Raw genomic sequence first — 56,969 nt, forward strand, 5'->3', positions numbered from 1 at the left:
CCCCATGTCGGCACCGACGTGCTCCGCCAGGTGGTCAAAGCCATCCGGCTGGAGCTCATCCGCCTGGGCTGCGACGTGCGCTTTGAGAGCCAGCTCACCGCCATTCACACGGAGGAGGGAGCGGTCCGCTCCATCACCGTCACCACGGACACGGGCAATTATGACCTCCCCTGCGATTCCCTCATCCTGGCCCCCGGCCATTCGGCCCGGGACACCTTCGCCATGCTCCACGCCATGGATCTGCCCATGGAGCAGAAGAACTTTGCCATCGGCGTGCGCATTGAGCACCGGCAGCGGGACATCAGCGCCGCCCAGTTCGGGGACTACTGGAAGGACCTGCCCCCGGCCGACTATAAGCTCTCCTGTCACCTTCCCTCGGGGCGCAGTGCCTTCACCTTCTGTGTCTGCCCCGGCGGAGAAGTGGTGGCCGCCGCCTCGGACTACGGCCAGGTGGTCACCAACGGCATGAGCCATCGGGCCCGGGACGGGGAGAACATCAATGGCGGCTTCCTGGTGGGTGTGGGGCCCGAGGATTTCCCCGGGGACGATCCCCTGGCCGGGGTCCGCTTCCAGGAGACCTGGGAGCAGGCGGCCTGGGAGCTGGGGACGGGCGGCGCGGCCCCTCGCTGGCAGGAAGACGCCCCCCTCTTCCACGCCCCCGCGCAGACCGTGGGCGATTTCCTGGCGGGACGCCCCTCCCAGGGGCCCGGCCAGGTACAGCCCACCTACCGCCCCGGGGTCACCTGGAGCGACCTCACCCGCTGTCTCCCGTCCTATGTGACCGACACCCTGCGGGAGGCCCTCCCCATTTTTGACCGGAAGGTGCATGGCTTTGCCGCCCCGGACGCCGTCCTCACCGGCGTGGAGACCCGCTCCTCCTCTCCTGTGCGCATCCTGCGGGGGGAGGATCTCCAGTCCACCGGCCTGCGGGGGCTCTACCCCTGCGGAGAGGGCGCGGGATACGCCGGTGGCATCATGTCGGCCGCCGTGGACGGAGTGCGGGTGGCCGAAGCAGTGGCCACCCGTCCCTGACGGGCTGTCCACTCCCCTTTCCCGGCAAGCACAGTGCAAAAGGAGGCGTTTCCTGTTTTGAAGCGGGACCACACACTCTATTTCCGTCTATTCTCCTCCACCTTTCTGCTCAGCGCCTTTACCTTCGGCGGGGGCTATGTCATCGTTCCCCTGATGAAGCAGAAGTTTGTGGACCAGCTCCACTGGCTGGAGGAGCAGGAGATGCTGGACCTCACCGCCATCGCCCAGTCTGCACCCGGCCCCATCGCGGTCAACGCCGCCATCCTGCTGGGGTACCGGGTGGGCGGGCCGCTGGGGGCCGCCCTCTCCATCCTTGGGACCATTCTGCCGCCCTTTCTCATCCTGTCGGTGGTCTCGCTCTTTTACACCGCCTTCCGGGAAAACCGGGTGGTGGCCGCCGTCCTCAAGGGGATGCAGGCCGGTGTGGCCGCCGTCATCGCCAGTGTGGTGGTGGACATGGGCGGGGACATCCTGCGGCGGCGGGAATGGCTTCCCACCGCCATCATGGCGGGCTCCTTTCTGGTGACCCTGCTCTGGGACGGGCTCAATGTGGCCTGGATCCTTCTGGTCTGCGCGCTTCTGGGCATCACCGCCACCTTTGCCGCCCAGCGCCGGAAGGAGGGTTCGCCTTGATCCTGATCCAGCTCTTTTTCAGCTTTCTCCAGATCGGGCTCTTCAGCTTCGGCGGAGGATATGCCGCCCTTCCCCTCATCCAGACGCAGGTGGTGGACGTCCACCACTGGCTGGATATGGCGGAGCTCACCGATCTCATCACCATCTCCCAGATGACCCCGGGGCCCATTGCCATCAATGCCGCCACCTTTGTGGGCACCCAGATCGCCGGGCCCCTGGGGGCTATTGTGGCCACGCTGGGGTGCGTCTTCCCCTCCTGCGTCATTGTCTCCCTGCTGGCCTGGGTCTACTACCGGTACCGGAGTCTCACCGCCATCCAGGGGGCCCTGTACGGCCTGCGTCCGTCCATCGTGTCCCTCATCGCCTCGGCGGGACTCTCTCTGGTCATAACCGCCTTTTGGGGAACGGAGGGCTTTGCGCCCGTTCTTCCCGATCTTGTGGCGGTAGGGCTCTTTGTGGGAGCCTTCGCCGTGCTGCGCCGCTGGAAGTGTGACCCGGTTGTGGTCATGCTGGGCTGCGGCGTACTGGGTGGCATCCTCTATCTGTTTCTCCCCAGTCTGGGATAAGAAAAACGGTCACAGAAAAGGCAAATGTCCTTTTCTGTGACCGTTCTTTTTTCTTATCCAATCAGAAGAGATCCCGCTTCTTCAGAATGACCGCCACGATGCCGATGATGACCGCGGTAACCGTCAGGGGGAACCACCAGAACTGCGCCAGCGGCAATCCGCTCCCCTCGATATTCATGCCGTAGAAGCTGAAGACGATATTGGGTACCGTCAGCAGAATGGTAATGGAGGTGAGCACCTTCATGATGACGTTCAGGTTGTTGGAGATGACGCTGGCAAAGGCGTCCATCATGCCCGAGATGATGGAGGAGTAGATGTTGGCCATCTCGATGGCCTGACGCACCTCGATGAGCACGTCCTCCAGCAGGTCGTGATCCTCCTCGTAGAGGGTGATGATCCGTCCGCGGAGGATCTTCTCCAGGGTGACTTCGTTGGCCTTCAGAGAGGTATTGAAGTAGACCAGTGACTTCTCCAAATCCAGCAGCTGGATCAGCTCCTTGTTCCGCTGGGATTTGTAGAGCTGCCGCTCCATGTAATTGTAGATCTTGTCGATCTGCTTGAGGTACTGGAGGAAGCGCTTGGCCACCCGCAGCAGCATATAGAGGATAAAGCTGGTCCGCTTCTGGGTCTCGGCATTGCGCACCAGACCGTCCTGGAAATCCTTGATGATGGAGGATTCCTTCAGGCAGACGGTGATGATATGCTTCTCCGTGACGATGATGCCCAGAGGGAGGGTGGAGTACACCACCGCGTCGTCCTTCTCGACGGCGGGCACGTCGATGATCAGGAGGGTCTGCCCGTCCTCCGTGTCGATACGGGAGGTCTCCTCCTCATCCAGTGCGGCCCGGAGGAAGGTGGGTTCCACGCCCAGCGTGGCAGCCACCGTGTTGAGTTCGTCCTCGCTGGGATAGGTCAGATTGACCCAGCATCCGTCCTGGATGGTATCCAGCTTTGTCATTTTCCCGTCAATGGTCTTGTGGATCGAGAGCAAAAAAATCACGCCTTTCCCGGCGGATGGGGTCTGTATCAACAGACAAATTCACCCGCGCGTCTGTGTTTTCGTTTCGTTTCCTGCACCCGGATAAGCGCAAGAATACCACGGCTGCACAGACAGCACGGAAAAAAGGCTCCGGCTCAGGCTCTGCGCGCCGCTGGTTGGATCTCGTTGTTCCGTTTTCGACTCCAAGGGTCGCTGCTCACGGCGCATATCACTCCTTCGCTGGCCAAGCTGATCTGCGGATCTCACTCCGCGCAGGGACCGGCCGAACAAAACCGGTCACCTTGCCATGGGGACGGCATGTCCGCCTGTCCCGTACGCTTCATTATACCTCCCGCCGCGCCCGAATGCAAGGACAAAAAATGCGGCCCCGGATCACCGGGGCCGCATGGCAGAATCAGTGCTTCTGATTAAAGATCTTGAAGATATCGTCCCAGCCGTCATCGGTCATACCGGTGCTCTCACCGGCCGCAGGAGCCGGCGCGCTGGACACGGAGGAGGACACGCTCTGAGACACCGGAGCGGCGCTCACCGGGGCGGACTCCTCCTTCTTCTCCGGAGCGGAGAAGGGCTTGTTGGAGAGGGCGCCGGGGTAGTTGTCCTCGAAACCGGTGGCAATCACGGTGATCCGGATCTCATCCTCCATGTTCTCATCGAAGGTGGTACCGAAGATGATGTTGGCGTCGGGATGGACGGCCTGGCTGACCAGACCGGCGGCGGCGTCCACTTCCTCCAGGCTCATGTCCATGGAACCGGTGAAGTTGATGAGCACGCCCTTGGCCCCGTCGATGGAGGTCTCCAGCAGGGGGCTGGAAATGGCCATCTTGGCGGCCTCCTCGGCCTTGTTCTTGCCGGCGGCCCGGCCCACGCCCATGTGGGCCATGCCGGCGTCCTTCATAACGGCGGACACATCGGCAAAGTCCAGGTTGATGAGGCCGGTCTTCTTGATGAGGTCGGAGATGGACTGCACCGCCTGGCGGAGCACGTCGTCCGCGATCTGGAAGGCGTTGAGGAAAGTGATCTTCTGGTCGGTGGCGTATTTCAGGCGCTCATTGGGGATGATGACCAGGCTGTCCACCTTGTCCCGCAGGTCCTCGATGCCCTTTTCCGCCTGCATCATGCGGCGGCGGCCCTCAAAGTTGAAGGGCTTGGTCACCACGCCTACGGTGAGGATCCCCATCTCCTTGGCCACGTCGGCCACGATGGGAGCGGCGCCGGTGCCCGTACCGCCGCCCATACCGGCGGTGATGAACACCATGTCGGTATTCTCCAGCGTCTTGGAGATCTGGGCCCGGCTCTCCTCCGCGGCCTTGCGGCCCTTCTCGGGATCGGCACCTGCGCCCCGGCCGCCGGTCAGCTTCTCGCCCAGCTGCACCTTGTAGGTGGCGCGGGACACATCCAGAAAGGGCTTGTCCGTATTGGCCGCAATGAAGTCAACGCCCTCCATACCGGTCTCGATCATCCGGTTTACCACGTTATTTCCGCCGCCGCCTACACCGATTACCTTAATGGTAACTACGCTGTCCGGCCCGGTATCCAGTCCAAATGGCATATCTGCTCCTCCTAAGTAAAACAATTCGACTCTATAAAAGTAAAAATCTGCTATTTAGTGCCGTCGAACGGCTCAGAATCAATATCTTGGTTTATTTTATCGCTCTTTTGCCTGTTGGTCAATAGCTCACGCCGGATTTCTGCAAAGTTTTGGAACATGCGGGTGCCGAACACCACCACGGCCGCCAGATAGAGTGGGATTCCCATCTTCTGTCCCAGCCAGGCCAGAAAGACCGCGATGAGGGTATTTCCAATGGCGCCGGAGAGAAAGATCCCCAGTTTGAAGTGACCCTTGATGCGGGCATTGCAGCCGCCAAAGGCCGAGTCCAGCGCACCCAGCAGACCTGCCGCCACATAGAGGGAGGAGGAGGCCGGGAAAGTCCAGGGGCACAGCCACCCCAGCAGAAGGCCCACTGCGAGGCCGATGAATTCCAGTTTCAGCATCAGCCCTCACTCCCTTCTTCCCCGGTGGCCGTGGGGGTACTCAGATAATCGGTGGGGATGGTCCCGGTATACTTCTCGATCAGGAGCTTTTCACTCATCTGTACCGTGACGTTGATCTTCCACTGGCTGAGCACATCCACCACGCCGCCCCGCATGGTCAGCGCGTTGTAGAGGGTGGTGGGATCGCCGATGGCATAGATGATGAAGGGGGCGGCAAAGCGCTTTCCGTTGACCATGACCACCGAGCCGGCACAGCGGACCTCACTGGTGGAGAGGATGCGCTCTCCATTGAAGGAGATGGCCTGGGCCCCCGCGTCCCGCAGCTCGTTGATGACCGAGAGCAGGTCGCTGTCATGGATGAGATAGTCGGCCTCATCCCCGGTGGTGTTTTCCGCCTTGGAGTCGCTCAGGATGACGGACACCCCCGGCCCCTCCACGTCGGTCAGCCCCGCTACCATGGACAGGTACTCCACCTCCGCCTTGAGGGCGGCACTGCTCTCTCCGGAGACCGCCGCGTCCCGGTACTGCTCCAGCTCTTTCTGCGTCTCCTCCAGACGGCTCTTCAATCCGTCCCGCTCAGTGGTCAGATCGTTATAGAGCTCCTGAAGGGTCTCCAGACGGCCGGCACTGGTGGCGTCCAGCGCCGTATTGAGCTTGACGCTCTTGAGCTGGACCGCCAGCAGAAATCCCAGGACGGCAAAGGCCGCCACCACCGCGAACTCTCCGCGTTTGCGTCTCTTTGGCATATTTTCCTCCTTCTACCCCGACCGTTGGGGACAAGCTGATTTAAGCCTCCGGCGCGGGGCTTGGGCTGGGCGAGGGCGAGGCCGTGCTCTCCTCCCCGGTGGAGGAGCTCTCCGTCTCATCCCCCGGCATCCAGCGCTGGGCCAGCAGCCAGGCCTTGTTTCCCTCGGAGGGGAGGTGCAGCGTACCGCTCACCGTTCCATTCCGGGCGCTCAATTCTTCCAGCGCCCGCTGGAGCCGCCAGGTCTGGTTCCCGAAGTCGTCAAAGAGGGGCATCTCCACCGTGAGGGTCCCCCCGTAGCCAAACCGCACCACATTCTCCGCGGTCAGGTCGATAAACTCGGTCACCTGTCCGGCCATTCCTCTGGCCTGGAGGGCATTGAAGAGGGCCATAAGGCTCTCCAGCTTCTTTTGCTGCTCCTCGCCCACGGCCAGCTTGCCTCCCACCGCCGGGGAGAGCGGGTCGAGTCCGGTCAGCACCGCCCGTCCCTGGGCCAGGGAGGCATCTCCCTGCTCCAGCAGTTTTCCGCGTACATCCAGCAGCCACCAGTTCCCTCCGCTCTCCAGTACGGCCACCGGAGTGCTCTCGGTCACCTTGAGCACCAGCGTATCGGGCAGCTTACGGCTGATGGTGATTTCATCCACATAGGGGAGCTGTGTCAATACCTTGTGGGCCATGTCGAACTTGTTGAGCTGGAAGAGGTTTTCCCCCTGCTCCACGCCGGTGGCGGCGATGATCTCCGCCTCGGAATAGCGGGTCTCCCCCACCACCACGATCTCATTGACCCGGAAAAAGACGATACAGCCCGTGACGATGGCAGCCAGGATGAGAAAAAAGGACAGCACTTTATAGAGGATGCCGAAGCGTCCCCGTCTGCGCCTTCCCCGTCGTTTTCTTCTCGCCGCCATTTGTCTGTCCTCCGCTGTTCTTCTCCTTGGTAAGCCCCGCCCCGGGAGCATCGTCCACTCCCGGGGGTCTCCCGTTCCGGTCTGCTACCGGCCGACCGATGCGGACGGCTCGGACTCCTCTTCCGCTCCGCCGCGGGTGATCTGGGCCCCCAGTTCGCCCAGGGCCTCTTCCAGGTGCCAATAGCCCCGGTCCAGATGCTTGAGACCCGTGATGACACTGCGTCCCTCGGCCGCCAGAGCGGCCACCACCAGCGCGGCTCCGCCCCGTAGATCGGCGGCCTCCACGGCCGCGCCGTGGAGCTCGGGCACGCCGCACACCACGGCTACCCGGCCCTCCACCCGGATATCGGCTCCCATCCGGGCCAATTCGTCCACATGGCGGTACCGGCTCTCAAAAATATTCTCCACGAAGAGGGTGGTCCCCTTTCCCTTGCAGAGGGCCGCCATCAGCGGGGGCTGGGCGTCGGTGGGAAAGCCGGGATAGGGGGCGGTATGGATGGGGCGGCTCCCAAAGAGGGGGGCGCCGCTGCTCAGGCAGACGGCATCCCGCTGGCTGACCACCCGGCAGCCCGCCTCCGCCAGGACCGACGTCACAGTGGAGATGTGCCGGGGGTCCACTCCGGTCACCGTCACTTCGCCTCCGGCCGCCGCAGCCGCCGCCAGATATGTACAGGCCACGATCCGGTCCCCCATGACGGTATATTCCCCGCCGTGCAGGGGCCGGCCGCCCTCGATCACCACCATGGAGGTCCCCGCGCCCCGCACACTGGCGCCCATGGCCGTGAGGAAGCCCTGGAGATCCACGATCTCCGGTTCCCGGGCCGCATTGCACAAAATGGTGGTCCCGGGCGCCGCCACCGCCGCCAGCATGGCGTTCTCGGTGGCCCCTACGCTGGGGCGGGCAAAGATCACTTCCCGGCCCTTCAGCGCACCCCGGCAGTACAGGCGTCCGCCCCGCTCCTCGATCTCTCCCCCCAGGGTACGGATGGCCTTGAGGTGCAGGTCGATGGGACGGGGTCCCAGCTCACACCCGCCCGGAAAGGAGAGGTCGGCCTCCCCCATCCGTCCCAGGATGGCCCCCAGGAAGATCACGGAGGAGCGCATCTCCCGCATCAGGGCGTGGGGAACGTCCCAGCGTACCGGGGCCGTGGCGTCCACCGTCACGGTGGTCCCCTCCTGGGTGACCCGGCAGCCCAGATGGCGCAGGATCTCCAGAGAGGCCGTCACATCGGACAGGGGCGGGCAGTTATGGATCACACTGGTCCCCGGCGCCAGAATGGCGGCAGCCAGGATGGGAAGGGCGCTGTTCTTCGCCCCATGGACGCGGACTATGCCGCTCAGCGGCCGTCCGCCTTCAACGATCAAAGCACTCATGGATTCCGTCCTCCGCAACATTGGTTTGTTGGTTTTACAAACCATCCTATGCAGAGCGGAACCATCGGTGAAAAACCTTATTTCCGCGTCAGAGCCAGAAGGGTCTTGTAGATCTGCTCGCTGGCATCGGGCACCGCCATGTGCCGCAGGGCCTCTCCCATGGCGTCCCTCTTCTCCTTGTGGGTGAGCAGATCGGCGGTGATCTCATAGAGCTTCTGGCCGGAGGACTCCTTCTCCGGCAGCAGCACGGCGCCGCCCGCCTCGGAGAGGACCCGGGCGTTCTTGGTCTGATGGTCGGCCACCACGTTGGGCGAGGGGACCAGCACCGACGGCTTGGCGATGGCGGTCAGCTCCGAGATGGTGGAGGCTCCCGCCCGGCAGAGCACCAGGTCGGCCGCCGCCATGACCACCGGCATGTCGTAGATATACTCCCGCACGTCGATGGAGGGGTGATCCTTCAGATCCACACCCAGCTCCTTCAGCGCGGCGCACACGTTCTTATAATCCCGGCCCGCGCCGTGGATGTGATGGAAGGGCTCCCCGGCCTTGCACTCCAGGGCGATGTAGTCGGCCATCTGCCGGTTCATCACCGACGCGCCCAGGCTGCCCCAGACCGAGACCACCACCGGCCGCTCGTCGATGATGCCCAGCTTGGCCCGGGCCTCCTTGCGGGTGTACTGGAAAAAGTCTCCCCGCACCGGGGTCCCGGTGACCACGACCTTCTCCGGGCAGTCGTAGTGGCTGCGGCTCTCCTCAAAGCCCACCATCACCTGATCCACCACCTTGGACAGGGCCTTGGTGGTCAGGCCGGGCACCGCGTTGGACTCGTGGACCGCAGTGGGAATCCCCTTGGCCGCCGCCGCGTTCACGATGGGATAGGAGGCATAGCCACCCGTCCCCACCACCAGATCAGGCTGAAATTCCTTCAGGATCCGCTGGGCCTGCTTCTTGGAGCGGCCCATGTTGACCACAGTCTTCAGGTTGTGTCCGATGGCCGCGGGGGTAAAGGAGCGGCGGAAGTTGGTGATGGTCACCGTGCGCAGATCATAGCCCTCCTTGGGCACCAGACGGGTCTCCATGCCGCCGTCCGCCCCCACGAAGAGCACCTTGCAGTCCGGGTCCCGGAGCTGAAAAAGCCGGGCCAGCGCCACAGCGGGATTGATGTGTCCGGCCGTGCCGCCACAGGTAAAGAGTACGTTCATCTTTCTCACAACCTTCTTGATTCTCTGTATCTTGCACCGGTGCTATCCCTGCTTGGCTGCCGGGATCTGACGGGATACGCTCAATACCATCCCCATCTCGGCCAGCTGGATCATCAGGGCGGTGCCGCCGTAACTGAAAAATGGGAGAGAAATGCCTGTGGTGGGAATGAGGTTGGTCACCACCGCGATGTTCAGAAACACCTGTCCGGCCAGCAGCGTTATGATACCCACTACCAGCAGCGCGCCGAACCGGTCCCGGGCGTGGATGGCGATCCAGAATCCCCGGATGATGAGCAGCGCGAAGAGGAAGAGGATCACGCAGGCCCCCACCAGACCCAGCTCCTCACAGACCACCGCAAAAATGAAGTCGTTCTCGGGCTCGGGCAGGAAATCAAATTTCTGCCGGCTCTTGCCCAGGCCCACACCCAGCAGGCCGCCGGAGCCGATGGAGAGCAGGGACTGGATGATCTGGAAGCCGTCCCCTCGTCCGTTCATGCCGTCGTTCCAGGGGTCTCTCCAGATCTTGATACGGGTGGACTGATAGCCGCTCATCATCAGCAGGAGCAGCCCGGCCAGGCCGGCCGCGCCGCCCACAAACCAGTAGAGCTTGATTCCCGCCGCAAAGAGCACCGCCGCGCCGCCCAGCATGATGAGGATGGTACCCGACATGTGGGGCTCCAGCATCATAAGCACCGCGATGGAGAGCAGGATGGCCCCATAGGGCACCAGCTCCAGAAAACCGGTCCGCTGCAGCGCGGTGAGCGGACCGCTCCAGTAGGAGCGGGGATTGATCCGCCGGGGTTTTTCCGTGTTGCGCTTACAGAGCCGGGCGGAAAAATACATGATGACGCCGATCTTGGCCACCTCAGAGGGCTGAAAATTGATGGGGCCGATCTGAATCCACCGCTGGGCGCCCACCGTGGCCTTACCAAAGCCCAGCGGGGTAAAGACCAGCAGCAGCAGCACATAGGCCGCGCCCAGTACAAAGACCGACATCCAGCGGAAGGACTGATAGTTGATCTTGGTGACCACATACATGGCCACCAGTCCCGCCACCGCAAAGCCCGCCTGCTTGACAAAATAATAGGTAGGGTTATTATGGGCCGTCTTGGCGTCATAGAGCGCCGTGGCATAGGAGGCGGAAAAGACCATGACCACGCCGATCACGGTCAGCATGACCACCAGCATCAGAAAGGGCAGGTCCACCGGCCCGCGGGCCAGCTGTTCCTCCACGGTCAGGTCTCGCTTGTGTTTCCGCGCCAAAGAATCGCCTCCTTGCTCTTGGCCCCGCCCGGACTTCCGGGCAGATTATACGGGAAAACGGTTGGCCACACCCAGGTAGGCCAGCACACAGAATACCACAGTCACGCTGGTAAAGACCACCACCAGCTTGACCTCGCTCCAGCCGCCCATCTCAAAGTGGTGATGGAGGGGCGCCATGCGGAAGATCCGCTTGCCATGGGTGGCTTTGAAATAGGTGACCTGGATGATGTCGGAGAGGGTCTCCGCGATGTAGATGATCCCCACCAGGATCAGGATCAGGGGCATATCCAGCGCGAAGGCCAGGCCGCACACCATGCCGCCCATGAAGAGGGAGCCGGTGTCGCCCATAAAGACCTTGGCCGGATGGAAGTTATAGATCAGGAAGCCCAGCAGTCCGCCCACCAGAGCGCCGGAGACCACACCGATCTCCCCGCGGTCCCACTGGACCGCCACAATGGTGAAGAACATGGCCACCGGCACGGTGACACTGCTGGACAGGCCGTCGATTCCGTCCGTGATATTCACGGCGTTGACCGTGCCCACCATGACAAAGGCGGCAAAGACCATATAGACCACCCAGGGCAGCTGGAAGGTCACGTTGACAAAGGGGATGTAGAGATCGGGGCTCAGGTACCCCTCATTGCGCAGCAGGATGGTAAACACAATGGCAGCCGCCAGCTGAAGGAGGAACTTGGGTCCGGCAGTGAGTCCGGTGTTCTCCTTTTTCTTCACCTTCATGTAGTCGTCCAGAAAGCCGATGGCGCCGAACACCAGCGCAAACAGATAGGTATACAGACCGCCCAGACGGCCCGCCATCAGGTCCTTCCAGCCGATGACCACCAGCACCACCGCGATGGCGATGATAAACATCAGTCCGCCCATGGTGGGGGTCCCCTGCTTGGTCATGTGCCAGGTGGGACCGATCTCCTTGATGGCCTGCCCCGCCTTCAGCCGGCGCAGAACCGGGATCAGCAGCCGGCCCGCCACGGCGGACACCACGAATCCCAGAAGGATGCTCAGGACAATACTCAAATCCATTCTTTTGAACCTCCGTACCTCTTTGTAATAAACCTGGATTCACTCACAAAGACGTATTTTATCACACACACGCTGGTATTTCCACCAAAAGGGTGGAGAAATATGTCACGAAATATCCCGCCCCGCAGAGGGGTTCTCTCCCCCTTTTGCCATGGCGGCCACCGCCGGGGCATCCGGGGGGAAGCAGGAGGCCACCTCCTCCCGCTCATCCAGGTGGAAGCGGATGCCCCCCACCTCCTGGTAGGTCTCATGTCCTTTCCCGGCCAGGACCACGGTGTCCCCCGTCCGGGCCAGGGAGAGGGCCAGCCGGATGGCCCTGCGCCGGTCGGGCTCCACCCGCCAGGGGGCTCCGGATGGGTCCATGCCCCGGAGGATGTCATAGATGATCTCCATGGGCTCCTCCGAGCGGGGATTATCCGAGGTCACCACCGCCAGATCCGCCAGGGCCGAGACCACCGCTCCCATCTTGGGGCGCTTGGCCCGGTCCCGGTCTCCCCCGCAGCCGAAGAGACAGATCACCCGTCCCGCCGTAAAATCCCGCACCGTGGTGAGGATGTTCTCCAGGGCGTCCGGGGTATGGGCATAGTCGATGAGGACGGTGTAGTCGGTGGGGGTTGGCACCACCTCAATGCGGCCCTTGACCCCCTGGGCGTGTTCCAGCGCCTGGGCGATCCCGTCCAGGGGAAGCCCCAGGACCAGGCCGCATCCGATGACGCCCAGGGCATTGTAAATGGTGAATCCGCCCGGGATAGGCAGATGCACCCGGGAAATTCCGCCCCGGATCACCGCCTCAAACTCCACATGTCCCGGGAAAAGCCGGATACACTTGGCCGTCAGGTCGGCGCTGTCCTTATTTTCCGAATAGGTGTAGCAGGGACAGGGGGCTGTGGCGGCGTAATACCGCCCGGCCTCATCGTCCAGATTGACCACCGCCCGCTCACACTGCCGGAAGAGCAGGCCCTTGGCCGCCCGATATGCCTCCATGGTCCCATGGAAGTCCAGGTGATCCTGGGTGAGATTGGTGAAGATCCCCACTGCAAAGGAGATCCCCGCCACCCGCTGGAGGACCAGCCCGTGGGAAGAGACCTCCATCACCACATGGCTGCATCCGGCGTCTGCCATCTCCCGCAGGAGCTTCTGGACCTCCCAACTCTCCGGCGTGGTGCGCTGGGCCGGCAGGCTCTCCCCGCCGATCATATTCCGGTTGGTGCCGATGAGCCCCACCCGGGCCCCCAGCACCTCCTCCAGAACTTCCTTGAGCAGATACGTGGTGGTGGTCTTGCCATTGGTCCCGGTGACGCCGATCACGGTCAGCTCCCGGGCCGGGTGCCCAAACCAGTCGGCCGAGAGTGCGGCCAGGGCCGCGCGGGCGTCGGGCACCGTGATCCACGGTCCCTCCCCCTCCGGCGGGTGCTCACACACCACACAGGAGGCCCCCCGCTCCACCGCTTCCCAGATAAAGCGGTGTCCGTCGGTACGGCTGCCCGGCAGAGCCACAAAGAGCTCCCCCGGCTGCAGCGTCCTGGAATCGTAACAAATTCCTGAAATTTCCATTTTAGAGTCAAGCGACGCCCCCAAAGGGGCGACGCCGGCCAGAAGCTGGCGTAATCTCATACTGTCACCCCTTTGGGTTTGTCGCTTCCATTCACTCTATGTATGGATTCTCTCTAAAATGTCTGTGAGATCTATTTTTTATCTATGGTTTGGTATCGGGTCAGATGCCGGTCCCGGCACCGCCGCTGGCGGTGCTCTGGATAAAGTGGACCTCCACCACGGTGCCCCGCTCCACCTGGGTCCCGGCCGTGATGGTCTGGCTCTCCGCCTTTACATCGCTGCCCACGGTGAGACCGGTGGATTTGAGGTAGAGTCCCGCATTGGTCATGGCGGTTTGGGCCTGCTCCCGGTTCATTCCCACCACATTGGGCACCGTCACCTTGTCGGTGGGCTTCTCCACGCCCATGTATAGGATGACCTGGCTTCCGCCCGGGATGGCCACACCCTGGGCCGGGATCTGGGCGGTGACGGTATCGCCCTCTCCTTCCACGCGCACATCCAGTCCGCTCTCCTTGAGGCGGGCCGTCGCGTCGGCCTGGGTCATGCCCAGCACGGAGGGCACCACCATATCCATGGCCGCCTTCTCCTCTTCCGTATACTGCTTGGCGACTCCCATATAGTCCAGGATATCGGTGAGCAGTTTGCCCGCCTGGGGGGCCGCCATACTGCCGCCGCTGATGTACCAGCCGCCGGCCGTGGTGTTGGCGCCGGGGGCCACCGGCTTGGGATTGTCATAGGCCAGCAGAACGATGACCTGGGGATCGTCCGCCGGGGCAAAGCCCAGGAAGGACACGATGGTGTGGTCCTTCTCCTCGGTCTCGGAGGAGCCGGTCTTTCCGCCGATCCGGTAGCCTGCCACATAGGCGCCCTTACCAGTACCCGGCGGCTTGACCACGCCCTCCAGAATGGAGCGGCAGCGCTCGCTGGTCTGCTCGCTGATGACTTGCCGCACCTCGGTGGGCTCGGTATGCTGGAGGATGTTCCCGTTGGCGTCGGTGATGCTCTCCATCACATAGGGCTTCATCAGGTGTCCCCCGTTGACCACCGAGGCCGCCGCCGTCAGAAGCTGGATGGGGGTCACCTTGAATCGCTGTCCAAAGGAGGCCGTGGCCAGGTTGGTGATACCGTTGGCGCTGGTAAAGAGGTCCTCGGACCAGAACACGCTGTAATTGGGCTCTCCCATCATGTCGATGCCGGTCTGGGAGAGGAACCCGAAGTCCTCCACATACTCGTAGAACTTCTCCGCCCCCAGCCGCTGCCCGATGGCGATGAACGCCGGGTTGCAGGAGTTGGCCACCGCCTGGGCCAGGGTCTGGGTCCCATGTCCCGTCCGCTTGGAACACTTGATGGTCCGGTCGGCCACGGTGGCCGATCCGGTACAGACAAAGGTGTCGCTCTCGCTGACCACGCCCTCCTCCAGGGCGGCGGCCAGCACCATGGATTTAAAGGTAGAACCCGGCTCATAGGGCTCGTTGATGGCCTTGTTGCTCCACTGCTCATAGAGCAGCTCCGTGCTCTGTTTGGAGCGCTCCTCGTCGCTCAGGCTGGAGTCGTTCTTGATGGCGTCCAGCTTGGCGGAGAGGACCGGGTCGCTGATGGTACGGGGATTGTTCAGGTCATAGGTGGGCGAGTTGGCCCAGGCCAGGATGGCCCCGGTCTTGGGGTCCATGGCGATGGCAAATCCGCCGTCCTGCACCTCAAATTTCTCGATACCCTCAGCCAACACCCGCTCGCAGTAGTACTGGATGGTGGCGTCGATGGTCAGGTGGAGGTCGTTGCCGTCAATGGCGTCCTCATAGTCCTCATACCGGTAGAGCATCTGGGTTCCCCGGCCATTCTTGGCGGTGACCACACGGCCCACCTTGCCGCCCAGCTCCTCGTCATAGATGGCCTCCATGCCGTAGGCGCCGTGGCTGACCGTGTTGTTCTCATAGTTGACCCAGCCGATGACCTGGGCCGCCAGGCTGTTGTTGGGGTAGTAGCGCTTGGAGCTGGGCTGGACATAGATGCCCTCAGAGAGGCCGTTTTCCGAGGCATAGCTCCGGACCTGGTCGGCCACATCCCGCTCCACCTGGGACTTGATGACCTCATAGGCCGAGTTGGTCTTGGCCAGGCGCTTGAGGATCTCCTCCTGCTCCACCCCCAGAATGGCGGAGAGATTCTCCGCAATGGACTCATTCGTGGGTTCCGGATAGTCCGGCATGAGCTTTTCCCGCTTCTCCGGGTCGCTCTCTGCCTGGGCCTTTTCCACCTTCTCCCGGTATTCCTGCTGCCGCTCGATGATCTCCCGGGGGGCAAGCTGGATATAATAGGCCTCGGCGCTCATGGCCAGGGGAGAACCCTTGCTGTCATAGATGGTCCCCCGGTTGGCGGTGACGGCCTGGTCCCAGGTCTGCTGATCCAGCGCCTTGGCCTCCAGCTCGTCATGCTGCACGATCTGAAGGCTGTAAAGGCGGATAAACAGCGGGATAAAGGCCACCACACCGCACACCACCATCAGGAAGAGGGTGCGCATCAGGATGGTCCGGTTGGCTTTTCGGTCCGGCTGCGGTCGTTTTTTGTCATTTCTCATGCCGTTCTCCTTGATATACTGCATGAGGGCGTAAGAAAAGTGAAATTTTCTTACGCCCTCGCCGGAAGGCTGCCAATCCTGGGCAGCCCGGTTCTCTTTTTTGGGGTCTGCAATGTACTATATGGAAGGACTCAGCGGAAATATTCCACCACTTCGCCCACGATCTCCTGAATGCTCCGGATCACCCCTTCTACCCCTTTCACCGGGGCATCCTCCGTCAGGAACTCAATGGCATCGGGCTCCGAGAGATCCACATAGCAGATCTGACTGTCATCCGGACGGATCATACTGCCGTCCGCCGTGAGCTTCTGCTCAATCTCGCTCAGATCATAGGCCAGGGCATACTCCGCCCGGAGCTGCGCCTCATCGCTCTGAAGGGTGGTCATTTCCCGCTTGAGAGAGACCACATCGTCCGAGATCTGCGCCAGCTGGACATAGCTCATCAGAAGCAGCGCGGCAAACACGGCCACCGCCGCAAAGCCGACCACCGCAAAGATGGAGACACGTCCGGCCTCCCGTACCTGTACCCGGGGGCGGGAGACAGCCCGCTCTCTGGGGCGGACCCGGGGACGGGGCTCCAGTACCTCCGCCCGCTCCAGACGGCGGGCAGCGGAGCCATCATAGGCAGTTCCCGGTATCCTCTGGTACGCAGATCTCGTTTTACGCTTGGCGATTGAGGCCATGGGAACCAACTCCTTTTCTTTCGTAAGGCGATCCCCCGGTTCCGTGGGATCACAATTTCTCCGCCACCCGAAGCTTGGCGCTTCTGGCACGGGGATTCACTTCCAGCTCTTCCGCGCCTGAGACGATGGGCTTACGGCTGACCAGCCGGATCACCGGCTTCTTTCCGCATACGCACACCGGGAAATCCGGCGGGCAGGTGCACCCCTTGGCAAATCCGGCCAGGGCATTTTTCACGATCCGATCTTCCAAAGAGTGGAAGGAGATCACCGCCAGCCGCCCACCGGGCTTGAGCCGGGGCACAGCGCTCTGAAGCATCCGGTCCACCGAGCTGAGCTCATCGTTGACCGCGATGCGGATGGCCTGAAAACACCGCTTGGCGGGGTGCTGCTTTTCCTTAAGGGCCTTGCCCGGCATGGCCGAGCGGATCACTTCCACCAGCTCCAGCGTGGTCTCGATGGGCCGCTCTGCCCGGCGGCGCTCAATGGCCGCGGCAATGGGGCCGGCATAGCGCTCCTCCCCGTACTGGGAGAAGATGCGCCGCAGCTCCTCCCGGGGCCACTCGTTGACCACGGTGCGGGCCGTCAGAGTATCGCTCTGATCCATGCGCATGTCCAGCGGAGCGTCCGCCATATAGGAAAAGCCCCGGGACGCGTCGTCCAGCTGCGGGGAGGATACGCCCAAGTCAAAGAGCATTCCATCCACCGCCGGGATCTTCAGCCCGTCCAGAATCGCGTCGATCTCGCAGAAATTGCTATGTACCAGGGAGACCCGGTCCATCCAGGGACCCAGCCGCTCCTGCGCGGCGTCCAGCGCGGCCTGATCCCGGTCCACGCAGATGAGCCGACCGGTGGTCAGGCGCTTTGCGATCTCCCGGGAGTGGCCTGCCCGGCCCAGGGTACCGTCCAGATAGATCCCTTCCGGTTTGATGTCCAGCCCCTCGATGCACTCATGCAGCAGCACAGGAAGGTGGGTAAATTCTGCCATACCGGAGCGGTCTCCTCTCTACGTATCTCTGTATCTTCTCCGCCCGAACTCAAAGCCCCAGCAGGAGCATGGTCTCCGCCACCTGCTCCGGGGTGAGCTCGCGCTTCTTCTTCTCGTTCCAAGCCTGGGCGTCCCAGATCTTGGCCTTGTCATTGTTGCCCACCACGACGATGTCCCGGGTGAGCCCCGCATAGTCCCGCAGATCCTGGGGGATCAGGATCCGCCACTGGCTGTCCGGCTCACACCGGGCGGCGTTGCCGAAGATCACATCCATGGCGGCCGCCTGGCTGCTGGGCAGCTCGGCCACCCGCTCCTGTAAGCGGCGCCAGGTGGCGTCCGGATACATCACCAGGTATTTGCAGATGCCGGCGGCGTCGCGATTGGCGCCCACCGCCACGTGGAAGCTGGGGCCCAGCTCCTCCCGGAGCTTGGCTGGCAGGAACATGCGGCCCTTGGCATCCAGGGTATGCTCGTAGGTGCCGGTCATGCTCCGCTCACTCCCCTCACCGGAATGGGATTTTGCTCCCTATTCCTCCATTCTGCTCCACTCTGTTTCTTAGTATAAAGGCTCTGTAACCAAATTGCAAGTATTTTCTATTTCTTTTTTTCAAAAAAGTTCCGTCTTTTCGGGAAAATTTCACGGTTTTCAGCACAAAAACATATGTTCGATTTAAATAATATCCCCGTCCTCTTTCGCTCCGGAATCTGGCATAATTTTGTAAGAACCGTGACTTTCCGGCCCAAACATGGTAAGATGGGACAGAATCCCATCCTGCGTATACAGGACTGGAAGGAGGAAATCGGATGAGTCACTGTGCCAACTGTGCCCCCCACTCCTGCGCGGGGGGCGTTTTGGAGCACCCGCCTGTGGACTGCCCCAGCTGTGCCGGCCCGCTCCAGGAGCAGGCCATGTCCCTTCTGGCGGAGGAGGAAAACCAGAGGCTGGCCCGCACGGCCGCCCAGGTGGAGGCGGAGGGGTATGGCCGCCTTACCCGGGTGGAGGAAACCATCCTCTTTTTGAAGAAGATGGGCTGTCACAAGATCGGTCTGGCCTTCTGCACCGGGCTGTGGCGGGAGGCCCACGAGCTGACCAAGATCCTGGAGTACCACGGCTTTGAGGTCTGCTCCGCCATCTGTAAAAACGGCTGTCACCCCAAGCGGGATCTGGGCCTGAGTGACCAGGAGACCGTCCGGGGCTGTGCAGACGAGGTCATGTGCAATCCCATTGCGCAGGCACTGGTCCTCAACGAGGCCCGCACCGACTTCAACCTGCTGCTGGGTCTGTGCGTGGGGCATGACACTCTGATCCTGAAATACCTGGAGGGTCCCACCTCGGTCCTCGCCGTCAAGGACCGGGTCACCGGACACAATCCCCTGGCCCCTATCTACCAGGCCCAGGGCTATTACCGCAAAAAGCTCTATCCGCCCCGGGAGGACTGATCCTCTCCCCCGGCCAAAAAACAAAAAACGCTCCCTCTTCCGAACAACCCGGAAGGGGGAGCGTTTCTTTGCATTTATTTATTGCCCATGCTGGAGGCGGCGCTGCGGAACCGGGCACGGGACTTCTTGATCTCGTCATAGGCCTCGGCCACTGCCTCTTCCGTGCGGCGCAGGGCGTCCTCACAGTAGGCGTTGGCGGCCTGACGCAGCTCCCGGCTGCGCTCCTCGGCCTGGCGGAGCATCTCGTTGCCCCGCTGCTTGGCCTGGGCGGTCAGCTCATCCTCGGCCAGGATCTGCTTGGCCCGGTCCTCGGCCTGGCGCTTGATAAGGTCGGCCTCCCGCTTGGCGGAGGCGATATAGTCGTTCCGGCTGGCGATCAGCTTCTTGGCCTCGCTCAGCTCCATGGGGAATTGGCCCCGGATCTCATCCAGAAGGTCCAGCGCCTTGTCCCGCTCGATGATGCACTTGTCACTGCTCAGGGGCACGCCCTTGGCCTCGTCGATCAGTTGATAGAGCAGGTCCATCAGTTCTTCCACACCGCTGGCCATTACTCTCCCCTCCTCTGTCTCATTCGTTCGTTCACATCGTCGATGATCTCCCGGGGCACAAAGTCCGAGAGGTCGGCCCCGTAGCGGGCCATTTCCTTCACCACACTGGAGCTGATGTAGGTGTATTTCGCGCTGGACGGCATCAGCATGGTATCCAGTCTGGGATTGAGCTTTCGGTTGAGCAGAGCCATTTGCAGCTCGTTCTCATAGTCCGACACCGCCCGCAGGCCCTTCACCAGGGTGCAGGCCTTCCGCTCCCTGGCGTACTCCGCCAGGAGGGTCGTGGACCAGTCCACCTCCACATTGGGCAGCTTGTACACCACTTTGCGGATGAGCTCCGCCCGCTCGGGCGGGGTGAAGAGGCCCGTGTGGAGTTTGTCGGAATTCACCATCACGCAGACGATCAGCTTGTCAAAGCACACCGCCGCCCGCTTGATGATATTCAGATGGCCCAGCGTAATGGGGTCAAAGCTTCCAGGATAAATCGCAGTCTTCAAGGGATAACTCTCTCCTCCCCCGCGGACGTCCGTTACAGTCCGCGCCGGTACAGGGTGATCTTGATTTTGCCGTAACGGTACTCCCTGCCCTTCTGATAGGGCTCAGCCAGAGCGGGAAGGGCCTGTTCGGCCGCACTTTCGCAGACCATTATACCATGTTCCGAAAGGATGTCAATTGCAGCGATCTGTTCCAGGGCCTTTTCCAGCAGGCCGGAAGCATAGGGCGGGTCCAGGAAAATCAGGTCGTATTTCTGCCGGCAGGTGAGCAGGAAGGACAGGGAATCCCCCTGGACCACCTTGCCCCGCTCCTCCAGACGGGTGGCCTTCAGGTTCTCCCGGATGAGGGCGGCCGCCTCCCGGCGCAGGTCCACAAAGGTACACTCCGCCGCTCCCCGGGACAGGGCCTCGATGCCCAGCTGGCCCGTTCCGCCGAACAGGTCCAGCACCTTGCGCCCCTCGATGTCAAACTGTACGATATTGAAAATGGATTCCTTCACCTTGTCGGTGGTGGGCCGGGTCTCCATGCCGCTCAGCTCCTTGAGCCGGCGTCCCCGGGCCTCTCCCGATATCACGCGCATATCGCTTCATTCCTTTCCTGGTTGTTGGGTCTGCCCCTCCGGCTCCTGCCGGGGGTGGAAGTGCGCATAGACCGCCTGGGCCGCATTTCTGGGCACCACGTTTTCCAGCTCTTCCACCGTGGCGGCCCGGATGTTTTTGATGCTCTTGAAGTGGCGCAGCAGCTCACTGCGCCGCTTCTCCCCTACGCCCGGGATCTGGTCCAGCTCGGAGCCCCGGACCCGCCCCTTCCGCTGGAGGCGGTTGAATTCGATGGCAAAGCGGTGGGTCTCCTCCTGGATCTGTCCCACCAGGGAGAAGAGGGCGGGATTGCCCTGAATACCGATCTCCTCCCCGGCCGGAGTAACCAGGGCACGGGTCCGGTGGCGGTCGTCCTTCACCATGCCGTACACCGGAATGGAGAGCTCCATCCGCTCCAGCACCCCGGCCGCCACCCGGGCGTGGGTGGTCCCGCCGTCGATGAAGAGGAGGTCGGGCTTCTGGTCAAACTTCTCATCCCCGTCCAGATAGCGCCGGAAGCGCCGGGTCAGCACCTGCTCCATGGAGGCGTAGTCGTCCGGTCCGTCCATGTCCCGGAGCTTGAAGTGGCGGTAATCCCGCTTGCGGGGCTTTCCATCCACAAAGACCGTCATGGAGGCCACGATGTCGTCGCTGCCGGTGTTGGAGATGTCGTAGGCCTCGATGCGGTGCGGAGGCTCGGGCAGATCCAGGAGCTTTCCCAGCAACTCCATACGCTTGCTCTGGCGCTCCTCCCGGGAGGTGGCCCGGGCCACCTCCTCCACGGCGTTCTTGGTGGCCAGGCGGATGAGATCCATCTTGGCCCCCCGCTGGGGCGTGATGAGATGCACCCGCCGGCCGGCCTGTTCGGAGAGCATCCGGGTGATGGGCACCTCGTCCTCCAGCTCGCAGGGCAGCAGAATCTGCCGGGGCAGGTCCCCCCGGTCCCCGTAGAAGCCCCGCACCAGCGCGGAGATCACATCCCCCTCGTCCTCCTCCATGGGGGTCTCCAGCAGGTCCCAGTCCTTGGCGGCCAGCTCCCCGTCCACATAGTGGAGGACCACAAAGCAGCTCTTGGCCTCTCCCCGGTGAAAGCCCACCACGTCGGTGTCGGCCAGACTGCCCGCCACCACCTTCTGCCGCTTTCCCAGCAGCTCGATGGCCCGATAGCGGTCCCGCAGCTGGGCAGCCCGCTCAAAGCGCAGCTCCTCGGCGGCCCGCTCCATCTCGGCGCGGATCTCCTCCCCCACCTCCTGGAACTTTCCCTCCAGAAGGCGCACCGCCTGTTCGATGGCCTCCCCATAGCGGGACTGGTCCATGTCCTTCCGGCAGTAGCCGTCGCACCGTCCCATGTGGTAATTGAGGCAGGGACGGCCCTTCCCGATGTCCCGGGGGAAGACCCGGGCACAGGTGGGCAGGCGCAGGGCGGCGCAGATGGCGTCCAGGATGGCCTGGGTATTCCCCCGGCTGGCAAAGGGCCCGAAATACCGCGCCCCGTCCTCCGCCACCTTGCCCACCAGGGAAAAGCGGGGATAGGCGTCCTGAACCGAGAGCCGAACATAGGGATAGCCCTTTCCATCCTTGAGCAGGATGTTATAGTGGGGCTGGTGCCGCTTGATGAGGGCGTTTTCCAGCACCAGGGCCTCAAACTCCGAGTCGGCCACGATGACGTCGAAATGGTCGATCTGGCTGACCATGGCCCGGGTCTTTTCCGTGTGGGAGGCCAGATTGGCAAAGTACTGGCTGACCCGATTTTTCAGGGCCTTGGCCTTCCCCACGTAGATGACCGTGTTTTTGGCGTCCTGCATGATGTACACGCCGGGCTGGAGGGGCAGGCTGTGGGCTTTTTCTTTCAGTTCGTCAAAGGTCATATTCCACCTCTGGAGGACATCCCAGGAAAACGGTTGAAAAAAAGCGCCGCGGTCAGCGGCGCTTTTTTCTTGTGCGCATAAAGATTACTCGGAGAAATTGGAGCTGATCAGCTCGATGAGAGCCTCCACAGCTTCCTTTTCATCGGGGCCGTCCGCGATCAGGTTGATGGAGGTGCCCTTCACGATACCAAGGGAGAGCACACCCAGCAGACTCTTAGCGTTCACCCGGCGCTCCTCCTTCTCGACCCAGATGGAGCTCTTGAACTCATTGGCCTTCTGGATGAAAAACGTCGCCGGACGCGCATGCAGACCGACCTGGTTGTTCACCACTGCCTCTTTCATATACATAAGCGTTTCCTCCCCATATGCACTTGCATACTCTGTAATATAGAATAGCAAATTTGTCCCAACCCGTCAATGACATTTTACACAAATTCCAGCGAACCATGTCGCTCCTTTCCACGCAGGCATGGAAAAGAGTCATCTGTTTGTCACAGGCGGACGTTCCTTCCGATATCCGTCGGTTACTTCAGCTCCACCACGGTGACGCCGTCCTCGCCCTCGCCGTAGCGGCCGGGCCGGAAGGACTTCACATAGCGGCTGCGCTTGAGGTGCTCCCGCACCGCCTTGCGCACCGCGCCGGTGCCCTTGCCGTGGATGACCACCACCTCGGTCAGGCGGCCCATGACGGCGTTGTCCAGGAAGATATCCAGCGCGCCCACGGCCTCGTCGGTCATCATGCCCCGCAGGTCCACCTCGGGCGAGGCGCCCAGGCTGCGCAGCTTGTGCTCGGCCCGGCGGATGACCTTCTGGGCCTCCTTCTTGGTCTGGCTCTCGCCCTCCACCACCCGGACCTCGCTCTGCTTGGCGGTGATCTTCAGGATGCCGGCCTGGAGCTGGAGGGAGCCGTCCTTGTTGACGCTCAGGACGGTGGCCTGGGTGCCCATTTTGACCAGCTCCACCGTGTCGCCGGCCTTGGCAGGCCGGGTGGGGGGCGGCGCGGGGGTCTCCTTCCGGCGGCCGAGCTTGTCCTCGGCCTCGTTCAGCCGGTGCTTCAGGCCGGAGCGGGCCTCGTTGACCCGCTGCCAGTCCTCCTCCTTGCGCTGGCGCTTGCGCATGTCGTTGAGCTCCTGGAAGACCTGGTCGGCGGTCTCCCGGGCCTCCTCCAGGATGCGCCGGGCCTCGGCCTGGGCCTTCTCCACCGCCTTGGCCCGCTCCTGCTCCAGCTTCTCCCGGTACTCCCGGGCCACCTTGGCGGAGTTCTCCATCTCCCGGCGGAGCTTGGCGGCGTTCTCCTTCTCCTGTTCCATCTGCTGGCGCTGCTCGTCCAGCTGGGTGAGGACGTCCTCAAAGCGGACATTCTCCGCGTCCAGCCGGTCGGCGGCCTTCTGGATGATGTGCTTGGGCAGGCCCAGCCGCTCCGAGATGGCAAAGGCGTTGGACTTGCCGGGGATGCCGATGAGCAGCCGGTACGTGGGGGCCAGAGAGTCCACATTGAACTCGCAGGAGGCGTTCTCCACCCCCTTGGTGGTCATGGCGTACACCTTGAGCTCGGCATAGTGGGTGGTGGCCGCCACCAGGGCCCCCAGCTCCCGGGCACTCTCGATGATGGCGGCGGCCAGGGCCGCGCCCTCGATGGGGTCGGTGCCCGCCCCCAGCTCATCGAAGAGGATGAGGGTCTCGTCGTCGGCCGCCTCCAGAATGCCCACGATGTTCACCATGTGGGAGGAGAAAGTGGACAGGCTCTGGGCAATGGACTGCTCGTCTCCCACGTCGGCCAGCACCCGGGAGAACACCTGGATGTGGCTGTCCCCGTCCACAGGGATGTGGAGGCCGCACTGGGCCATGAGGACCAGGAGGCCAATGGTCTTGAGGGTGACCGTCTTACCGCCGGTGTTGGGGCCGGTGATGACCAGGGTGTCGAACTCCTCCCCCAGCATCAGGTCGTTGGGCACCGCCTTGTTGGGGTCCAGCAGGGGATGGCGGGCCCGGCGGAGGTAGATCCCCCGGGAGACGATCCTGGGCTCGGCTCCCTTCATCCGGTAGGAGAGCTTGGCCCGGGCAAAGATCACATCCAGCAGGATGAGCAGGTCGTAGTTCTGGGCGATGTCCTCCCGGTAGGAGGCGCACTCGGCGGAGAGCTCGGCCAGGATGCGCTCGATCTCCTTTTCCTCCCGGGCCTGGAGCTCCCGGAGCTCGTTGTTGGCCTTGACCACGCCCATGGGCTCAATGAAGAAGGTGGAGCCAGAGGAGGACACGTCGTGGACCAGTCCGGGGACCTCGTTCTTGTGCTCCGACTTTACGGGCACCACATAGCGGTCGTTGCGCTGGGTGATGATGGCCTCCTGAAGGTACTTGGCCTGGTTGGAGGAGATGAGCTTGTTGAGGATGTCCCGCACCTTGCTGGCGGTGGAACGGATGTGGCGGCGGATGGAGGCCAGCTCGGGACTGGCCGAGTCGGCGATCTCATCCTCTCCCACGATGGAGCCGGTGATCTTCTCCTCCAGATAGCGGTTGGGGGTCAGGGAGGCGAAGAGGTGGTCGATGCAGGTCCGCTTCTCCCCGCCCGCCCGGCCGTCGGCGTACTCCTTGGCACTGCGGGCGGCACGCAGGACGGCCGCGATGTCCAGCAGCTCCCGGGTGTTGAGGGCACCCCCCATATTGGCCCGCTGGAGGGAAGCTCCCACCGGCTTCACGCCGGAGAAGGAGGGCGTCCCGCTCAGGGTCATCAGCTCCACCGCCGCCGTGGTCTCGGCCAGACGCCGCTTCACGTCGTCGGCGTCGGTGAGGGGACGCAGGGCGGCGCAGCGCTCCTTACCCTCGGCCGTCACCGCCTGCTCGGCCAGGCGCTCCAGCACCCGGGGCAGCTCCAGCGTCTGTATGGATTTTTCAAATAGATCTGTCATAGTTTCGATATACTCCAATCGGTTTCCCGGCGCCCGTCCTTACAGGCAGTGGACCCGCGCCGGGTCATAGCGGTCCTGCTGGGCCTTCTCCCGCTCGGGATAGCCCACAGGCACGATGGCGAAGGCCTCCAGATGGTCGGGCAGATTCAGGATCTCCCGCATCTTATCCATTCGCTCCGGAACCGGGGCGATGCCCAGCCAGACGGCGCCCAGGCCCAGCTCCACCGCCTCCAGCAGGAGGTTTTCGGTGGCGGCGCTCAGGTCGATCTGGGCATACTCCGGATGGGCCGCGTCCTTCCGGTAACAGGGCACGATGGCCATGGGTGCGTTTTTGGCACACATGGAATAGGCATGACACTGGGACAACTGCTCCAGCAGCCCCCGGTCCCGCACCACATAGAACTCCCAGGGCTGCTGGTTGGTGGCGGAGGGAGCCGCCATGGCCGCCCGGAGGAGCTGCTCCACCTGGGCGTCGGTCACCGGCTTGTCCTGAAATTTACGTACGCTTACCCGCTGAAAAATACTGTTCATACTGATCGGTTCTCCTGTTGGTCGTTGCCCCCCGCCGCCGGGCTGAGCCCGGGTATGGGAAAGGCCAGATTCTTATAAAAGTCCAGGGTGCGAAAGCCCCGGTCCAGCTGCGTGGTCAGAAACCGCTCGCTCACACGCCCCAGCTGCCGCAGCCCCTCCTCCCCCAGGGCAAAGGAAAAGAGCCGCTTGGGGTCGCCGTACACCACATGGCGCATGGCGGCCAGCACCCCCGGGCTCACCGGGACGGAGAACCCCTCCCCGCCCCCGCGGCAGCGGGCGCACAGCAGCACTCCGTCCACCAGCTGAAAGCGGGCGTCCTCCGGCTCGGGCACGCCGCAGACGGCACAGGCGTCCAGCAGCGGCTCATACCCGATGAGGGAGAGGAGCTTGAGCTCAAAGGCCGCCTTGACCAGCGGCAAGGGCTTGTTCAGCCGGTCCAGCGCGTAGAGGGCGTTGAGGAGGAGGGAGAGCACGGCGGGATCGGGCTGCTCCTCCCCCACCACCGCCTCCAGCACCTCGGCAAAGTAGGAGCCCAGGGCCACCTTCTCCACGTCGGAGCGCACGCCCCAGAAGAGCTCCAGCGGCTCGGCCTCGTTGAGGGTATAGTGGTCCCGGTAGGAGAAGAGGGTCATCTCCGAGTAGACCAGCAGCTGGGTGGAGGCGGCCAGGCGGCTCCCCTTCCGGCGGCAGCCCCTGGCCTTGACCGTCACCTTCCCCCCGCTCCGGGTGAGTACGGTGAGGATCTTGTCCGATTCCTTGTAATTGACCTCCCGCAGGATGATCCCCTGTGTGGTGAGCAGCATGTCCCTTTCCCCATTCTATGTAAGGGGGACAAGTCCCCCCGCCGCCTCAGGCGGTCTTATCGTTTTGGGCCTCCTCCTCGCTGTGCCGGAGATACTCCGCCAGCGCGGCGGCCTCCGGCAGGCCGGTGGCCCAGAAGAGTTCCCACAAGGTCTCGCTGTCCATGGCGCAAGCCCCCTTTTCACGGTTAGCTTGGCTGAGGACGCGTGGATTTATAAGCGGTAAATTTTATGGTCACTCGTCTTTATATCCAAAATTATGGATCAAATTCAGGTTATCCCGCCAGTTCTCCTTCACCTTCACCCAGGTCTGGAGGTACACCTTGGCGCCCATGAAGCGCTCGATGTCCTGCCGGGCCAGAGTGGAGATCTTCTTGAGCATGGCGCCCCCCTTGCCGATGATGATGCCCTTGTGGCTGTCCTTCTCACAGTAGATGGTGGCGTCGATCTCGATGACGCCGTCCCGCTCCCGCTCGGCAAAGCGGATGAGCTCCACAGCGGTGCCGTGGGGGATCTCCTTGTCCAGGCACAGCAGGAGCTTCTCCCGGATGATTTCGGCACAGACCTGCCGCTCGGGCTGGTCGGTGACCATGTCCTCAGGGAAGAGCTGGGGCCCCTCCGGCAGGAACTGGGCGAGCACGTCCAGCACCTCTTCCACTCCCTCGCCGTTTTTGGCGGAGATGGGCAGGATGGCGTTGAACTCGTGGGCCGCGGCGTAGGTCTGCATGACGGCCAGCAGCTCCTCCTTCTCCACGGTATCGATCTTGTTGATGATGAGCACCGAGGGGACACCCAGGCTCTTGATGCGCCCGATGAGCTCCTCCTCCGGTCCACCCACGTGGGGAATGGGCTCCACGATGAGACACACCGCGTCCACATCGGCCACGCTGTCCTTGACCACCTTCACCATGTAGTCACCCAGCTTGGTGCGGGCCTTGTGCAGGCCCGGGGTATCCATAAAGACGAACTGGCAGTCGTTCCGGTTGACCACGGCGCAGATGCGGTTGCGGGTGGTCTGGGGCTTGTTGGTGACAATGGCGATCTTCTCGCCCACCAGGGCGTTGGTCAGAGTAGACTTGCCCACGTTGGGCCGTCCCACGATCGATATCATGCCCGATTTTTTGATTTCCATAGGTTATCCTCAACTTTCTTGAGCGTATTTATGTTAGGATTCTCCGTGATAAGCGAGATCCTGCCAGGCCTCTTCCACCGGGAACCACCCCCGGCTGTCCACGGTGTACTCCGCCCGGACCACCGGGGTGAGCTTCCCGTCGATCCGGTCCTCCACGGTCAGCAATACCCGGTCCTGTTCCTCCGTCGCGCCGGGGATGACACTGCTGTCTGTGCGGCGGACGCACACCAGCTCGCCCTCCTCCCAGCGGTAGAAGGCGTGGGTCCCCACCAGCCCGGCATAGCCGCCCCGGGTATAGCTGCGCACCACCTGCCCGGCTGCGTCAAACTCCGGTGCGCAGACCTCCGCCAGGGCGGGCTCCTCCACAAATTCTCCCGCTTCCGGGTCCCAGAGCCAGTAGTTCCAGTAGGTGGGCTGATTGCCCATAAAGTACAGACATCCGAAGTCCGGGTATCCGTCAAAATTGGCGTCCGCCACCTCGCTCACGCCGAAAAAGTAGGGGGTCTCCAGCGTCTGCTCCATGGTCTGGAGGGGGGCGGACAGGTGGTTGGGGTCCCACACCTGGATGCGGGACTTGTCCTCCTCGATATGGTTCAGGGTGACCCAGAAGTCCCCTACCGCAAAGGCCCGGTGGTTCTCGTCGGAGAGCCACCGCACCGCTTCCTGCTCCGGATCCTCGGCGGCCTCCGGGGTGGGCGTGGGTACAGACTCCGGGGCCGCGCAGGCGCACAGGCCGGTCAGCAGTACCGCGGCGCTCAGCGCCAGGGGCCACTTATTCTGCGCCATGGTCCTCCTCCCGGGTGATGCCCAGCGCGCCCAGGATGGCCTCCTCCCGCTCCCGCATCTGCTTCTTCTGGGGGCCTTCGTCCAGATGGTCGTAGCCCAGCAGGTGAAGCACCGAGTGGACCGCCAGATAGCAGAGCTCCCTTCGCTCACTGTGGCCGAACTCCGCGGCCTGGGCCTTGATGTGGTCTACCGAGAGTACCATGTCTCCCAGGGGGAGCACCTCGCTGCCCGGGTCCAGCAGGTCCTCGTCCTCCGGCGTGGGAGGCTCCCCCGGCGTGAATTCAAACATGGGAAAGGAGAGCACGTCGGTGGCGCGGTCCACATCCCGCTGCTCCAGATTGATCTGGTGGATGCCCTCGTCGTCGGTGAAGAGCACGTCCACCTCACAGGGGAGCCCCACTCCCTCCGCCTCCAGTGCGGCCGGGATGACCTCCCGCAGGGCGTCGGCAAAGGCCTCGACGCCCTCTACCTCGGTCTCAATGATGATCTGATGTTCCATCTGCTTCTCCCCCTTGTGCGGCGCTTTCTGTTACTTGTCCCGCCGGGCATTGCGGCGGTTTTCATCCTCTTCATAGGCCTTGATGATGCGCTGTACGATCACATGGCGCACCACGTCTCCCTCATTGAGCTTGCAGATCTCGATGTCCTGCACGCCCTTGAGCACCCGCATGGCCTCCTTCAGACCGCTGACCTTGTCGGTGGGCAGGTCGATCTGGGTGATGTCGCCGGTGATGACGATCTTGGAGCCGAAGCCCAACCGGGTCAGGAACATCTTCATCTGCTCCCGGCTGGTGTTCTGGGCCTCGTCCAGGATGATGAAGGAGTCGTCCAGGGTCCGGCCGCGCATATAGGCCAGGGGGGCCACCTCGATGTTGCCCCGCTCCACATATTTCTGATAGTTCTCCGGCCCCAGCATGTCGAAGAGGGCGTCGTACAGCGGGCGCAGGTAGGGGTCCACCTTGGACTGAAGATCGCCGGGCAGGAAGCCCAGCCGCTCCCCCGCCTCCACGGCCGGGCGGGTCAGGATGATGCGGTTGACCTGCTTGTCCCGGAAGGCGGCCACCGCGGCGGCCACCGCCAGATAGGTCTTGCCGGTGCCCGCCGGGCCGATGCCCAGGGTGATGGTATTCTTCTTGATGGCCTCCACATACCGCTTCTGGCCCAGGGTCTTGGGCTTGATGGGCTTTCCCTTTGCGGTGACGCAGAGCACGTCCTTGGCCAGGGTGCCTATCTTGTCCTCGTTGCCCGCCCGCACCAGATTGATGATGTAGCGCACATTCTGCTCGTTGATGGACTCCCCCTTGGCCGAAAGGGTGAGCAGGCCCTCGATGGCCTTCACGCCGTACATGACGGCCTCGGCCTCGCCGGTCACCTTGAGCTGGGAGTCCCGGTTGAGCACCGTCACCCCCAGCTCCTGCTCGATCAGTTTGATATTTTCATCGAAGGAGCCAAAGATATTGATGGCCTCCTCCATCCGTTCGATGTTGATGGTGTGTTCGATCATGAATTTGTTTCGTCTCCTCTTCCCGCCGGCAGGCGGGTCTGGTATCCAGGCTCGTCAAAGGGTACGAACCGTCCGATCTCTTCTGTGCACTCCGCCCGGAGGGTGACGGTCAGCATCTCATCCGTCACAACGGCGGTATACTCGGTCCGCGTGATGCTTCCTCCTTCGATCTGTTCCGTGAGAGCCCGCTCCAGCTGCGCCTCCAGCATCTCTTGGGCGGCAGCCAGGTCCACTTCTGCCGGGGTGAGCGTGTATTCCCGCATGGTCTCCCGGCCCAGGCTCAGAGGGAGAGCCAGATCCATTCCGCTCCCCGCATTCCAAGTACTGCTTATTTTATCATACTGTGGGAAGGAAATTCCACTCTTTCGGTAAAAATTGATGCGTTTTCCCAGAATGGTGAGAAACCAGCGTCCGGTCTCCCGCCCGGTGTACTCCTTGACCTGGGCCGTGAGGGGAATGGTGGCCTGAAGGGTGCGCCAGGTCTGTGCCTCCACCCGTCCCTGGGCCCGGACCTGCTGCCAGCCCACGTCCTGTTCGCTGTACATGGGCCCCTCCAGCAGCACATTTCCCTGGATGAGCACGTCCCCCGCGGCCACCGGCTCCCCCACCTTGCGCTCGGTCTCTCCGGCAAGGACCTCCAGGCGGGTGATGACGCCGTCGGTCTCGGCGATGATGTCTCCATGCTCGCTCTCGTCCACCAGCTCGGGTGCCTTGACCCGCTCCCGCACCAGCACCTCGGCCCGGGCCCCGTGGAGGTTGATGGACATCCACGAGATGCCCTCCAGCTCCAGCAGCGCCCGCTGCTCGATATAGTTGATCTCCAGCGCCGGACCAAAGGCCCCGGGGCGCACCCCCAGACGGCGCAGGGTGGACAAAATCGCGGCCGACGGCACCTCGGTATTGCCCGAGACATCCACCACCAGCACAAACTGGGTCATCAGGAGGACCGCCAGCAGCGACAGGGCCAGTCCGGCCAAGAGGGCGTACCGCCTGCGGAAGCGCTCCAAAAAGGTGGGCAGCCCGCCCCGCTCCACCTCGGAGAGGGTGCATCCGGACCGGGTCGCCAGGTCTTCCAGGTCGCCGCGCTCCTGCCGGGGCACTTTGAGCCGCACGGCGGTGCTCTCCACCCATTCCACCCCCCAGAAGGACACTCCGCGCTGGGCACACAGGTTGAGAAACCGCTCCGGAAAGGCCCCCTGGGCCTCCACCTCCACGCTGCCCCGGAGGAAATTGACCACTTTTTTCATCCGCTTCCTCCTAATCCAGCTCCACGAACCGGATCTGTCCGGTGATGAGCAGCTCTCCGGCGTTCATGGAACGCAGCTCCAACCCCTCGCCCCGCACTTTCAGGATGAGTTTTCCCCCGGAAATATGGATCTCCTCCGACCCATAGGCCAGAATCCCCCGGTGATTCTCCATCCGCAGCTCCCGGTCTCCGATCAGCTCCATCCGGGGCAGTCCCGCCACCAGATCGCCGGGCAGATCAAAGACCTGGGCGGTCCGCTCCAGAACGCTCTCCTTTTTTCGCTTCCCTGCCATGGCAACGCCCTCCTGTTCCCGACTACTTTATGCGCCGCCCCGCTCGGAATTGCCTGTCCCAACGAAAAGGGTGTGCATCCGGATCTTCTCCGGACGCACACCCTGTATTCTGCCGCTTCGCTCAGGACGCCTCAAACCAGAAGCCGGTGAAGCTGTCTTTCATGACCCGGTATCCGTTCATCATACACGGGTAGGAGAAGGAGCGCAGTACATTTCCCTCCCTATCGCACTCGCCAAAGGTATGGGCCACGCCGCTGTTGAACACATAGTGCTCCCCCACCTCCTGGACATTGGACACGATGCTGGAGTAGACCAGCGGGATGGACTCCACCAGAGCAAAGGTCCGGTTTGTCTCGTCCACCCGGTAGTAGTAGATGTAGGAGGATACGCCCGCCCCGTCTGTCAGGGACGTGCCCACACTCTCGTCCAGCTCCGGCTCATAGCCGTCCCGGGTGCTCAGCCCCCAGTAGTTGTTGTTGTACATGCGCAGACGGTACACGCCCTCCGGCAGGCTCTCATCCTCCACCCGTTCCACATCGTGCTGTCCATACTGGAAGACAAAGTCCCCCTCCGGCTGATAGCACAGACTCTCATACTCTGTGCCCGCCCAGAAGTCCGGGTCTCCGATGAGCGCGGTGAGGACCGGCTCGGTCTGAAGGCCCGTGACCTGCAGAATGGTGGAGGTCTCCCGGGAGCTGACCACGATGCTGTCGCTCTCCTCCAGATACTGGATGGAATTCAGGTGCAGCCAGTCCCGCTCCCCTGCCTGCCAGAAAAAGGGGTCTGTGGCGCTGATCGGCCGGGTGCTCTGACAGTAGGAGTCCATCAGCTCGGAAAAATCCACCCGCTCGGTCACCGCGCCGCTCTCCAGATCGATCTCGATGACCACGTCCATCGTGGTCTCCTGCTCCGTATCGGTCACCAGGGCGAGGATGGTCCCGTCCGGCCCCCAGTTGATGTCGTGGTGGAGCTCATACTGTCCCAGATCATAGACCCGCACCGCCTGGCCCAGCGGATTGAGGAGGGCGATCTTCCGGCTGCCCACACAGGTGTAGAATCCCCGCTCCTCCCACAGGAAGCGGTCGGAGTGATAGCCCTCCAGCACCATCTCATACCGCAGGACCCCCTCATTGTCAAAGAAGAAGGTGTAGCCGTAATAATCTCCGATCCCCGTGGCATAGAAGAGCCCGTCGGAGAGGGCCTCTCCCTCCGCCTGGCCGGTAGCGTCCAGGCGGGTATCATAGCCCGAGAGGGCGTCCGGCATCGCCACCGTAAATGTGGCCGACTCCTGTACCTCCCCCCGCTCGTCCACCGCCTCCAGAGTGACCTGGTTGGTCTCCCCCGGGACCAGACCGATCAGCAAAAAGCAGTGGCGGTCCGTGTAGGCCTCCTTTCCGCTCTTGGCCGTCGCGGTAAAGTCGGGATCATCCGCGCTGGTGGTATGGACCGTATAGCGGATCTGGGTCTTCTCCCCGGTGTCAAAACACAGCAGCAGTCCGTTGGAGCCCGTACCGAAGGGATTGAGCACCGCCAGCGGCTCCCCGATCTCATGCGCCTCCTGCTGGATGAGTTCCAGCAGATGCTGGGCCAAACGCTGCTGTACCGCCTCGTCATAGTAGGTGAAGCCCTCCTGCTCATACTCCTCGGGCACCATCTGCACCACCGGGATGCTGGCCTCGCAGGGCGCCGTATAGACCTCGATCCCCCGCTCTTCACTGGTGTAGATATGCTCTCCCACCGCGATATCCCAGCTGTCCCGGCTGCTCATCTCCGCGCCCAGAAAAGAATCCACCGCCAGCTTACACCCCAGCAAAATACCGGCAGCCAGCAGGATACCTCCTCCAATCAGCAGGATCGCTCGTTTTTTTGTCATGGTACACTCGCTCCTTGGCGGTCCGCTCACCGGACCTGAGGTAAATTTCTATCTTTCAATGATACGGAATCCATTTCCGATATCAAGTACAAATCTGTAAATTTTTTGGGTTATTTCGTCTCTCTCCGCCCAAAAAGGTGCCGCCCGAACCTCCGGGCGGCACCTTTTTACGCTCTGTTCGCTTCCTGCTCCATCTGCTCTGCCAGCCGCTCCACAGCCGCTCCGACCAGGGCGACCACCGCGCCGATCTGCTCCGGCGTGATGCCGTCCACATGGATGCCGCCGCTCACCAGGACCGCGCAGTCCAGCCGCTTGGCCAGACGCTCGGCGGCCTTTTTCACCACGCCGTCCTCCTTATGGCTGGGCAGGACCAGCACCGACGCGCTGGAGCCGATGCTCCCGTCCGGATGGCGGTAGGGCGCGCCCAGCGCCGCCGCGCCCAGATGGGGAACCTCCCCTCCGGTGATGGTCACGTTCCAGTCCCGGCCCATGCTCTGGGCCGTCAGGGTCAGGGCGATCCCCTCCCCCTCGGTATGCAAGGTCAGCATGTCGTATCCTCCTCGATCGTCTCGGATGTCTCGCTCAGATAGGCCCGCAGCCGCTCCGGCGTATTGGCAGAGGGGTCTTCCAGTACGTGGTCCAGCAGCTGCCGCTGGGCCGCGCCGATGTCCTTCCCCCGGTAGCCCAGGGCCGCCAGGTCCTGCCCGGACAGGGCCAGTTCCTTCACGCTCCAGCAATCCCCCCGGCGGAGCACCTGCTCCAGCGCAGGGGAGCTCTCACGGCCCTCCCAGTCGCCCATCCAGGCCCCGGCCCGGGCCCCGTCGACGCCATACTCCCACAGGGCGCGCCGCCATGCCTCGTCGGTCTGGGGCAGTCCCCCCTTCCACAGCCGGAATCCGTCGGCACAGGCCCGGATGGTCTTTCTCTCCAGGCGCAGCGTCTCCAACAGGGAGGGTCCCTCCTCTCCCACCACGGCGCAGAAGCCCGCCCATCGGGCCTCCGGCGTCCGGGGCAGACGGCTCAGGGTGACGAAGGCCCCCCGTGGGATGCACTCGTACCGCCGCATCAGCCCGGTGTCAAAGAGCATCCGGGCCCATCCCGGCCGGGGAGAGCACAAGATTTTCTCCAGCTCTCCCCGCACCCGCTCATGGGAGAGCACTTCGGCCAGCGCCGTGCACCGCCAGATGCCCCGCGCCGTGTCGGTCTGGAGCTCAAACCCCAGCTGGGCCGCAAAGCGCACCCCCCGGAACATCCGCAGGGCGTCCTCGGTAAAGCGCTTCTCCGGCTCTCCCACGCACCGGATGAGCTCCCGCTCCAGATCCTGCCGTCCGCCGAAGGGGTCGATCACCCCTCCGTCCGGGGCCAGAGCCATGGCATTGATGGTAAAATCCCGCCGGGCCAGATCCTCCTCCAGCGTGGCGTCAAAGCGCACCTCGCCCGGGTGGCGCCCGTCGGTATAGCCGCTCTCCCGCCGGAAGGTGGTGATCTCCACCGGTCCGTCTCCGGTGAGCACGGTGACCGTCCCGTGGCGCATGCCCGTGGGGACGGTGCGGGGAAAGAGGGCCATCACGGTCTCGGGCCGTGCCGCCGTGGCCAGGTCAAAATCGCCCGGCGTCCGTCCCAGGAGCAGATCCCGGACACATCCGCCCACCGGATAGGTGGGCCACCCCGCCTCCCACAGGCGGTCCCGGCACCTCCGCACGCCGTCCGGTATGTACAGCTCTTTCACTATACCACCCCATTTCCCGTATTTTTCTCTTGTAAGGGGACTATACTGCGGTATATAATAATATGTTCCAAATCTGTTTTCCCTCTGCGCCCAGGGCGCAATACGATACCATATCGTCATTATAAACTTCTGGAAAGGGTGTGTAAACCCATGGCTGCAACTGACATCCATGATTATCTGCGTCCCGGCCGGCGGGCCCATCTGGTCGGCATCGGCGGCGTTTCCATGTCCCCTCTGGCGGAGGTCCTCCACGGGGCCGGTATGACCATCACCGGCTCCGATATGCGGGAGAGCGCCACCACGGAGCATCTGCGCTCCCTGGGCATCCGGGTGGACATCGGCCACCGGGCTGAAAATGTCACCGGCGCCGATCTCATCATCCGCACCGCCGCCGCCCACGACTCCAACCCAGAGATCGCCGAGGCCCACCGTCTGGGCATCCCGGTCTTTGAACGGGCCCAGGCCTGGGGCTCCATCATGCGGGGCTACCGCAACGCCCTGTGCATCGCGGGCACCCACGGCAAGACCACCACTACCTCCATGTGCACCCACATCGCCATGGCCGCCGCCGCCGACCCCACCGTCATGATCGGCGGTACCCTTCCCCTGCTGGGCGCGGGCCACCGTGTGGGCAAGGGGGACACCATCATTCTGGAGAGCTGCGAGTACTGCAACTCCTTCCTCTCCTTCTTCCCCACCGTGGCGGTGATCCTCAACATCGAGGCCGACCACCTGGACTTCTTCAAGGATCTGGAGGACGTGGAGCACTCCTTCCGCGCCTTTGCCGACCGGGTGCCCGAGGGCGGTCTCATCATCGCCAACCGGGACGATGCCAACACCATGCACGCCCTGGAGGGGGAGGAGCGTCCCATCCTCACCTTCGGTCTGGAGGAGGGCGACGTCCACGCCGCCGGTCTGACCTGGGTCAACGGCCTGCCCGCCTTTGACGTGATCTGCCGCGGGGAGAAATTCGCCCATGTGGAGCTCCAGGTCCCCGGCGTACACAATGTGAAAAACGCCCTGGCCGCCGCCGCTTCGGCCATCGCCCTGCACTTCCCCGCCGCCGCGGTGGAGGAGGGGCTTGCAGCCTTCCACGGCGCGGGCCGCCGCTTTGAGCACAAGGGCAGCTTCCACGGGGCGGAGGTCTACGACGACTATGCCCACCATCCCGGAGAGCTCCAGGCTCTCTTCTCCGCCGTGAAGGGCATGGGCTATGAGCGCATCATCTGCGCCTTCCAGCCCCACACCTACACCCGGACCAAGGCCCTCTTCTCCGATTTCGTCCAGGTGCTCCGGGAGCCTGATCTGGCCATCCTGGCCGAGATCTACGCCGCCCGGGAGACCGACACCCTGGGCATCTCCTCCCGGGCCCTGGCCGAGCAGATCCCGGGCAGCCGCTACTGCGCCACCCTGGAGGAGGTCACGGCTCTCCTGCGGGAGATCGCCCGTCCGGGGGATCTCATCCTGACCGTGGGCGCCGGCGACATCTACACCGCCGGAGAGGCTCTGGTCAAACACCAGTAATCCAGTCAAAAAGCGGGCATCCCCGGAAAGTCCCCTCTTCCCGGGTATGCCCGCACTGTTATTTCTGCATGCGCTGGAATACGACGGCGGCCTGCTCCCGGGTCAGGGGGGCGCAGGGCTGGGTCCCGTCAAAGAGCCCCGCCTGCACCGCCGCCTCCCAGTCCGTCTCCGCCCAGGAACTGACCGGCTTAGCCGCCTGCTCCTTGCGGTAGGCCGCCATGGCGGTCTGAAACATGGCGTCAAACTGCTCCTGTGTCAACTCGTCCTCTCCTTCCAGAAGGGCCTTCACATCGGCCCGCAGGGTATCCATGCTCTTGCCGTGCCTGGGAAACCAGTGGGACACGTCGGCGTGATTGCTGGCCATATCCTCCTGGTAGCCCTCCCGGTGGTCCACGATGTCCCGCAGGGGGTCCAGGCCGTATTTGCGGCAGAGCATGGCGCACAGCTCCACGGCGTTGGCGTAGACCCGCCGGAAATAGTCCGCATTCTTCTCCGCGTCATAGCCCACCATGGTCCCTCCCTGGTAGGTGTGCCCGGCGGGCTCCAGGATCTCAAAGCTGATGTGGGTGTTGTTGGCCGACGTGCCGCCGTTGGGCGGCGTCCCGGCGTGCCAGCCCCGCCAGTTCCAGGGCAGGGTCTCGGTCACGCCGTCGGCATGAACAAAGGCGTGGGCGCATTTATCCACCCCCGGCTGGTCCCACAGCCGCAGCCAGACATTCACGTCCGGCTGCGGCGTCCCTGTGGAATGGACCATAATGCCCTTGGGTACGATGGTGCGCCCCGCCTTATAGCAGTCGTTTCGTGTTAAAATGTGTTCGGTCAGCTGCATGGTCTCTCCTCCCGGAGTATCCTATGCGCCGCCTCTCTTTTCGGACACCCTGCGGCCCCCTTGGGAGATCAGCCGCCCAGGGTCAGGCCGCTTCCCTTCTGGGAGAGACCGTCCTTTTCCAGCATCTGCTCCAGCACCTTCACATCGGTGGTGATGTCCATGGCCGTGTTCTCAAAGAGCTTATCCAGCTGCTTTTCAAAGCCCTCCACCACCTTATCCATCATCCCCTCGATGCGGACCTTGGCGGCGCTGATGTTCTCGCCCTCCACGCCCTGCTCCTCCAGCTGGGCATAGGAGTTGAGGATCTTCAGCGTGGTGGGAAGGTAGTAATTCAGGAAGCTGCGCAGCTGGCCGCCCTTTTCCGGGTTCTTCTTCTGATACTCAAAGATCTTGCGGGTGATCTCCTCGATGCGGTCGATCTTCTCGCTCATGGCGGCGTCCTCAATGGCGTCGTTCACCGCGCGGATCTGGGCCAGCGTCCGGTCGTCCTCTCCCTGGGCGGGTTCGGGCTTCGGCTCAGGCTTCTCCTCCTGAATTCCCTCGTCGCTGAGGATGAGGCGTCCGGTGCTCATGTCCAGATAGCCGGTGGGCAAGAGGCCCTCATCCAGCATCTCCTGCAGATCATCGCAGGCCGTATGCACCGACACCGGCATGGCCTGCGCCAATGTCTCCACCCAAATCGAGGTCTGATGCCCGATCAGCGCCAGATACTTGCGGAACCGGCGGGCCTTTTTGTTCCTGCTCATCCCCACGGCCAGCACCACGAAGCCGGCGCAGCAGAAGCCCAGGGGGAAGAATACGTCCTCCAGGTACCAGATGGGATTGCCGCCCCAGAACAGGCTCTCCACCATCTCCAAAATGGCGCTGGCAGTCCCCAGGCCGAAGACGCCCGCGATCACGCCGCCGACGATCATCATGCTCTTCCCCCGGTTCAGGCGCAGGTGTTCCTGCTCTGCCGGGACCCGGCGCTGGACCTTCCGCGCTGCCCCCATTCCGGTGGATACCCCCTGGGTGCCGGGCTGGCGCACCTCCGTCCGCCGGCGTACTACCGGCCGCTCCTCCTGGTGCACGCCCTGGGTACCGGGCTGCACATAGGTCCGTCCGGTGGGGGCCGAACGCCCATGGCTCGCCGGGCGGTTGTTCTCGGTCAATTTCCGGAACAGCAGAAACAGACCCACCGGCCAAAACAGCGCCAGCATAAGCACGATCAGGATCCAGGATCCGATCTCACTGTTATTTGTATCTTTCTTCCCATAACCCGCCATATCCGGGCCCTCCTGTTCGGCAATGGTTTTTCCACTCTTATTATCTCTGATTGTAGCACAGAACTCTGAAAGAATCGATGAAAAATATATTTAAATTTTTTTAAACCCGCCCCACACAGGGAACCGAATCCCTTTTGGCACGTCTAAAAAGTACTTCAAACTCATACAACACGCTTAGATGGAGCGCAAACCGGCAGGAATAAGCCCTGTAACCGTTCTGTAATTGCATTTTGGGGCAGGGACACCTATAATGGAGAGCGTATCCAGTTCGTTACCTCAATATTGGGAGTTGATATCCATGGAACACTCGAAAGGCAAACGCGTCATGCCCGACCCGGAGGGCGGCAGACGCAGAAAATCCGGCCGACCACCCAAGGTCCTGGTCGGTGTACTCATTTTCCTTTTGCTGCTCTGTGCCGGCTACGCCGGCATGTGTGCCTATGCCGCCACCAGCGGGAAGCTGCTGCCCAACACCCGCATCAGCGGCGTCCAGGTGGGCAGTCTGACCCGGGAAGAGGCCCAGGCCAAGCTGGAGGCGGAGCTTCCCGCCCGGCTCTCGTCCCTCTCCGCTGACTTCACCTGCAACGGCAGCACCTTTACTGTCTCCGGGGATGCCCTGAGCGCCGATATCTCCGGCGCGGTAGAGGCGGCCTGGAACGACAACCAAAAGGGCGGCGCGGCGGCCGGCGGCTTCCGCTTCCTCTCCGCCCTGGCGGGGCAGTCCAGCGAGGTGGAGGTCCAGCTCTCCTTCTCCCAGACCCCCGCCTCCATCACTCAGGCGGAGGAGCATATCTCCAACCCCATGGTGGAGACCAGCTGGACCGTAACGGCCGACACGCTGGACTTTACCAAGGGCACCACCGGGCAGGCCATCGACGTGGACGCCCTGGAGGAGCAGCTCCTGCGGGAGTTCCAGACCCTGCTGTCCGAGGGCGGCACCTCCGCCCCTGTACCCATCGAGGTCCCCGTGATGACGGAAGAGCCCCCCGAGCCCGACTTTGAGGCCATCTATCAGGAGGTCTACACCGAGCCCGCCGACGCCTACCTGGACAAGAACACCAAGGAGATCGTCCCCTCGGTCACCGGCATCCGGTTTGACACGGACGCCGCCCGTACCGCCCTGGCCGACACCGCGGAGGGCGAGGTCTGCTCCGTGCCTCTGGAGAAGGAGGAGCCCAACATCACCACCGCTAAGCTCAATGCTAATCTCTTCAAGGATGTCCTGGGCAAGTCCTCCACCAAGACCGCCGGCGGCTCCTCCCGCTGGCACAATGTGGATCTGGCCTGCCAGCGGGTCAACGGCACCATTCTTCTCCCCGGCGAGACCTTCTCCTACAACGCTACGGTGGGTCCCTACTCCCAGGCCGGCGGCTATCAGAAGGCCGGCGCCTATGTGAGCGGCACCACCCAGGACACCTGGGCCGGCGGCGTGTGCCAGCTCTCCTCCACCCTCTATTATACGACCCTCAAGGCCAATCTGGAGACCGTGGAGCGCCACAAGCACAAGTACGACGTGGGGTATCTCCCCTCCGGCCTGGATGCCACGGTCTACAGCAACAGCCTGGACTTCCGGTTCAAGAACAACACCGACTACCCCATCAAGATCGTGGCCTCTCTCACCAAGAGCGGCGGCACCCGGTACTGCAACGTCACCATCTACGGCACCAACACCACCGGCATCTACGGCGATCCCTACTCGGTGGTGGTGAGCACCACCGCCCCCAAGACCGTCTACGAGCCCAACAGCTCGGTGCCCCAGGGCTCCAAGCCCCAGAAGGACCCCACCCGCACCGCCTACACCGGCAAGGTGGTGGAGGTCCATCAGCGCCTGCGGGATGCCAACGGCAAGGTCATCAGCGACACGGTCATCCACAACGACCGCTTCGATGTGCGCAACGCGGTCTACTTCTATAACCCCGCTGACGCGGCCCGTCTGGGCATCGACACCTCCACCGGTCTGATGACCGAGGTGCCTGTCACGCCCACACCGTCTCCCACGCCGTCCCCCACCGCGACACCGGCGCCCACACCGGCGCCCTCCAGTACCCCCGCTCCCACTGCGGCGCCCACGTCGACACCGACTCCGGCGCCCGCCACCTCCGCACCCCCCAGCAGTACACCGGCACCCACTGCATCCACCGATCCCAATGTGCCGGTCCTTCCCCCGGAGGCCCAGACCGGAACCTGAGTTTTTTCGTCACATGGAGCGCGGGTCATCTCTGACCCGCGCTCCTGTTTATCACTTCAAGGAGGGATTCCCCTATGTTTCAAGGCTTTTCCGATGCCACCATCGACTTTATGTGGGGCATCCGGTTCAACAATGAGCGCCCCTGGTTTCAGGCCCACAAAGAGGAGTATCTGACCCACTTCTACCAGCCCATGAAGGCCCTGGCCCAGGAGGTCTATGACGCCTTCCAGGACCGGCACCAGGTCCCGGGCCTGTGCTGCAAGGTCTCCCGTATCTACCGGGACGCCCGGCGCCTGCACGGCAGAGGCCCCTATAAGGATCATCTCTGGTGGTCCATGGAGCGTCCCACCGAGGACGCCTTCTCCACCCGCCCGGTCTTCTGGTTTGAGCTGGAGCCGGAGGGCTGGTCCTACGGTCTGGGGTATTACTCGGCCACTCCGCTGACCATGGCCAAGTTCCGCGCCCGGCTGGACCGGGACCCCGCGCCCTTTGAGCGCCTGGTCCGCAGCCTGGACCGGCAGGCGGTCTTTCAGCTCACCGGCGTGGACTACAAGCGTCCCAAGGGGGCAGCTCCCTCCCCCCTTCTCGCTCCCTGGTACAACAAGAAGAGTTTGGCGCTGGAGTGCGATCACAAGCTGGACGACCTTCTCTACTCCCACGACCTGGTGGACACTCTGCTGGAGGGATACGACTTCCTGCTCCCCTTCTACACCTATTTCTCCTCCCTGGACGGCGATCCGGACCCGCGGGAGGGATAAGAAAGCAGCTCTCCCGGCGCGTCTGGCACAAACCGGGAGAGCTGCTTTTTTCCGAAACGAAAAAGCGCACCTGCGGACTGTGGAGGAGTGCTCCATAATGTGCGGCCCGGACGGAAGTACCGCCCGGGCCGCACGTCAGTTTTGTGGAAAGAAATCCGTGCTTAGATCATGCCGTTACCGTCATCCCATCCAGGTAGGCCCCGGCGATCTCCACCAGATCCTGCAGGTCGACTCTGCCGTCCTGGTTTACGTCGGCCTTCTGGGCCTCATCCCATCCGGAATCGCCCTCTCTGACCTGATAGAAGTCCTGAGCCGCGGCGATGTCGTTGATGTCCAGCGTACCGTCTCCGTTCACATCATAGCGATTGCTCACCGCCGTCGTGACCGCGGCAGCCTGCGCGTTCACCTGTCCCTGAACACCGTCGTTGCATTTGACCTCGTTCAACGTGACCGTGAGGTTGCCCTCAGACTCCAGGGTACGGATATACAGGGTCATCATGTCCTTCTGCTCCGCCAGAGCCTGTACATCGGAAAGGCCATAGCTCAGCACCGCATCATAGCGCAGGGAGCCGTCTTCCTGTGCAGTCTTTTTGTAGGTCAGCAGCGTAAAGGGATCGGCCGCCACCAGAGAGGCGGCATCGGCAAAGAGGCCCTCTCCCTGTACCTGGAAGGTCAGATGGATGGTCTTGAGGCCCTCATCGCTCCCCTCCGCGGAGAACACATAGGGAACGCGGGCGTTCTGACCGGCCTGCGTAGGACCGGAGACCGAGACGGAAATCTGATTCTCCTCGGGCTGGCTTTCCCCCTTGAGATCCGTACCATAGACTGCGGCGATCTCCGCGTCGCTCAGGGCGCGATTCCAGATGCGCAGGTTATCCATCCCGAAATCCAGATCGGTTCCGCCGATGTAGAAGGGGGAGCCGGAGGTCAGCGTGGCATTTTCGTGCAGGCTTCCGCTGGCATAGGGGATGCCGTTGACATAGGTGGTATAGGTCTTGGCCTGGCGGTCCACTTTCAGCGTAATCATGGACCACTCGTTCTTGTCAAAATCACGGAAACGGATGTAGGCGGTCTGATCATAGTTTCCGTTGCCCGGCCCGATGGAGCCGCTGATATGGTCGGGGGTGCCGTCGTTGTAATCATAGGCGAAAATCACACCGGCATTGGTGGCGCTGCTCCAGCTCTTGTTGCCCATGATGGTCTGATCGGCCCTAGCGGTATAGGGCTTATACCAGAAGCTGATGGTCATGTCCTGGTCCTTGCCCAGTTGATCCAGGGTCTCCCGGGCGCCCAGATCAATGCGCTCTCCGCTCTCCAGGCGGACAGCAGTGCCGTTGTTGACGCCGGACTCGTAGCTAATGGTGTCGTCAGTGGTCACCGCAGCGGTGCTGTCGGCTCCATCCGTCAGGTCATGTTCAAACTGCAGGTCCATCTGCAGGCCATCCCAAATGCCTTCGGGCAGGACGGTGGGCGGGTCCAGGGAGACTTCCTTCCCTGCCTCAGCCTGCTCCATGAGGGACTCCAGTTCACTGATCCAGATGTAGCGCTGGAGATCTTCTGCCGCATCCTGACCAGCAGCGACCTCACTCAGCTTCTCTTTCAGGGCCTGGATCGTGGCGGCGGGATATGTGATTTGATAGACCCCATCTGTGCCGGCCTCCGCCTTTTCCAGCAGAGCTTGGGCCTTTTCCACCGCCTCGGCCAGCAGGGCGGGATAGTCCCCTTCCGGCAGGTCCGCACCCTCTCCCGCAGTCTGGAAGGTGATGCTCTGAGGCGTAGATTGATTGCCGAAGTTATCCACGGCAGTGACCTGGATCTGGTAGAGCGTGCCCGGCTTCAGCTCCGAGAAGAGCAGGGTCATCTCGGTGGGATAGGGCCGCAGGTAGAACCGGGAGTAGACGGTAAAGGACCCGGTATAGGACTTGGGCTCATTGCCGCCGAAGAGGGTAGGAGCCACAGAGTAGGTGGCGTCCTTGTTGCCCAGCAGTTCCTTGACCGAGATCTCATAGTGCTCGGTGAGCTCGTCGTCCACCGCCTGGGTAAAGGTGAGCGTGGCGCCGGTCTCACTGACCTCGGACATGGAGATCTGGGCATCCTCCTCAAACCAGGGCGCGACCTTGCTGCGCTGGTCGCTGGTGTAGCGGAAACCGTCGGTCCCCTCCTGCGTCTCGATGACCCAGGGCATTCCCATCCAGCGCTCATTGGTCGCATCAAAGCGGCGGATGACCGTGGTGCCGTCCTCCAGGACCGAGACGAAATTACAGGTGCGCTCATACTCCACCAGCTGATCTCCCTCATACTTTCCCTGGGCGGGCGGGAGGACCGGCTCCAGACTGGAGGGCAGTTCCACATAGTCCATGGAGCCGTTGTTCACCACTGTGAAGTCATCCTGGTAGATCCCGTTCTCCGCCTCATTGCTGTAGTGGGAGTGGGCGGTAAACACGATGGCCTGCGGATAGTCCGCCAATGCGTTCTGGATCGCGGTACCCACAATATCCTGATAGCCGCCCCAGGTGGTTCCGTTGAGGCCGCTGTGAACCTGTACGAAGATGGGCTTGCCCATGTCGTAGTCCTCGGCCGAAGAGATCTCCTCCAGCGCCTGAGAGAGGAAGGATTGGTAATTGCGGTAATCCAGGGAGATAAAGTCGTAGCCGTTGATCTCCACATGGTAGTTGCTGTAATCGCCGCCGTCCGCCTGCTCAAAATACCAGTTGGGACGGCCGTCCTCCTTCGCCTCGCTGAACATGGGTATCATGTAGTCGCCGGGGCGGTCATGGTTGCCTACGGCATAGAGAATGGGCATCTCCTTGCCGAAGGTCTCATCCATCAGTTGGATGACTGCGTTGTAGAAGTCGCGGCTGCTGTCTGGATATTCCAGGCGCTCATTGGCCTCCACGTCGCCGTCCACCAGTACCGCATCGGTTTCGAACCCATTGTCCACAGCCCAGTCTTTGATATTGGTGAAGACGTTCTTCCACTTCTCATAGCTGGAGACATGGGTATCCGACATACTGATGAATTCCAGCGCCGCCGGGACATCGTTATAGGCCTCATTGGCCTGATCCACCCGCTCCTGCGTCATGGCCTGTACGCCTTCCGGCGCGGCTGCCATGGCGGTGGGAAGGATGGAGAGCATCAGCGCCCCGCTCAGCGCGGTCGCCATCCATCGTCTCATGTGCATAGCAAATTACCTCTCTTCGCTCTCAAATGTACAAGGGCGCCCCTGTGTCAACCCAGCGGCTGTCCTTACCCCAAATACGGTTTTCCATACATGCGAACCTTTCTTCAGGGGATCCATAGGATAAGTATAAATATTCTCTGTAAAGTCTGATATCCGCCTTCCGATAAGTTCTCGTAAAGCAGAATCTCCGCTCTCTTCCCTTCTGCAAGCAGACCACCCCAAGGGAAAATATCCATTTTATCTGTACATTTTTCTTCTTCCCATTTAAAATCACATCTGGGCTATTTCAGAGCAAAATAAAGATTGTACAATTATTTTGTAAATTTTCATACATTCTTCCGGGTCTCCCGCACAGTCCATGCCTTCCCACGCAAGGCCATAAAGCGGCGCGCTTCTTTCGTGATTTTGCCGAATACAACGCACAAAAAATGCCCCTCAGGACCAACGGCTGATCGCCGTGTCCTGAGGGGCACATGTCATACATCGAACTGAGGCTTCCAAATACACCCAGATCGATTTTCTCTTATGATATCAGTTCAAAAAGTCCTTGAGCTTCTTGGAGCGGCTGGGGTGGCGGAGCTTCCGCAGGGCCTTGGCCTCGATCTGGCGGATACGCTCACGGGTGACGTTGAACTCCTTGCCCACTTCCTCCAGGGTGCGGGTGCGGCCGTCCTCGATGCCGAAGCGGAGCTTGAGGACCTTCTCCTCCCTGGGGGTCAGGGTGGAGAGCACGTCCACCAGCTGCTCCTTGAGCAGGGTGAAGCTGGCGGCCTCGGAGGGCTCGGAAGCGTCCTCGTCGGGGATGAAGTCGCCCAGGTGGGAATCCTCCTCCTCGCCGATGGGGGTCTCCAGAGAGACCGGCTCCTGGGCGATCTTCAGGATCTCCCGCACCTTGTCCACCGGCATGGACATCTCGGCGGCGATCTCCTCGGGGCTGGGATCGTGGCCCAGCTCCTGGAGGAGCTGACGGGAGACGCGGATGACCTTGTTGATGGTTTCCACCATGTGGACGGGGATGCGGATGGTACGGGCCTGGTCGGCGATGGCGCGGGTGATGGCCTGCCGGATCCACCAGGTGGCGTAGGTGGAGAACTTGTAGCCCTTGGTGTAGTCAAACTTCTCCACGGCCTTGATGAGACCCAGGTTGCCCTCCTGGATCAGGTCCAGGAAGAGCATGCCGCGGCCCACATAGCGCTTGGCGATGGAGACCACCAGACGGAGGTTGGCCTCGGCCAGACGCTGCTTGGCCGCCTTGCCCCGGCGGATGGCCTTCTTGATGGCGGCCTCCTCCTCGGCGGTGAGGGGATAGTCCTCCCCGTTCTTGCGGGCCTTCTCGATCTCGGCCCACTGCTCCTCAGCGGCGTCACCGGCGCCCATGTCCTGGGCCAGCTGGATCTCCTCGTCGGGGGAGAGGAGGTTGACCTTGCCGATCTCCTTGAGGTACATGCGCACGGGGTCGTCGATGTTGAAGGCGTCCACCAGCGTGTTGGGGTCTACGATCTCCTCCTCGGGGATGTCCTCCAGATCGTCGATGGAGGGGACGATGTCATCGCCCAGGTCGGGGAGATAGTCCTCACCGGCGGTGTCGATACCCAGGTTTTCCAGGGTATCGTAGATCTTGTCCATCTGGTCGCTCTCCAGATTCATGTTCTCCAGCACGTCCATCAGCTCGCTGGCCGAGAGCTTGCCCTTCTTCTTGCCCCGCTCGATGAGCTCGCTGAGCTTCTCCGCGCCGGGAACACCCTCCACGACCTTCATGATCTCCAGGCGTCCGGCTTCGATCTGGGCCTCGCTGGGGCCCTTGGCACCCTTGGCCGCGTTTACTTTCTTTTCACTCATGTGCTCATCCTCCGTAGGCTTTTTTTTCTCTAAATTTTTCCGCGGCCGCCAGGAGGGGGTCCACTGCGCTCTCCCCCGCCCGCTTGAGGGCCTCGGTCTGAATGATGGCTATGTAATCCCGCAGGGCCTGCTGGCTGTGGGCCAGAGACTCCGGCTTTTCCAGCACCCCGGCCAGGAAGCTCATCTCCTCGCTGGTCAGCTCGCCGGCCAGGGCGGCCAGCTGGGTGCTGCGTCCCTCCAGGAAGCGCTGACGCAGCAGGGCGTATACCCGCCCCAGCACCGGGACGGAAAAATGCTCCGGCGTCAGGGATTCGCTCTCCCGGAAGAGGGCGGGCTCCAGCAGCATCAGCCGCAAAACCCCCTCCTCCGCCCGTCCCGAGCGCATGTTGGGATAGCGGATGCCGTACTCCCGGGGTTGAAGCTGGGCCGCCGGGGTCAGGTCCCGCCGCTCCTGCTGCTTCTTGGCCTGCCGGAGCCGGCGCTGATACTCCCGCTGGATCTCCTGCGCCATGGCCTGGGGGGAGATCCCCGCCGCCTGGGCGGCCCGGCCGCCGTAGATCTCCCGCTCCACCGGGCTGGGGAGGGTGGAGAGCATGGCGGCGCTCTCCCGGAGAAATTCCACCTTCTGGGCGTCGTCGCTCAGGTCGTATTTCACCTGGATCTGGCGCAGGCGGTACTCAATGTGGTTCTCGCTCTGATCCAGCAGCTTGGCAAAGGCCTCCCGGCCGTATTTCTTGATAAACTCATCCGGGTCCTTGGCCCCCCGCATCTGGAGGACCTTGACCTGGATGCCCGTCTTTTCCAGAATGGGGATGGCCCGCTGGGCCGCCTTCATCCCCGCGCCGTCCCCGTCGTAGGCGATGACCGCCTCCTTGGTATACCGGGAGAGGAGCTGGGCGTGCTCCTGGGTCAGGGAGGTGCCCAGGCTCGCCACCGCGCAGTCAAACCCCGCCTGGTGGAGGGAGAGGGTATCCATATACCCTTCCGTGAGGATGATCCGGCCCTGCTTGGATTTTTTGGCGATGTTCAGAGCAAAGAGGTTGCGGCTCTTGTTGTAGATCACCGTATCCGGGGAGTTGAGGTACTTGGGCGTGGAGTCGTCCAGCACGCGGCCGCCGAATCCGATGACCTCCCCCCGCAGGTCGATGATGGGGAACATCACCCGGTTGCGGAAGCGGTCATAGATCCGCCCCTTTTTGTTGTCCACCGCCAGTCCGGCATCCAGTAGCTCCCGCTTGGTATAGCCCTTCTCCATCATGGCCTGGATCAGGTTGTCCCACCCTTCCGGGGCAACGCCCAGTCCAAAGCGGGTGACCACCCCTGGGGAGAGGCCACGCTTCTGGAAGAGATATTCCGCCCCCGCTCTCCCCTCCGGGGCCCGCAGTTTTTCGTGGAAAAACCGGGCCGCGTCCTTGTTCAGAGCCAGGAGACGCTCCCGCCGGCGGCGGTATCCCTCATTCTCCCCCTGCTCGGGCATCTCCATGCCGGAGCGCTGGGCCAGAAAACGTACCGCCTCCACAAAGGGCAGGTTCTCCATCTCCATGATGAAGGAGATCACCCCGCCGCCCTTGCCGCAGCCGAAGCAGTGGTAGATCTGCTTTTCGGGGGCCACGGAGAAGGAGGGGGTCTTTTCGTTGTGAAAGGGGCACAGGCCCCAGAGATTGTTTCCCTTTCGGGTCAGGTGGACGTAGGAGGAGACCACGTCGGAAATCTCGTTCCGGGCCACCAGCTCGTCGATAAATGCCTCAGGTATGGCCATGGCGCTCCCCCCTCTCCCCTCATTTTACCGCCCAGGCCCTTGGGATGGCCAGGGTGCGGAACTGCTCCACGGCGTATTTGTCGGTCATGCCGGCGATGTAGTCGCACACCGCCCGCTCGGTCCCCTCCAGCGCCCGGATTTCCTGGAACTCACCGGGGAGGCGGTCGGCCTCCTTCCGGTAGTACTCAAAGAGGAAGCGGAGCATATCCTGGGCCTTGCGCTCCTCCCCCTTGGCCAGGGGGCTGTGGTAGACCCGTGCAAAGAGGAAGGCACGCAGCTCCTCCATGGCCCGGCGGCAGGGCTCCGACTGGCAGATCTCTCCCTTGTCCCGGCTCTGTTCGATCACGTCGGAGACCAGGGTGTCGATCCGCTCCCCGTGGGAGAAGCCCAGCACCTGGGACAGCTCCAGCGGCACATCCAGCGGATAGAGCACGCCGCCCCGGATGGCGTCGTCGATATCGTGGTTGATATAGGCGATCCGGTCGGCCAGGCGGATGAGCCGCCCCTCCAGGGTGGCGGCCTCCTCCGCGCCGGTATGGCAGCGGATGGCGTTGCGCACCTCCCAGGTGAGGTTGAGTCCCGCGCCCCCCTGCTCCAGCCGCTCCACCACCCGGAGGGACTGGACATTGTGTTCAAACCCGCCGGGCATGATCTCGTTGAGGACGGCCTCCCCGGCGTGGCCGAAGGGGGTGTGCCCCAGATCGTGCCCCAGAGCGGCCGCCTCGGTCAGGTCCTCGTTGAGGCGCAGTCCCCGGGCCATGGTCCGGGCCACCCGGGCCACCTCCAGGGTGTGGGTCATGCGGGTACGGTAGTGGTCCCCCTCGGGGGCCAAAAAGACCTGGGTCTTGTGCATCAGCCGCCGGAAGGCCTTGGAGTGGACGATCCGGTCCACATCCCGCTGAAAGTCCGTGCGCATGGGACAGGGCGGTACCGGCCGGGCCCGGCCGCGGCTCTCCTCCGCCCGGCAGGCCCAGGGCGACAGCTGCTCCCGCTGGGCCTGTTCCACCGCTTCCCGTACTGTCATGGCGCTCCTCCTCCCGAAACGACTGAAAAGGCACTCCAATTACTATATACGCTTTCCGGCGTGAAAATCCTTCTTTTTGCAAAAATTTTTTTGCACTCCGGCTTACACCGGGTCGTCGGCCAGGCGGACCATGTGGATGTGGTCCTCCCACACCCCGTGGATGCGCAGATAGGCCCGGGCCAGGCCCTCCTCCCGGAAGCCGCATTTCTCCGCCACCCGGAGGGAGCGGCGGTTGCGGGGCATGATGTTCCCCTCGATGCGGTGCAGGCCCAGCGTCCCGAAGGCAAACGCGGCGCAGGCCTTGACCGCCTCGGTCATATAGCCCTTGTTGATCTCGCTCCCGTCCATCTTGCAGCCCAGGAAGCAGGACTGAAAGGCACCCCGCACGATGTTGTTGAGGGCGATGTAGCCGATGGCCCGCTCCGGCTCCCCTTTGCGGAAGAGCCAGAAGGAATAGCCCCGGCCCTCCTCCCGGTCGATCCGGGCCTGCCGGAGCAGGCGGCTCTGCTCCTCCAGCGTGTAGAATTCCGGCGCACGCTCGGGCTCATAGGGCTCCAGAAAGTCCCGGTTGCGGGTGTAGAAATCCAGGACCAGAGCGGCCATGGACTCCTCCGGAGCCCGGCCCACCAGGCGCTCGGTCTCCAGATACAGTTCCTCTGTCATCTTCTCTCCTCCTCACTCAGCCGATGGGTACGTCCTTGAATACCTCTCCCACCACCTGGGCCGTGGAGGTGCCGGCGGTGAGCTCGGTGATGCGGGCCTGGAAGGGCTCCACCGCCCCCTCCGGCAGGAGGGCGTGGACGGTGACGTCGGCGGCGTATTCGGTCTCTCCCAGCACGCCGCCGCAGGCCTCCACTTCCAGCTTGACCCGCTCAAACATCGCATAGGGACAGGGCACGGCCGTATCCACCCAGCGGCGGACTACGGAACGGCCCGCCGCGTCCAGGGCGTCCTTGGCCGAGCGGGTATAGGCCCGCACCAGGCCCCCAGCCCCCAGCAGGATGCCGCCGAAGTAGCGGGTCACCACACAGCAGACGTTGGTGATCTCCTCCTTCTGGAACACCCCCAGCATGGGCTGTCCCGCGGTTCCCTGGGGCTCCCCGTCGTCGGAGTAGCGGACGATCCCGCCCTCCCGGATCAGATAGCACCAGCAGTTGTGCCGGGCGTCGTGGTATTTCTTCCTGGTGGCCTCGATCCGGGCCCGGGCCTCCTCCTCGGACTCCACCCGCCAGACATGGCCGATGAAGCGGGAGCGCTTCTCCACAAACTCGGTCTCCGCATCCCCCGTGGGGATATAGTACTCGGTCATCGCCGCCCCTCACTTTCCCCTTGTTCTCGCCCAGTCCGCGCGCGTCATGGCATAGCACAGCGTCAGGCGGGGCTCCCCGCCGAACGCGGTCAGACGCTGCATCCGGAGGAAGCGGAAGGAAAAGCCGCACTTCCGGATGACCCGCTTGGACTTCTGATTGCCGTCATAGTGGTCGCACCAGATGGTGTGGAGGCCCAGGTCCTCAAACCCGTAGCGCAGCAGCTCCTCCACCGCCTCGGGGATGAGTCCCCGTCCCCAGTAGGCCGGGTCCAGGGAGTAGCCGATCTCGTCGTCCGGCCCTCCGGCCTCCTTCCGGTGCCGCCCGGTGAAGCCCGCCGAGCCGATGACCCGTCCGTCCTGCCGGTGTACCACGGCAAAGACCCCGGGCTCGGAGAATACGGTGCGGATGATCTCCCGGCTCTCCTCCAGGCTCTCATGGGGCTTCCAGCCCGCGGGGGGACCCACCCTGGGGTCCTGGGCGTAGGAGAAGAGATCCTCCGCGTCCCCCGCCTCAAAGGGCCGCAGGATCAGCCGTTCGGTTTCCAGACGCATCCTCTCTCCTCCTCAGTCCTCCCAGAATTCCTTGGGCGGTTTCCAGCCCTCTACGATATAGTCCTTCATGCGCCCCAGCAGGATGGGGGTGAGGATGCCCGTCACCTCGATGGTCTCCCCATACTCCACCTGCTCCACCTTGGCGTCCCGGTAGAGCATATCCAGCAGCCCGCCCTGGTCATAGGGCAGGTGGAGCACCACCCGGCAGGCACCGGTATCCAGCCGCTTGCCGATCTGCTCCAGCAGCTGGTCCAGCCCCTGGCCGGTCTTGGCCGAGATGGCCACGATGTCCTCCCCGTGGGGCACGATCTCCCCGGTATAGCGGTCGCACTTGTTGAATACGTCGATGCGGGGGGTCTCGGCGGCCCCCAGCTCCACGATGAGCTTCTCCACCACCGCGGCCTGGTCCCGCCACTCCGGGTTGGAGGAGTCGATCACGTGCAGCAGAAGATCGGCGTAGCTCAGCTCCTCCAGCGTGGCCTTGAAGGCCTCCACCAGGTGGTGGGGCAGCTTGGAGATAAATCCGACCGTGTCCGAGATGAGCACGGTGCAGGTGTCCGAGATCTCCAGCGTGCGGGTGGTGGTGTCCAGGGTATCGAAGAGGCGGTTGTTGGCGGGGATGTCCGCCCCGGTCAGCTTGTTGAGCAGGGTGGATTTGCCTGCGTTGGTGTAGCCCACGATGGCCACCACCGGCACCTCATTTTTGATGCGCCGCTCCCGCTGGACGCCCCGGACCCGGCGCACCTCCTCCAGCTCCTCCTTGAGCTTGGAGATCTTGCGGCGGATGTGGCGGCGGTCGGTCTCCAGCTGGGTCTCGCCGGGGCCGCGGGTGCCGATGGGGGACTTGCCGCCCGAGGCGGTCTGGCGCACCAGGTGTCCCCACATGCCGGTCAGCCGGGGGAGCAGGTACTGGTACTGGGCCAGCTCCACCTGGAGGCGGCCCTCCCGGGTACGGGCCCGCTGGGCAAAGATGTCCAGAATGAGGGCCGAGCGGTCCATCACCGCCACCTTCAGCTCCTCGGAGAGCACCCGCTGCTGGGAGGGAGAGAGGGCATTGTCAAAGATGACCATGTCCGCTCCGCTGTTCTCCACCAGCTCCCGCACCTCGGCCACCTTGCCCTCGCCGATGAAGGTGCGGGGATCGGGGGTGTCCTTGTTCTGGAGCACCGAGCCCACGCAGGTGCCTCCCGCCGTCTCCAGCAGGTCCTCCAGCTCCTCCATGGTGGTCTCGGTGGCGTTCTCCTCGGCGCTCAGGCAGTGGGCGGAGAGGCCCACCAGCACGGCGCGGTTGATCTCTTTCGTGTTTTGTTCGGTCATAGTACCTCCTGTGGGCGTCCCTTATGCTTTTTGCAGGACCTCCACGATCTCGCCGATATACATCCGGTGATAGTCCTTCTCGGGATAGCACTGCTCCAGCACCGCCGGATCGGTGAAGTGTCCGGGCTCCAGGTCCTGCCAGTAGAGCTTGCGGCAGACGATGACCAGCTCGGCCTCCTCAAAATAGGGGGCGTTCCCCTCCGCCGCAGCCACGGTGAAGCCGCACTCCCGGATCTTGTCCAGCTCCCGGCCGCTCTTGGCCCCGCACAGGGCCAGCTCCCGGCGGTACTTGTCGCCAAAGAAGGACAGAGTATAGTATCCCTCCCGCTCCACAAATTCCATCGTGTAGCGCTGGGGACGGATGACGCACATGGCCACATTTCTGCGCCAGAGCACACCCAGTCCGCCCCAGGAGGCGGTCATGGTGTTGCAGTGTTCCGGCGTGCCGGCCGTGACCAGCATCCACTGGTCGTTGAGCATGGAGAAGAGATTCTGATCGATCTCCTCCGGTCTGATCTTCCTGAACATGGTTGTCCCTCCTTGGATGGATGCTCCGCCCGGACGCTCCGGGGGGCGGGTACAGAAAAACCCGTACCGGAACCGGTACGGGTTTTCATTGGAATCTTACTTCTGATCCAGACCAAACTTCTTGTTGAAGCGGCTGACACGTCCGCCAGTATCCACCATCTTCTGCTTGCCGGTGAAGAAGGGGTGACACTTAGAGCAAACTTCAACCTTAATGTCCTTCTTGGTAGACCCGGTTTCGATCACATTACCGCAGGCGCACTTAATGGTAGTCTGTTCGTAATTGGGATGGATGCCTTCCTTCATTTTATGTTCACCTCTTTCTCCCAGGGGATCAGTCGTCATAAACGCAACTGATATACTACCACCTTTCCCCTGAAATTGCAACTGTTTTTTCAAATTTTTTTGATTTCTTTTTTGAGGGACATGGTCCTTCCGCCCGGCGCATACCTGTGTATCACCGGGGGTACCCCCGGATCTGCGCAACGGACGGAGGGTAAACTATGTCATTTCTCACCGCGCTGGGGGACGCCATCTGGAACCCCTGGCTTCTGCTTCTTTTTCTGCTGACGGGGCTATGGTATTCCCTGCGCACCGGCTTCTTTCAGATCTTCGAGGTCCGCCGCTGGCTCCGCGCCACTGTGGGCTCCCTCTTCCGCCGGCGGGGAGAGCGATCCTCCGGGGGGCTGACCCAGTTTCAGGCCCTCTCCACCGCCCTGGCCTCCACCATCGGCACGGGCAGCATCGCCGGGGTGGCCACCGCCATCTTCTACGGCGGTCCGGGGGCGGTCTTCTGGATGTGGGTGTCCGCCCTGTTGGGCATGATGACCAGCTGTGCGGAAAAGACCCTCGCCGTGCGCTACCGGGAGCGCGCCCCCGGCGGCGGCTGGCAGGGCGGCCCCATGTGCTACATGGAGCGGGGCCTTGGGTCGCGGCCCCTGGCCCTCTGGTTCTCCCTGTGCTGTGTGGCCGCCTCCCTGGGAGGCGGGAACCTGGTGCAGGCCAACTCCATCGCCGCCGCCCTCCACAGTACCCTGGGCTGGGATCCACTGACCATCGGTCTGGCGGTGGCCCTGTGCTGCGGGGCGGTCATCCTGGGCGGGGTGGGGCGGATCGGCGCGGTCAGTGAGAAGCTGGTCCCGGCCATGGCGGGGCTCTTCCTCACCGGCGGGATCTTTGTCATCCTCCGCCACGCCGACGCCCTTCCCGCCGCCCTCTTCCAGATCTTCTCCTGCGCCCTGTGTCCACAGGCCGCCCTGGGAGGCGCGGCGGGGTATGGCCTGGCCGCCGCCATGCGCTACGGCGTGGCCCGGGGGGTCTTCACCAACGAGGCCGGCATGGGCTCCTCCGCCATGGCCCACGCCGCCGCCCAGGTGACCGATCCCGCCGAGGAGGGCATGTGGGGGATCTTTGAGGTGGGGATCGCCACCCTGACGGTCTGCTCCATCACGGCGCTGGTCATCCTGACCTCCGGCGTGTACGATCCGCAGGCCGCCCTGGACGCCATCGCCGGGGGCCATGTCTCGGGCACCCTGCTGGGCGCCCCCCTCTCGGCCGCGGCCTTCTCCACCGTGTTCGGCCCCTACGGGGGACTCTTCGTCTCGGTGTGCCTGCTCCTCTTCGCCTTTACCTCCCTGCTGGGATGGAGCTACTACGGGGAGCGGGGCCTCGCCTACCTCACCGGGAGCCGCCGGGCCTGCGCCCTCTACCGGGTGGTCTTTCTGGTGACGGTGGTGCTGGGGAGCGTGGGGGACGTGTCCGCCGTGTGGCAGCTGGCCGACATCTTCAACGGCCTCATGGCCCTGCCCAACCTGGCGGCCCTCCTGCTCCTCACCCCGGAGGCCCTCCGCCTGCTGCGTCATTGGCGGGAGCTCCAGCCCTGAACCTCTGCGCCTATCCCATCTGATAGAGACCCACCAGAATGGGCATGGTCACGATACACAGGAGGGTCGTCACCACATAGATGGCGCTGGCATAGTCGGCCTCCCGGTCATAGAGCTGTGCCATCTGGGTCACCGTGGCCGCCGACGGCGTAATGGCGGCCAGAAGGCTCACCAGCAGGATGGTCTCGCCGTTCTCCGCCAGGGCGGAAAGCCCGCTGAATTTCAGCAGCACCAGCAGGATCAGCGGGACCACCACCAGGCGCAGGGCCGTCACCTTCCAGATGCCCCGGAAGGAGAAGGCCTTCTTCAGGTCCATCCCGCCGATCAGCATACCGGCCACCACCATACTGAGCGGCCCGATCATGCCGCCCATCCCCTCCATGGCGCCCGTCAGCAGCTCGGGCAGCCGGATGCCCGCTGCAAAGAGAACGACTCCCGCCAGCACCGCCAAAATATTGGGGTTGAGCAAAATTTTCCGGAGGGAAACCTGCCGCTCCCCGCTGAGGAGGATCCGGCAGTGTGTCCACAGCAGCGGGACCTGAATGGCCAGAAAAACGCTGGTGAAGACCACCCACTCTTTGCCCAGGATCGCACTGACGATGGGGATAATGAGATTTCCCGCATTGGAGTACATCACAGAGGCCTGCTCCACCGCACGAAACCGCCATACCTTTCCAAGCAAGGTGACCAGCAAAAAGAGAACCACATGGATGACTACCGCCGTCAGCAGAGAGAGAAGCAGTCCTTTCACCAGCTCCGGCGTCCGCTCAATCTGAAAGGCGTTGAGCATCACGCAGGGCGAGACCAGGTAAAGGGTCACCACCGAAAGACTTCGGCTGTCCTCAGAGCGCAGAAGTCCGCTCCGCACCAGGCCCCACCCAAGCAAAATCATCAGGAACAGCTCTCCGATCTGCTCCGCCAGCAGCAAACTGATCATGTTTCTCTCCTCTTTTTCTTCTCAAACACATGGGATTTCTCTCTGCCGATTTTTCCGGCAGGTTCACATCATTTCTACCCCTCGGTTCTCCGAAAAGAACCACAGCACCCGGCGGCAGACCGGGCGGCCGGTGATCTCCTCCAGGGCACGGCTGTACGCCTCCAGCTGGGGACGGTACTCCTCCGCCCTTTGGCGCAGGGCCTCCCCCGCCACCCGGTCGGTCTTGAAGTCCACCACGGTGATCCCCTCCGCCGTCTCAAAGAAGCAGTCCACCACGCCCTGGAGCAGGACCTCTTCGCCCTCTCCCGCCTGGGGCCAGTAGTCCCGGGCGGGGACCAGGATGGAAAACTTGAACTCCCGGCGGAGGGTAGCGGAGGAACACACCTCCCGCCCCAGAGGCGAGGCAAAGAAGGCGGCCAGACGGGCGGGGTCCACCGCCTTCCCCTGCTCCGGCGTGAGATACTCCTCCCGGACCAGGCGCTCCACCTCCCGGGCCACCTGGGCCTCCGAGGACGCCCTGGAAAAGTCGATGTACTGCATCACCAGGTGGAGGGCCACTCCCTTCTGGGCCGGGGTCAGACCGAACTCCTCCTCCGCAAAGCGGGGACGGCGGAGCACCCCCTCTCCCCGGCGTGTGCCCGCCTGGGGGGTGTGCTCGGCGGCCTCCCGGTCCAGCTCCCGTCCCTTGAGCTGGGTGGCGGTCAGCTTGGACGGGATCTCCACGTCCCGCGCCCAGGGATAGCGCCAGGTGAGGGCTTTCCGCAGCTCCCCCTCCCCCATGCCGGTGGGGCGGACCGTGCGGA

At 63.1% G+C, this 56,969-nt stretch carries 53 protein-coding genes (2 of these 53 cut by a window edge); 8 read left to right on the top strand and 45 right to left on the bottom strand.

Annotation, left to right across the window (positions count from 1 at the left end):
- The 3 genes in view from I2C21_RS01475 to I2C21_RS01485 are tightly spaced (at most 57 nt apart) and all read left to right on the top strand, a layout consistent with a single transcriptional unit that may run on beyond the window.
- A protein-coding gene (locus I2C21_RS01475) for an NAD(P)/FAD-dependent oxidoreductase (RefSeq protein ID WP_195278318.1) crosses the window boundary here: on the top strand, window positions 1-1,032 show its 3' portion. Its footprint begins 588 nt before the window's first position; 1,032 of the gene's 1,620 nt are visible here — the last part of the coding sequence; its start codon lies beyond the left edge, outside the window; the stop codon is at window positions 1,030-1,032.
- 57 nt (window positions 1,033-1,089) lie between these two features.
- Window positions 1,090-1,665, top strand: a complete 576-nt coding sequence (locus tag I2C21_RS01480) for a chromate transporter (protein ID WP_195278319.1) — start codon at window positions 1,090-1,092, stop codon at window positions 1,663-1,665.
- Entirely contained in the window at window positions 1,662-2,231 is a 570-nt protein-coding gene (locus I2C21_RS01485; protein ID WP_195278320.1) for a chromate transporter, read from the top strand. The genes I2C21_RS01480 and I2C21_RS01485 overlap by 4 nt, the downstream gene beginning before the upstream one ends.
- A 61-nt stretch (window positions 2,232-2,292) precedes the next feature.
- Here the strand turns inward: I2C21_RS01485 and I2C21_RS01490 are convergent, their stop codons facing one another.
- The 14 genes from I2C21_RS01490 to mraZ form a co-directional block, all read right to left on the bottom strand.
- Window positions 2,293-3,222 (bottom strand): magnesium transporter CorA family protein, encoded by a 930-nt coding sequence (locus I2C21_RS01490; RefSeq protein ID WP_180956917.1) that lies wholly within the window; start codon window positions 3,220-3,222, stop codon window positions 2,293-2,295.
- 403 nt (window positions 3,223-3,625) lie between these two features.
- Complete coding sequence (ftsZ, locus tag I2C21_RS01495; RefSeq protein ID WP_101693526.1) at window positions 3,626-4,780, bottom strand: cell division protein FtsZ; 1,155 nt, start codon at window positions 4,778-4,780, stop codon at window positions 3,626-3,628.
- A gap of 50 nt (window positions 4,781-4,830) precedes the next feature.
- Entirely contained in the window at window positions 4,831-5,223 is a 393-nt protein-coding gene (locus tag I2C21_RS01500; protein ID WP_101693527.1) for a small basic family protein, read from the bottom strand.
- The gene (locus tag I2C21_RS01505) at window positions 5,223-5,969 is read right to left on the bottom strand and encodes a DUF881 domain-containing protein (protein ID WP_101693528.1); all 747 of its coding nucleotides are present in this window, start codon (window positions 5,967-5,969) and stop codon (window positions 5,223-5,225) included. The genes I2C21_RS01500 and I2C21_RS01505 overlap by 1 nt, the downstream gene beginning before the upstream one ends.
- A 40-nt stretch (window positions 5,970-6,009) precedes the next feature.
- The gene (locus tag I2C21_RS01510) at window positions 6,010-6,876 is read right to left on the bottom strand and encodes a cell division protein FtsQ/DivIB (protein WP_180956884.1); all 867 of its coding nucleotides are present in this window, start codon (window positions 6,874-6,876) and stop codon (window positions 6,010-6,012) included.
- A gap of 84 nt (window positions 6,877-6,960) precedes the next feature.
- Entirely contained in the window at window positions 6,961-8,250 is a 1,290-nt protein-coding gene (gene murA, locus I2C21_RS01515) for a UDP-N-acetylglucosamine 1-carboxyvinyltransferase (RefSeq protein WP_195278321.1), read from the bottom strand.
- Between the two features lie 77 nt (window positions 8,251-8,327).
- On the bottom strand, window positions 8,328-9,452 hold the full coding sequence (gene murG, locus I2C21_RS01520) for an undecaprenyldiphospho-muramoylpentapeptide beta-N-acetylglucosaminyltransferase (protein ID WP_195278322.1): 1,125 nt from the start codon (window positions 9,450-9,452) through the stop codon (window positions 8,328-8,330).
- A 42-nt stretch (window positions 9,453-9,494) separates the two neighbouring features.
- A complete protein-coding gene (locus I2C21_RS01525) occupies window positions 9,495-10,715 on the bottom strand; it encodes an FtsW/RodA/SpoVE family cell cycle protein (RefSeq protein WP_235964174.1) in 1,221 nt (406 codons plus the stop codon).
- A gap of 45 nt (window positions 10,716-10,760) precedes the next feature.
- Window positions 10,761-11,753, bottom strand: coding sequence for a phospho-N-acetylmuramoyl-pentapeptide-transferase (gene mraY, locus I2C21_RS01530; RefSeq protein WP_101693532.1), 993 nt, complete (start codon window positions 11,751-11,753; stop codon window positions 10,761-10,763).
- Between the two features lie 105 nt (window positions 11,754-11,858).
- The gene (locus I2C21_RS01535; protein WP_195278323.1) at window positions 11,859-13,367 is read right to left on the bottom strand and encodes a UDP-N-acetylmuramoyl-L-alanyl-D-glutamate--2,6-diaminopimelate ligase; all 1,509 of its coding nucleotides are present in this window, start codon (window positions 13,365-13,367) and stop codon (window positions 11,859-11,861) included.
- A gap of 100 nt (window positions 13,368-13,467) precedes the next feature.
- Window positions 13,468-15,903, bottom strand: a complete 2,436-nt coding sequence (locus tag I2C21_RS01540) for a penicillin-binding transpeptidase domain-containing protein (protein WP_286167180.1) — start codon at window positions 15,901-15,903, stop codon at window positions 13,468-13,470.
- Between the two features lie 107 nt (window positions 15,904-16,010).
- Complete coding sequence (locus tag I2C21_RS01545) at window positions 16,011-16,562, bottom strand: hypothetical protein (RefSeq protein WP_101693534.1); 552 nt, start codon at window positions 16,560-16,562, stop codon at window positions 16,011-16,013.
- A gap of 49 nt (window positions 16,563-16,611) precedes the next feature.
- Window positions 16,612-17,547 carry a 16S rRNA (cytosine(1402)-N(4))-methyltransferase RsmH gene (gene rsmH, locus I2C21_RS01550; protein ID WP_101693535.1) on the bottom strand — a complete coding sequence of 312 codons (936 nt, stop codon included), beginning with the start codon at window positions 17,545-17,547 and terminating at the stop codon, window positions 16,612-16,614.
- Window positions 17,548-17,596: 49 nt separating this feature from the next.
- Window positions 17,597-18,034, bottom strand: a complete 438-nt coding sequence (gene mraZ / locus I2C21_RS01555; RefSeq protein ID WP_101693536.1) for a division/cell wall cluster transcriptional repressor MraZ — start codon at window positions 18,032-18,034, stop codon at window positions 17,597-17,599.
- Between the two features lie 317 nt (window positions 18,035-18,351).
- On the opposite strand from mraZ, the gene I2C21_RS01560 reads away from it, so the two are divergent.
- Window positions 18,352-18,987, top strand: coding sequence for a DUF1847 domain-containing protein (locus I2C21_RS01560; protein WP_195278324.1), 636 nt, complete (start codon window positions 18,352-18,354; stop codon window positions 18,985-18,987).
- A gap of 74 nt (window positions 18,988-19,061) precedes the next feature.
- Here I2C21_RS01560 and I2C21_RS01565 read toward each other — a convergent pair whose 3' ends face one another.
- The 17 genes from I2C21_RS01565 to I2C21_RS01645 form a co-directional block, all read right to left on the bottom strand.
- The gene (locus I2C21_RS01565) at window positions 19,062-19,535 is read right to left on the bottom strand and encodes a hypothetical protein (protein ID WP_101693538.1); all 474 of its coding nucleotides are present in this window, start codon (window positions 19,533-19,535) and stop codon (window positions 19,062-19,064) included.
- Window positions 19,535-20,032 (bottom strand): pantetheine-phosphate adenylyltransferase, encoded by a 498-nt coding sequence (gene coaD, locus I2C21_RS01570; protein WP_101693539.1) that lies wholly within the window; start codon window positions 20,030-20,032, stop codon window positions 19,535-19,537. The genes I2C21_RS01565 and coaD overlap by 1 nt, the downstream gene beginning before the upstream one ends.
- Before the next feature lie 32 nt (window positions 20,033-20,064).
- Window positions 20,065-20,610 (bottom strand): 16S rRNA (guanine(966)-N(2))-methyltransferase RsmD, encoded by a 546-nt coding sequence (gene rsmD / locus I2C21_RS01575; protein WP_101693540.1) that lies wholly within the window; start codon window positions 20,608-20,610, stop codon window positions 20,065-20,067.
- Window positions 20,611-20,616: 6 nt separating this feature from the next.
- Complete coding sequence (gene uvrC / locus I2C21_RS01580) at window positions 20,617-22,476, bottom strand: excinuclease ABC subunit UvrC (RefSeq protein ID WP_195278325.1); 1,860 nt, start codon at window positions 22,474-22,476, stop codon at window positions 20,617-20,619.
- An 84-nt stretch (window positions 22,477-22,560) separates the two neighbouring features.
- Entirely contained in the window at window positions 22,561-22,824 is a 264-nt protein-coding gene (locus tag I2C21_RS01585) for an HPr family phosphocarrier protein (RefSeq protein ID WP_101693542.1), read from the bottom strand.
- A 176-nt stretch (window positions 22,825-23,000) separates the two neighbouring features.
- Window positions 23,001-25,382: an endonuclease MutS2 gene (locus tag I2C21_RS01590; protein ID WP_193536448.1), complete on the bottom strand. Its 2,382-nt coding sequence runs from the start codon at window positions 25,380-25,382 to the stop codon at window positions 23,001-23,003.
- 39 nt (window positions 25,383-25,421) lie between these two features.
- On the bottom strand, window positions 25,422-25,913 hold the full coding sequence (locus I2C21_RS01595; RefSeq protein ID WP_195278326.1) for a nitroreductase family protein: 492 nt from the start codon (window positions 25,911-25,913) through the stop codon (window positions 25,422-25,424).
- Window positions 25,910-26,716, bottom strand: coding sequence for a DNA repair protein RecO (gene recO, locus I2C21_RS01600; RefSeq protein WP_195278327.1), 807 nt, complete (start codon window positions 26,714-26,716; stop codon window positions 25,910-25,912). The genes I2C21_RS01595 and recO overlap by 4 nt, the downstream gene beginning before the upstream one ends.
- Before the next feature lie 232 nt (window positions 26,717-26,948).
- Window positions 26,949-27,845: a GTPase Era gene (gene era / locus I2C21_RS01605; RefSeq protein WP_101693546.1), complete on the bottom strand. Its 897-nt coding sequence runs from the start codon at window positions 27,843-27,845 to the stop codon at window positions 26,949-26,951.
- Between the two features lie 33 nt (window positions 27,846-27,878).
- Entirely contained in the window at window positions 27,879-28,631 is a 753-nt protein-coding gene (locus I2C21_RS01610) for an XAC2610-related protein (protein ID WP_186962819.1), read from the bottom strand.
- Window positions 28,618-29,130: an rRNA maturation RNase YbeY gene (gene ybeY, locus I2C21_RS01615; protein WP_101693548.1), complete on the bottom strand. Its 513-nt coding sequence runs from the start codon at window positions 29,128-29,130 to the stop codon at window positions 28,618-28,620. Before ybeY ends, I2C21_RS01610 begins: the two co-directional genes overlap by 14 nt.
- Before the next feature lie 30 nt (window positions 29,131-29,160).
- Entirely contained in the window at window positions 29,161-30,135 is a 975-nt protein-coding gene (locus I2C21_RS01620) for a PhoH family protein (protein ID WP_101693549.1), read from the bottom strand.
- Entirely contained in the window at window positions 30,132-31,382 is a 1,251-nt protein-coding gene (locus tag I2C21_RS01625; RefSeq protein WP_195278328.1) for a sporulation protein YqfD, read from the bottom strand. Before I2C21_RS01625 ends, I2C21_RS01620 begins: the two co-directional genes overlap by 4 nt.
- Window positions 31,383-31,392: 10 nt before the next feature.
- Window positions 31,393-31,674, bottom strand: a complete 282-nt coding sequence (locus I2C21_RS01630) for a YabP/YqfC family sporulation protein (protein ID WP_195278329.1) — start codon at window positions 31,672-31,674, stop codon at window positions 31,393-31,395.
- Window positions 31,675-31,795: 121 nt separating this feature from the next.
- Window positions 31,796-33,547, bottom strand: a complete 1,752-nt coding sequence (locus I2C21_RS01635) for an aryl-sulfate sulfotransferase (RefSeq protein ID WP_195278330.1) — start codon at window positions 33,545-33,547, stop codon at window positions 31,796-31,798.
- A 167-nt stretch (window positions 33,548-33,714) separates the two neighbouring features.
- On the bottom strand, window positions 33,715-34,095 hold the full coding sequence (gene lpdD / locus I2C21_RS01640; RefSeq protein ID WP_101693553.1) for a prenylated flavin chaperone LpdD: 381 nt from the start codon (window positions 34,093-34,095) through the stop codon (window positions 33,715-33,717).
- Window positions 34,089-35,276 (bottom strand): CCA tRNA nucleotidyltransferase, encoded by a 1,188-nt coding sequence (locus tag I2C21_RS01645; RefSeq protein ID WP_353654758.1) that lies wholly within the window; start codon window positions 35,274-35,276, stop codon window positions 34,089-34,091. Before I2C21_RS01645 ends, lpdD begins: the two co-directional genes overlap by 7 nt.
- 150 nt (window positions 35,277-35,426) lie before the next feature.
- Here I2C21_RS01645 and murC point away from each other — a divergent pair, with 150 nt between their 5' ends.
- Entirely contained in the window at window positions 35,427-36,800 is a 1,374-nt protein-coding gene (murC, locus tag I2C21_RS01650) for a UDP-N-acetylmuramate--L-alanine ligase (RefSeq protein ID WP_195278332.1), read from the top strand.
- Between the two features lie 58 nt (window positions 36,801-36,858).
- On the opposite strand, the gene I2C21_RS01655 is transcribed toward murC, so the two are convergent.
- Together I2C21_RS01655 and I2C21_RS01660 are read right to left on the bottom strand one after the other, a co-directional pair.
- On the bottom strand, window positions 36,859-37,629 hold the full coding sequence (locus I2C21_RS01655) for a peptidoglycan recognition protein family protein (protein ID WP_186962822.1): 771 nt from the start codon (window positions 37,627-37,629) through the stop codon (window positions 36,859-36,861).
- 68 nt (window positions 37,630-37,697) lie between these two features.
- Window positions 37,698-38,894 carry a 5-bromo-4-chloroindolyl phosphate hydrolysis family protein gene (locus I2C21_RS01660; protein WP_101693556.1) on the bottom strand — a complete coding sequence of 399 codons (1,197 nt, stop codon included), beginning with the start codon at window positions 38,892-38,894 and terminating at the stop codon, window positions 37,698-37,700.
- A 298-nt stretch (window positions 38,895-39,192) separates the two neighbouring features.
- Between I2C21_RS01660 and I2C21_RS01665 the strand changes: the two genes are divergently transcribed.
- Together I2C21_RS01665 and I2C21_RS01670 are read left to right on the top strand one after the other, a co-directional pair.
- The gene (locus tag I2C21_RS01665; RefSeq protein WP_195278333.1) at window positions 39,193-41,082 is read left to right on the top strand and encodes a VanW family protein; all 1,890 of its coding nucleotides are present in this window, start codon (window positions 39,193-39,195) and stop codon (window positions 41,080-41,082) included.
- A gap of 74 nt (window positions 41,083-41,156) precedes the next feature.
- A complete protein-coding gene (locus I2C21_RS01670) occupies window positions 41,157-41,840 on the top strand; it encodes a DUF2461 domain-containing protein (RefSeq protein WP_195278334.1) in 684 nt (227 codons plus the stop codon).
- A gap of 166 nt (window positions 41,841-42,006) precedes the next feature.
- Here I2C21_RS01670 and I2C21_RS01675 read toward each other — a convergent pair whose 3' ends face one another.
- The 10 genes from I2C21_RS01675 to rpmE all read right to left on the bottom strand — a co-directional run bounded on the left by I2C21_RS01675 (window position 42,007) and on the right by rpmE (window position 53,652).
- On the bottom strand, window positions 42,007-45,015 hold the full coding sequence (locus tag I2C21_RS01675; protein ID WP_195278335.1) for a LamG-like jellyroll fold domain-containing protein: 3,009 nt from the start codon (window positions 45,013-45,015) through the stop codon (window positions 42,007-42,009).
- A gap of 537 nt (window positions 45,016-45,552) precedes the next feature.
- Window positions 45,553-46,860 carry an RNA polymerase sigma factor RpoD gene (rpoD, locus tag I2C21_RS01680; RefSeq protein WP_186962825.1) on the bottom strand — a complete coding sequence of 436 codons (1,308 nt, stop codon included), beginning with the start codon at window positions 46,858-46,860 and terminating at the stop codon, window positions 45,553-45,555.
- A 4-nt stretch (window positions 46,861-46,864) separates the two neighbouring features.
- On the bottom strand, window positions 46,865-48,619 hold the full coding sequence (gene dnaG / locus I2C21_RS01685) for a DNA primase (RefSeq protein WP_195278336.1): 1,755 nt from the start codon (window positions 48,617-48,619) through the stop codon (window positions 46,865-46,867).
- A gap of 19 nt (window positions 48,620-48,638) precedes the next feature.
- The gene (locus tag I2C21_RS01690) at window positions 48,639-49,643 is read right to left on the bottom strand and encodes a deoxyguanosinetriphosphate triphosphohydrolase (RefSeq protein WP_195278337.1); all 1,005 of its coding nucleotides are present in this window, start codon (window positions 49,641-49,643) and stop codon (window positions 48,639-48,641) included.
- Between the two features lie 102 nt (window positions 49,644-49,745).
- The gene (locus tag I2C21_RS01695) at window positions 49,746-50,306 is read right to left on the bottom strand and encodes a GNAT family N-acetyltransferase (RefSeq protein ID WP_193536423.1); all 561 of its coding nucleotides are present in this window, start codon (window positions 50,304-50,306) and stop codon (window positions 49,746-49,748) included.
- Window positions 50,307-50,322: 16 nt separating this feature from the next.
- Complete coding sequence (locus I2C21_RS01700) at window positions 50,323-50,952, bottom strand: IMPACT family protein (protein ID WP_101693562.1); 630 nt, start codon at window positions 50,950-50,952, stop codon at window positions 50,323-50,325.
- A 9-nt stretch (window positions 50,953-50,961) separates the two neighbouring features.
- Window positions 50,962-51,504, bottom strand: a complete 543-nt coding sequence (locus I2C21_RS01705) for a GNAT family N-acetyltransferase (RefSeq protein ID WP_101693563.1) — start codon at window positions 51,502-51,504, stop codon at window positions 50,962-50,964.
- A gap of 12 nt (window positions 51,505-51,516) precedes the next feature.
- Window positions 51,517-52,821, bottom strand: coding sequence for a GTPase HflX (gene hflX, locus I2C21_RS01710; protein ID WP_186962827.1), 1,305 nt, complete (start codon window positions 52,819-52,821; stop codon window positions 51,517-51,519).
- 21 nt (window positions 52,822-52,842) lie between these two features.
- Window positions 52,843-53,349: a flavin reductase family protein gene (locus I2C21_RS01715; RefSeq protein WP_101693565.1), complete on the bottom strand. Its 507-nt coding sequence runs from the start codon at window positions 53,347-53,349 to the stop codon at window positions 52,843-52,845.
- Window positions 53,350-53,445: 96 nt separating this feature from the next.
- A complete protein-coding gene (gene rpmE / locus I2C21_RS01720) occupies window positions 53,446-53,652 on the bottom strand; it encodes a 50S ribosomal protein L31 (protein ID WP_101693566.1) in 207 nt (68 codons plus the stop codon).
- 197 nt (window positions 53,653-53,849) lie between these two features.
- Here rpmE and I2C21_RS01725 point away from each other — a divergent pair, with 197 nt between their 5' ends.
- A complete protein-coding gene (locus tag I2C21_RS01725; RefSeq protein WP_193536417.1) occupies window positions 53,850-55,229 on the top strand; it encodes an alanine/glycine:cation symporter family protein in 1,380 nt (459 codons plus the stop codon).
- A gap of 10 nt (window positions 55,230-55,239) precedes the next feature.
- Here I2C21_RS01725 and I2C21_RS01730 read toward each other — a convergent pair whose 3' ends face one another.
- A complete protein-coding gene (locus I2C21_RS01730) occupies window positions 55,240-56,166 on the bottom strand; it encodes an AEC family transporter (RefSeq protein WP_195278338.1) in 927 nt (308 codons plus the stop codon).
- Window positions 56,167-56,229: 63 nt separating this feature from the next.
- On the bottom strand, window positions 56,230-56,969 hold the end of the coding sequence (gene addA, locus I2C21_RS01735) for a helicase-exonuclease AddAB subunit AddA (protein WP_195278339.1). 2,872 nt of this gene lie beyond the right edge of the window; only the last 740 of its 3,612 coding nucleotides appear in the window; the start codon falls outside the window, past its right edge; its stop codon occupies window positions 56,230-56,232.

Origin of the sequence: Clostridium sp. J1101437_171009_A5, from assembly GCF_015547905.1 — a bacterium.
GTDB classification, from domain to species: Bacteria; Bacillota; Clostridia; order Oscillospirales; family Oscillospiraceae; genus Pseudoflavonifractor_A; species Pseudoflavonifractor_A gallinarum.

Bases quoted from the DNA above. Each gene is read 5' to 3' on its own strand.
- ftsZ (WP_101693526.1), bottom strand. From the start codon at position 4,780: ATGCCATTTGGACTGGATACCGGGCCGGACAGCGTAGTTACCATTAAG.
- I2C21_RS01500 (WP_101693527.1), bottom strand. From the start codon at position 5,223: ATGCTGAAACTGGAATTCATCGGCCTCGCAGTGGGCCTTCTGCTGGGG.
- I2C21_RS01505 (WP_101693528.1), bottom strand. From the start codon at position 5,969: ATGCCAAAGAGACGCAAACGCGGAGAGTTCGCGGTGGTGGCGGCCTTT.
- I2C21_RS01510 (WP_180956884.1), bottom strand. From the start codon at position 6,876: ATGGCGGCGAGAAGAAAACGACGGGGAAGGCGCAGACGGGGACGCTTC.
- murA (WP_195278321.1), bottom strand. From the start codon at position 8,250: ATGAGTGCTTTGATCGTTGAAGGCGGACGGCCGCTGAGCGGCATAGTC.
- murG (WP_195278322.1), bottom strand. From the start codon at position 9,452: ATGAACGTACTCTTTACCTGTGGCGGCACGGCCGGACACATCAATCCC.
- mraY (WP_101693532.1), bottom strand. From the start codon at position 11,753: ATGGATTTGAGTATTGTCCTGAGCATCCTTCTGGGATTCGTGGTGTCC.
- I2C21_RS01535 (WP_195278323.1), bottom strand. From the start codon at position 13,367: ATGAGATTACGCCAGCTTCTGGCCGGCGTCGCCCCTTTGGGGGCGTCG.
- I2C21_RS01540 (WP_286167180.1), bottom strand. From the start codon at position 15,903: ATGCAGTATATCAAGGAGAACGGCATGAGAAATGACAAAAAACGACCG.
- I2C21_RS01545 (WP_101693534.1), bottom strand. From the start codon at position 16,562: ATGGCCTCAATCGCCAAGCGTAAAACGAGATCTGCGTACCAGAGGATA.
- rsmH (WP_101693535.1), bottom strand. From the start codon at position 17,547: ATGGCAGAATTTACCCACCTTCCTGTGCTGCTGCATGAGTGCATCGAG.
- mraZ (WP_101693536.1), bottom strand. From the start codon at position 18,034: ATGACCGGCACCTACGAGCATACCCTGGATGCCAAGGGCCGCATGTTC.
- I2C21_RS01560 (WP_195278324.1), top strand. From the start codon at position 18,352: ATGAGTCACTGTGCCAACTGTGCCCCCCACTCCTGCGCGGGGGGCGTT.
- I2C21_RS01565 (WP_101693538.1), bottom strand. From the start codon at position 19,535: ATGGCCAGCGGTGTGGAAGAACTGATGGACCTGCTCTATCAACTGATC.
- rsmD (WP_101693540.1), bottom strand. From the start codon at position 20,610: ATGCGCGTGATATCGGGAGAGGCCCGGGGACGCCGGCTCAAGGAGCTG.
- uvrC (WP_195278325.1), bottom strand. From the start codon at position 22,476: ATGACCTTTGACGAACTGAAAGAAAAAGCCCACAGCCTGCCCCTCCAG.
- I2C21_RS01585 (WP_101693542.1), bottom strand. From the start codon at position 22,824: ATGTATATGAAAGAGGCAGTGGTGAACAACCAGGTCGGTCTGCATGCG.
- I2C21_RS01590 (WP_193536448.1), bottom strand. From the start codon at position 25,382: ATGACAGATCTATTTGAAAAATCCATACAGACGCTGGAGCTGCCCCGG.
- I2C21_RS01595 (WP_195278326.1), bottom strand. From the start codon at position 25,913: ATGAACAGTATTTTTCAGCGGGTAAGCGTACGTAAATTTCAGGACAAG.
- recO (WP_195278327.1), bottom strand. From the start codon at position 26,716: ATGCTGCTCACCACACAGGGGATCATCCTGCGGGAGGTCAATTACAAG.
- era (WP_101693546.1), bottom strand. From the start codon at position 27,845: ATGGAAATCAAAAAATCGGGCATGATATCGATCGTGGGACGGCCCAAC.
- I2C21_RS01610 (WP_186962819.1), bottom strand. From the start codon at position 28,631: ATGGCGCAGAATAAGTGGCCCCTGGCGCTGAGCGCCGCGGTACTGCTG.
- ybeY (WP_101693548.1), bottom strand. From the start codon at position 29,130: ATGGAACATCAGATCATCATTGAGACCGAGGTAGAGGGCGTCGAGGCC.
- I2C21_RS01620 (WP_101693549.1), bottom strand. From the start codon at position 30,135: ATGATCGAACACACCATCAACATCGAACGGATGGAGGAGGCCATCAAT.
- I2C21_RS01625 (WP_195278328.1), bottom strand. From the start codon at position 31,382: ATGAAAAAAGTGGTCAATTTCCTCCGGGGCAGCGTGGAGGTGGAGGCC.
- I2C21_RS01630 (WP_195278329.1), bottom strand. From the start codon at position 31,674: ATGGCAGGGAAGCGAAAAAAGGAGAGCGTTCTGGAGCGGACCGCCCAG.
- I2C21_RS01635 (WP_195278330.1), bottom strand. From the start codon at position 33,547: ATGACAAAAAAACGAGCGATCCTGCTGATTGGAGGAGGTATCCTGCTG.
- lpdD (WP_101693553.1), bottom strand. From the start codon at position 34,095: ATGCTGACCTTGCATACCGAGGGGGAGGGGATCGCCCTGACCCTGACG.
- murC (WP_195278332.1), top strand. From the start codon at position 35,427: ATGGCTGCAACTGACATCCATGATTATCTGCGTCCCGGCCGGCGGGCC.
- I2C21_RS01655 (WP_186962822.1), bottom strand. From the start codon at position 37,629: ATGCAGCTGACCGAACACATTTTAACACGAAACGACTGCTATAAGGCG.
- I2C21_RS01660 (WP_101693556.1), bottom strand. From the start codon at position 38,894: ATGGCGGGTTATGGGAAGAAAGATACAAATAACAGTGAGATCGGATCC.
- I2C21_RS01665 (WP_195278333.1), top strand. From the start codon at position 39,193: ATGGAACACTCGAAAGGCAAACGCGTCATGCCCGACCCGGAGGGCGGC.
- I2C21_RS01670 (WP_195278334.1), top strand. From the start codon at position 41,157: ATGTTTCAAGGCTTTTCCGATGCCACCATCGACTTTATGTGGGGCATC.
- I2C21_RS01675 (WP_195278335.1), bottom strand. From the start codon at position 45,015: ATGAGACGATGGATGGCGACCGCGCTGAGCGGGGCGCTGATGCTCTCC.
- rpoD (WP_186962825.1), bottom strand. From the start codon at position 46,860: ATGAGTGAAAAGAAAGTAAACGCGGCCAAGGGTGCCAAGGGCCCCAGC.
- dnaG (WP_195278336.1), bottom strand. From the start codon at position 48,619: ATGGCCATACCTGAGGCATTTATCGACGAGCTGGTGGCCCGGAACGAG.
- I2C21_RS01690 (WP_195278337.1), bottom strand. From the start codon at position 49,643: ATGACAGTACGGGAAGCGGTGGAACAGGCCCAGCGGGAGCAGCTGTCG.
- I2C21_RS01695 (WP_193536423.1), bottom strand. From the start codon at position 50,306: ATGACAGAGGAACTGTATCTGGAGACCGAGCGCCTGGTGGGCCGGGCT.
- I2C21_RS01700 (WP_101693562.1), bottom strand. From the start codon at position 50,952: ATGACCGAGTACTATATCCCCACGGGGGATGCGGAGACCGAGTTTGTG.
- I2C21_RS01705 (WP_101693563.1), bottom strand. From the start codon at position 51,504: ATGCGTCTGGAAACCGAACGGCTGATCCTGCGGCCCTTTGAGGCGGGG.
- hflX (WP_186962827.1), bottom strand. From the start codon at position 52,821: ATGACCGAACAAAACACGAAAGAGATCAACCGCGCCGTGCTGGTGGGC.
- I2C21_RS01715 (WP_101693565.1), bottom strand. From the start codon at position 53,349: ATGTTCAGGAAGATCAGACCGGAGGAGATCGATCAGAATCTCTTCTCC.
- rpmE (WP_101693566.1), bottom strand. From the start codon at position 53,652: ATGAAGGAAGGCATCCATCCCAATTACGAACAGACTACCATTAAGTGC.
- I2C21_RS01725 (WP_193536417.1), top strand. From the start codon at position 53,850: ATGTCATTTCTCACCGCGCTGGGGGACGCCATCTGGAACCCCTGGCTT.
- I2C21_RS01730 (WP_195278338.1), bottom strand. From the start codon at position 56,166: ATGATCAGTTTGCTGCTGGCGGAGCAGATCGGAGAGCTGTTCCTGATG.